The organism is Candidatus Paceibacterota bacterium, from assembly GCA_028697015.1.
Taxonomy (GTDB): domain Bacteria; phylum Patescibacteriota; class Minisyncoccia; order Minisyncoccales; family GWA2-38-27; genus JAQVFW01.
In genome coordinates this window covers 1-42,110 of record JAQVFW010000005.1, presented here as the reverse complement: position 1 = coordinate 42,110, position 42,110 = coordinate 1, and the positions used below count along the sequence as shown (strand labels likewise).

General features: G+C 36.5%; 32 protein-coding genes, 3 tRNA genes and 1 other RNA gene. 2 read left to right on the top strand and 34 right to left on the bottom strand.

Translation table 11 applies throughout. The features are described from left to right. The 6 genes from lexA to PHH50_02385 form a co-directional block, all read right to left on the bottom strand. Positions 1 to 599 (bottom strand): transcriptional repressor LexA (gene lexA, locus PHH50_02410; GenBank protein MDD3729144.1); only part of this gene is annotated, 599 nt, incomplete at its 3' end. Between the two features lie 181 nt (positions 600 to 780). After that, positions 781 to 851: transfer RNA gene (locus PHH50_02405), tRNA-Gln, on the bottom strand. Between the two features lie 15 nt (positions 852 to 866). Beyond that, entirely contained in the window at positions 867 to 1,772 is a 906-nt protein-coding gene (locus tag PHH50_02400) for a permease-like cell division protein FtsX (GenBank protein ID MDD3729143.1), read from the bottom strand. Between the two features lie 17 nt (positions 1,773 to 1,789). Next, positions 1,790 to 2,485 carry an ATP-binding cassette domain-containing protein gene (locus tag PHH50_02395; GenBank protein ID MDD3729142.1) on the bottom strand — a complete coding sequence of 232 codons (696 nt, stop codon included), beginning with the start codon at positions 2,483 to 2,485 and terminating at the stop codon, positions 1,790 to 1,792. Beyond that, complete coding sequence (gene prfB, locus PHH50_02390) at positions 2,482 to 3,516, bottom strand: peptide chain release factor 2 (protein MDD3729141.1); 1,035 nt, start codon at positions 3,514 to 3,516, stop codon at positions 2,482 to 2,484. Before prfB ends, PHH50_02395 begins: the two co-directional genes overlap by 4 nt. Before the next feature lie 113 nt (positions 3,517 to 3,629). Continuing rightward, a tRNA-Thr gene (locus PHH50_02385) sits at positions 3,630 to 3,701 on the bottom strand. 364 nt (positions 3,702 to 4,065) lie between these two features. Between PHH50_02385 and dapA the strand changes: the two genes are divergently transcribed. Next, positions 4,066 to 4,947, top strand: a complete 882-nt coding sequence (gene dapA / locus PHH50_02380; protein ID MDD3729140.1) for a 4-hydroxy-tetrahydrodipicolinate synthase — start codon at positions 4,066 to 4,068, stop codon at positions 4,945 to 4,947. 112 nt (positions 4,948 to 5,059) lie between these two features. Here the strand turns inward: dapA and PHH50_02375 are convergent. The 6 genes from PHH50_02375 to PHH50_02350 all read right to left on the bottom strand — a co-directional run bounded on the left by PHH50_02375 (position 5,060) and on the right by PHH50_02350 (position 12,223). Beyond that, positions 5,060 to 5,130 (bottom strand) — tRNA-Gly (locus tag PHH50_02375). A gap of 6 nt (positions 5,131 to 5,136) precedes the next feature. Then, a complete protein-coding gene (locus PHH50_02370) occupies positions 5,137 to 5,541 on the bottom strand; it encodes a septum formation initiator family protein (protein MDD3729139.1) in 405 nt (134 codons plus the stop codon). A 120-nt stretch (positions 5,542 to 5,661) separates the two neighbouring features. After that, the gene (gene lepA / locus PHH50_02365; GenBank protein ID MDD3729138.1) at positions 5,662 to 7,437 is read right to left on the bottom strand and encodes a translation elongation factor 4; all 1,776 of its coding nucleotides are present in this window, start codon (positions 7,435 to 7,437) and stop codon (positions 5,662 to 5,664) included. Then, on the bottom strand, positions 7,434 to 9,074 hold the full coding sequence (gene murJ, locus PHH50_02360) for a murein biosynthesis integral membrane protein MurJ (protein MDD3729137.1): 1,641 nt from the start codon (positions 9,072 to 9,074) through the stop codon (positions 7,434 to 7,436). The genes lepA and murJ overlap by 4 nt, the downstream gene beginning before the upstream one ends. Before the next feature lie 96 nt (positions 9,075 to 9,170). Next, the gene (locus PHH50_02355; GenBank protein ID MDD3729136.1) at positions 9,171 to 9,716 is read right to left on the bottom strand and encodes a hypothetical protein; all 546 of its coding nucleotides are present in this window, start codon (positions 9,714 to 9,716) and stop codon (positions 9,171 to 9,173) included. Between the two features lie 164 nt (positions 9,717 to 9,880). Continuing rightward, positions 9,881 to 12,223: a hypothetical protein gene (locus tag PHH50_02350; GenBank protein MDD3729135.1), complete on the bottom strand. Its 2,343-nt coding sequence runs from the start codon at positions 12,221 to 12,223 to the stop codon at positions 9,881 to 9,883. Between the two features lie 123 nt (positions 12,224 to 12,346). Here PHH50_02350 and rnpB point away from each other — a divergent pair. After that, positions 12,347 to 12,715: RNase P RNA component class A (gene rnpB / locus PHH50_02345), an RNA gene on the top strand. Between the two features lie 32 nt (positions 12,716 to 12,747). Here rnpB and PHH50_02340 read toward each other — a convergent pair. From PHH50_02340 to PHH50_02235, 22 genes are all read right to left on the bottom strand, one after another. Beyond that, positions 12,748 to 13,188 (bottom strand): ribonuclease HI family protein, encoded by a 441-nt coding sequence (locus PHH50_02340; protein MDD3729134.1) that lies wholly within the window; start codon positions 13,186 to 13,188, stop codon positions 12,748 to 12,750. Further along, a complete protein-coding gene (locus PHH50_02335) occupies positions 13,188 to 14,330 on the bottom strand; it encodes a DHH family phosphoesterase (protein MDD3729133.1) in 1,143 nt (380 codons plus the stop codon). The genes PHH50_02340 and PHH50_02335 overlap by 1 nt, the downstream gene beginning before the upstream one ends. Continuing rightward, positions 14,311 to 15,489, bottom strand: coding sequence for a phosphoglycerate kinase (locus PHH50_02330; GenBank protein MDD3729132.1), 1,179 nt, complete (start codon positions 15,487 to 15,489; stop codon positions 14,311 to 14,313). Before PHH50_02330 ends, PHH50_02335 begins: the two co-directional genes overlap by 20 nt. A 35-nt stretch (positions 15,490 to 15,524) precedes the next feature. Beyond that, entirely contained in the window at positions 15,525 to 17,114 is a 1,590-nt protein-coding gene (locus PHH50_02325) for a type IV secretion system DNA-binding domain-containing protein (protein ID MDD3729131.1), read from the bottom strand. Between the two features lie 77 nt (positions 17,115 to 17,191). Beyond that, a complete protein-coding gene (locus PHH50_02320; GenBank protein MDD3729130.1) occupies positions 17,192 to 18,571 on the bottom strand; it encodes a hypothetical protein in 1,380 nt (459 codons plus the stop codon). Between the two features lie 42 nt (positions 18,572 to 18,613). Beyond that, complete coding sequence (locus PHH50_02315) at positions 18,614 to 19,612, bottom strand: sigma factor-like helix-turn-helix DNA-binding protein (protein ID MDD3729129.1); 999 nt, start codon at positions 19,610 to 19,612, stop codon at positions 18,614 to 18,616. 59 nt (positions 19,613 to 19,671) lie between these two features. Beyond that, the gene (secF, locus tag PHH50_02310; protein ID MDD3729128.1) at positions 19,672 to 20,562 is read right to left on the bottom strand and encodes a protein translocase subunit SecF; all 891 of its coding nucleotides are present in this window, start codon (positions 20,560 to 20,562) and stop codon (positions 19,672 to 19,674) included. 1 nt (position 20,563) lies between these two features. Beyond that, positions 20,564 to 21,958 (bottom strand): protein translocase subunit SecD, encoded by a 1,395-nt coding sequence (gene secD, locus PHH50_02305; protein MDD3729127.1) that lies wholly within the window; start codon positions 21,956 to 21,958, stop codon positions 20,564 to 20,566. Positions 21,959 to 22,034: 76 nt separating this feature from the next. Next, the gene (locus PHH50_02300; GenBank protein MDD3729126.1) at positions 22,035 to 22,520 is read right to left on the bottom strand and encodes a metallophosphoesterase family protein; all 486 of its coding nucleotides are present in this window, start codon (positions 22,518 to 22,520) and stop codon (positions 22,035 to 22,037) included. Continuing rightward, entirely contained in the window at positions 22,517 to 23,413 is an 897-nt protein-coding gene (locus PHH50_02295; GenBank protein ID MDD3729125.1) for a thiamine pyrophosphate-dependent enzyme, read from the bottom strand. Before PHH50_02295 ends, PHH50_02300 begins: the two co-directional genes overlap by 4 nt. Continuing rightward, entirely contained in the window at positions 23,410 to 25,152 is a 1,743-nt protein-coding gene (locus PHH50_02290; protein ID MDD3729124.1) for a 2-oxoacid:acceptor oxidoreductase subunit alpha, read from the bottom strand. The genes PHH50_02295 and PHH50_02290 overlap by 4 nt, the downstream gene beginning before the upstream one ends. Then, positions 25,149 to 25,592, bottom strand: coding sequence for a flavodoxin family protein (locus PHH50_02285; GenBank protein MDD3729123.1), 444 nt, complete (start codon positions 25,590 to 25,592; stop codon positions 25,149 to 25,151). Before PHH50_02285 ends, PHH50_02290 begins: the two co-directional genes overlap by 4 nt. 33 nt (positions 25,593 to 25,625) lie before the next feature. Continuing rightward, complete coding sequence (locus tag PHH50_02280; protein MDD3729122.1) at positions 25,626 to 26,291, bottom strand: hypothetical protein; 666 nt, start codon at positions 26,289 to 26,291, stop codon at positions 25,626 to 25,628. A gap of 7 nt (positions 26,292 to 26,298) precedes the next feature. Next, complete coding sequence (locus tag PHH50_02275) at positions 26,299 to 26,916, bottom strand: HD domain-containing protein (GenBank protein MDD3729121.1); 618 nt, start codon at positions 26,914 to 26,916, stop codon at positions 26,299 to 26,301. A 250-nt stretch (positions 26,917 to 27,166) separates the two neighbouring features. Further along, the gene (locus tag PHH50_02270) at positions 27,167 to 27,700 is read right to left on the bottom strand and encodes a coenzyme F420-0:L-glutamate ligase (GenBank protein ID MDD3729120.1); all 534 of its coding nucleotides are present in this window, start codon (positions 27,698 to 27,700) and stop codon (positions 27,167 to 27,169) included. A gap of 302 nt (positions 27,701 to 28,002) precedes the next feature. Beyond that, entirely contained in the window at positions 28,003 to 30,501 is a 2,499-nt protein-coding gene (gene secA / locus PHH50_02265; protein ID MDD3729119.1) for a preprotein translocase subunit SecA, read from the bottom strand. A 79-nt stretch (positions 30,502 to 30,580) separates the two neighbouring features. Next, positions 30,581 to 30,796, bottom strand: a complete 216-nt coding sequence (locus PHH50_02260) for a hypothetical protein (protein ID MDD3729118.1) — start codon at positions 30,794 to 30,796, stop codon at positions 30,581 to 30,583. Between the two features lie 42 nt (positions 30,797 to 30,838). Then, complete coding sequence (locus tag PHH50_02255) at positions 30,839 to 31,801, bottom strand: bis-aminopropyl spermidine synthase family protein (protein ID MDD3729117.1); 963 nt, start codon at positions 31,799 to 31,801, stop codon at positions 30,839 to 30,841. Continuing rightward, complete coding sequence (gene speD, locus PHH50_02250; GenBank protein ID MDD3729116.1) at positions 31,798 to 32,208, bottom strand: adenosylmethionine decarboxylase; 411 nt, start codon at positions 32,206 to 32,208, stop codon at positions 31,798 to 31,800. The genes PHH50_02255 and speD overlap by 4 nt, the downstream gene beginning before the upstream one ends. Before the next feature lie 163 nt (positions 32,209 to 32,371). Continuing rightward, entirely contained in the window at positions 32,372 to 32,773 is a 402-nt protein-coding gene (gene raiA / locus PHH50_02245; protein ID MDD3729115.1) for a ribosome-associated translation inhibitor RaiA, read from the bottom strand. A 314-nt stretch (positions 32,774 to 33,087) separates the two neighbouring features. After that, positions 33,088 to 34,005, bottom strand: coding sequence for a UDP-N-acetylmuramate dehydrogenase (murB, locus tag PHH50_02240; protein ID MDD3729114.1), 918 nt, complete (start codon positions 34,003 to 34,005; stop codon positions 33,088 to 33,090). Positions 34,006 to 34,248: 243 nt separating this feature from the next. Continuing rightward, complete coding sequence (locus PHH50_02235; GenBank protein ID MDD3729113.1) at positions 34,249 to 42,066, bottom strand: prepilin-type N-terminal cleavage/methylation domain-containing protein; 7,818 nt, start codon at positions 42,064 to 42,066, stop codon at positions 34,249 to 34,251. Between the last annotated feature and the right edge of the window lie 44 nt (positions 42,067 to 42,110).

Here is a 42,110-nt window from a genome sequence, read left to right as displayed (position 1 = left end):
AACTTACCTATTAATTGAGTTTCATTGGTAATAGGTATAACTGAATATTTTGGATTCTCGGGTTTTAGAAATTTATACGGAGGTTTATCTTGAGAAATGTATCGCTTGACAGTAGTCCCGTCAGACGTTTGAGCTAAAACTATGTCACCGGATATAAATTTGGTATCCCTCTTAATCAAAATTAAATCTCCGTCATTTATACCGGCGTTAATCATTGAATCACCCATAACCCTAACAACCATTACATTGTCAGCAATAGTTTCGACATCTTTTGATAACGGTTGCCACGCACCAACCTCCTCAATTGCTTCAGTAAAACTACCAGCAGAAGTTGTACCAACTATAGGAGCTAGAGGCCTAACATTTATTGCCTCGTATCCCCTACGAAGAATTTTAATTCCACGAGCCGAACCCTCTTCTCTGCGAATAAAATTATTTTCTTCCAACCTGGAAAAAATATCTAAAAGAGCTTGATTGGAAGAAATCTTTAACCTCTCTCTAAACTCACTGAAAGACGGAGGAAAGCCGGCAGTAATCAAACTATCATAGATAATCTTTAAAACCTCTTTTTGTCTTTTTGTTACAACCTTCTTCTTCATATTAAGATATTTTAACTGACCAATTGGTCAGTTGTCAATACTGACTTATCCACAGCTATTCAAAAATAATCGCAGTTATCGTCATTTTAATAGATAGTTATCTATCTACATAAAACAAAAACATCTTTTATAAAAAGATGTTTTTAAAAAGGACTAGATCACTCAATACTTCCCAATATTGCTGCCGGGCTAGGATTCGAACCTAGATGACGAGTGCCAGAAACTCGCATGTTACCATTGCATCACCCGGCAAAGTAATTTTTTAAATCAAGAAAGATATCTTTTTACGGCAACAAAGCTTGAAACCGTTCCCAAAACTATCCCCGCCCCGAATTGGATAAGTATAATCATTCCAATGTTGGATGTAAATATGGCAAGCATGCTTACTCCCGGAGCAAACGCCTCTATCCTAGCGTTAAAAAGAAAAGAAAACAGGAATGTTAAAGTAAAAGCAAGAAAAGCGGAAAGAAACCCAATAATCGCTCCCTGAATAAGAAAAGGGGCTTTTATAAACCAGTTTGACGCTCCAACAAGGCGCATTATTGATATTTCTTCTTTTGAATTGTAAATAGCCGATTTTATCGCTCCAAAGCCAATAAGAAGAGCAATAATTCCTAAAATAACGCTTGTTAAAGATCCGGCTTTTTTAGCGCTTGAAGTAAGAGAAAATATCTTTTCAATCACCGGCCTTCTTTCCTGATAATCAATCTTATTTATTAATCCCGAAAAAGGAGCATTTTCCAAAAAATAGCTGATTTCTTCATACTGGCCCATTTGAAGCGCCTTAATATTAAGGGAAGCAAGGAAAGGATTCATCCCGATTTCAGCCAAAGAACCCATTATGACAGGATTATCCTTATGCCTTTCAATAAACCTTTCAAGAGCCTTTTCGCTTGAAATGTATTCTGTTTCTTTAAGATTTATAGCTTTTTCCGTTTCTTCTTTTATAGTTAAAATTTCCTCTTCCTTTACTCCTTCTTCAAAATAAACGGAAACGCTTATCTTTTCTTCAATGTTTGAAATAAGGACTTGGGAAACAGGATTAAGAAGGAAAAGAAAAGTTATTATTATAATCACTAAAAACATTACAAACATTGTAGCCAAATTCAAACCTAAGTTTCTTATAAAAGAATTGTAGGCGGATTTTGCTGCTCTTTTTAAAAAAGATTTCATTTTTAAATTTTATTTATTTATAACACGAATCTTCCTCTTTCTTCGTCCCTAACCACTCTTCCTTCATTAAGAGTGATAACCCTTTTTTTTAATATATTGATAAGCTCTTTATCGTGAGTAGCTAAAATAACGGTTGTCCCAAGCTCATAAATTTTAACCAAAAGACGGATAATTTCAAGGGTATTGTAAGGATCAAGGTTTCCTGTCGGCTCATCAGCTAAGATAACCTCCGGCTTATGAATAAGGGCCCTTGCTATGGCAAGGCGCTGTTTTTCACCTCCTGAAAGCTCATTTGGAAAATTATGAGAGCATTTTGTAAGCCCGACAAGATTAAAAACCCTGCCAACGTCTTTTGCTATCTCTTCGTCTTTTTTCCCCATAATTTCCATAACATAGGCGACATTCTCATAGGCCGTCTTTGAAGAAAGAAGCTTGTAATCCTGAAAAATGGTTCCTATTCTCCTTCTTAAGGTGAAAAGATTGTTCTTCTTTATTTTACTAACATCCTCATCGTCAAAGAATATCTTTCCGCTTGTCGGGGCCTCTTCTGCGGAAATCATCTTAAGAAGAGTTGTTTTTCCAGCTCCCGACTTTCCAACAACGGAAACAAATTCTTTGCCGTTAATCCTGAAAGAAACGTTATCAAGAGCAACAGTAGGACTTCCTAAAGAACGCGACGGATAAATTTTAGTTAGTGATTCAAAAGATATCATATTAATTTTATTTCTTCAGCAATAAACTTGTCAATTTTTCCATTTAAAACATCCTCAACATTGCTTGTTTCAACTCCTGTCCGCAAATCTTTAACTTGTTTGTAAGGATGAATAACATAGCTTCTTATCTGATTTCCCCATTCTGCCAAAACCTGCTTTCCTTTAAGATTTTCCATCTCCTTTTTTCTTTCTTCCTCTCTTTTTTGCAAAAGCTTGGAATAAAGAATATTAAGAGCTTTTTCTTTATTTAATCCTTGAGTCCTTTCCGATTGGCAGGAAACTGAAATATTAGTGGGAATATGAATAATTCTAACCGCCGTTTCCCTTTTATTAACATTCTGCCCTCCCGGGCCCGAAGACCTCAATGTTTCAATTCTGATGTCAGTATCCTTAATTTCAAAATCTTTTCTATCTTTGGTCCCTATTTCCGGCAAGACCTCGACAAGGGCAAAAGAAGTATGCCTGAGATCTTTTGCCGAAAATGGAGAAATTCTTACTAAGCGGTGAACTCCCGTTTCTTTTTTCAAAAATCCGTAGGCATATTTTCCTTTTATCTCAATTGTTGCCGATTTTAATCCTATTCTATTATCTTGACCAACTCCTTCCCCGAATGACTGGTCGATAACTACTGCTTTCCATCCCTTGTAAGAGCAATACCTTTCGTACATTCTAAAAAGCATTGCCGCCCAATCCTGAGCATCCGCTCCCCCGGCCCCGGAATATATTTGTAAAACAGCATTGTTTTTATCATATCTTCCCGACAAAAATGCTTTAAATTCTTCTTCTTCTAAATCTTTTTCTAAAGATGACAGATTTTCTTCCGCTTCAAGAGCAATTTCCCTGTCTGAAAAAAGAGGCATGGCTTCTTCAATTTCCAAAATCTTCTTTTCTAAGAAATCAAAGCGGTCAATTTCTTCTTTCAAATCGGCAATTTCTTTGCTTATTTCTTTTGCTCTTTCACTATCTTCCCAAAAATCCTTTTTCTGAGATTCTTCTTCAATTGCCAGCAATCTCTTTTTTTTCTTTTCAATGTCAAAGACAGTCGGCCAAATGGTAAAGCCGCTGTTTAACTTCCTTCATTTTTAAAACAATATCTGCCATAATTTCTTATGAAATTCTAACACATTTTTTAAAAAGAATACAGAGCCGATGGTCGGATTTGAACCGACGGCCTAACGCTTACGAAGCGTTTGCTCTACCACTGAGCTACATCGGCAAAAAAACTAGCTTATATTAATTTAGCAAAAAATTGAAGTTTTGCATAGTTTTATAAAAATTATTTAAAATAATAATTTGATTTTAATAACTTAAGGATATTTGACATAATTTTAAAATTTTACTACCATGTTTCTGCACTAACATGAATATCAATTCAATTGAATTTTCTAAAAAATCCTTACTTTCCCCGTTTTCCTGGCGGTAAGGTTTTGAATTAATTAAAAATTAAAATACCACCCGGAAGCGGGCGGTATTTTTTTTGAGGCAAAGTCTCTTCGGTGCAAGCACAATAAAGATTTGTGCCTAAGAGCTCTTTGACTCAAGCCGTTTCCGAAGAGCGGCAAGAACAAAGGAGGATTAAAATGAAATCTTTTATCGGATGCGGAACCGCGCTGGTTACGCCTTTTAAGGCGGACTTGTCGCTGGATAAAAAATCTCTTTGCCATATTGTTGACTGGCAAATTAAAGAGGGTATTGATTTCCTGGTGCCCTGCGGAACGACAGGCGAAAGCCCCACGCTCACTTTTAAAGAGCATAAACAAGCCATTGAAATTGTAATTGATCAAGCTGCCGGAAAAGTGCCAGTTATCGCAGGCACAGGGTCAAATAATACAAAAGAAGCGCTTGAACTGACAAGACATGCCAAAAAAGCGGGAGCAGACGGCTGTTTGGTTGTCTCTCCTTATTACAACAAGCCGACTCAAAACGGCCTTATTTCCCACTTCAATACTATTGCCGATATCGGGCTTCCTTTAATTGTTTACAATATTCCCGGACGAACCGGCGTTAATATCACGCCGGAAATAATGGCAAAATTATCAGAGCATGAAAATATCGTCGGCATCAAGGAAGCAACCGGCAATTTAGAGCAAATGACAATGGATATTTTGCTTTGCGGAAAAAAATTTACTTATCTTTCAGGAGACGATACTCTTACTCTTCCGCTTATGAGCGTAGGAGGGCACGGAGTCATTTCCGTTGTTTCAAATATTTTGCCAAATCAAGTCAAAAAAATGGTTGATAAAGCCCTAAAAGGAGAATGGAATAGCGCGCAAGAAATTCATCTTAAGCTTTTTCCCCTCTCTCAGATTATGTTTATTGAAACCAATCCCATCCCCGTAAAATTTGCAATGGCAATGATGGGTTTATTGAATCCAATATGGCGGTCTCCAATGACGCCGCCTTCTTGCGAGAGCCAGGAAAGGATAAGAAAAATGATGGAAACTTTCAATCTTCTGCCGTAAAAAAAGATTTTATTAATCCTTTAAGGGATTGTCTTAGGATAATCCCAAAAAAACATTACCCGCAAGAAATTAAATCTTGCGGGTATTTTCTTTAAATCTTTTTTTATCAATGAGCGGGTAACGGGAATCGAACCCGTATCGTATCCTTGGGAAGGACACGTTCTGCCATTGAACCATACCCGCATTATATCATTTGAAAAGATTCCAAAAATCCTTTATTTTCAAAAACCATCCTTCTTCTTCTTTTTTTTCTTCTTCATTTTCCATATTATCTGTTTCCTCTTTTTCTCTTGCTATAAAAACAACTTCTTCTCCTTCAAGCTTCAATCCTAATCTCTCTCTTGCCACAAGTTCCAAATATTCATCATCATCAATTGTTGTTATCTCAGTTTCCAGCATTTTCGTTAATTCTCTAAGAGCTTCCAGTTCTTTTTTTGCAATTTCAGTCCTTGAAATAATCTCAGCCCTCCTTTGCTTTATTTTAATATTCGCAACAACTAAAGAAAAGGTTATTGCCAAAAAGACAAAAAAGAGTATTATTGAAATAAAGAAATTCTTAAGAGAAAATCTGTCTCTATTTTTCTTTTTTATCATATTTTTAAAAACTCATAATTTATGAAAAACAACAAATTTGTAAAGACGGTTTGGGTTGTTCTGGTCTTCCTTATAGCTCTAAGCATGATTTTGACTTCCTTTGTCGCCTTTTTTTAAATCCTAACCGCGATACACATCAAGAAAAACTTTGGAGGGAATCTTAACCCTCCCTTTTTCTTTAAGGGCTTTTTTGCCTTTTTTCTGCTTTTCCAAAAGCTTTCTCTTCCTGCTGTAATCTCCTCCGTATAAATCTCCTGTAACGTCTTTTCTCCTTGCGCTTATCGTTTCTCTTGCAATAACCTTGCCGTGAAGGTAAACCTGAAGAGCAACAGCAAACTGCTGGGAAGGCAAAAATTGTTTTAATTTCAAAACCAATGATTTTCCTTCGCTGAAAATCTTTTCTTTTGAAACAATCTTAGAAAATGCCTCTTCCTTGTTCCCTGCTATAAAAACCTCCATCTTAACAAGGTCTCCTTCTCTAAATCCTATTAAGTTATAACTTACTGACGCATATCCCTTGGTAGAGCTTTTAACTTTATCGTAAAATCCGACTATAATTTCAGAAAGAGGAGCTTCATAAAAGAGAATCATTCTCTCTTGGCCTAAATACTTCGTATCGACATAATTACCTTGGATGTTTTGCAAAACATCCATAAGAGCTCCGTAATACTCAGAAGGCAGAACAATTTCAAGAGAAACCCACGGTTCAAAAGTTTCCAAAATTTCCGATTGATCCGGCCAATCGCTTGCAGAATAAATCAATTCTTCTTCTTTTCTTTTATTTTTTATTTTATAAACAACAGAAGGAGTGGAAATTACCAAATTTAATCCAAATTCCCTTTTAAGCCGTTCTGAAACAATTTCAATATGAAGGGTCCCAAGAAAACCGCAGCGAAATCCCCTGCCTAGCGCCTCCCTGCTCTCCGGCTCGAAAATCAAAGCCGGATCGCTCAACCTTAGCTTGCCAAGAGCATCTTTTAATAAATTAAAATCATCCGCTTTTTCAGGATAAAAACTGGCAAAGACAACCGGTTGGGGCTCTTTGTATCCGGGCAAGGGCTTTGCAGTACTTTTTGATTTTATTATCGTATCTCCCACTTTCACTTTTCCCGGTTCTTTTACCCCCGTGGCGATATATCCAACTTCTCCGCTTTTAATCTCTTTTTTTACAGTTGCCTTGGGAAGAAAATAACCAACTTCTTTCACTTCGGTTTTAAATCCTTCGGCAGCAAATTCAATGCTTTCTTTTGAAGAAATACTTCCGCTGTTGACCCTGACATAGGCAATAACTCCTTTATAGGAATCATAGTCAGAATCAAAAATCAAGGCCTGAAAATCTTCTTCTTTTTCTTCTTTCGGAGAAGGAACTTTTTCGATAATGGCTTTTAATACCAAATCAACATTGAGTCCGCTTTTGGCCGATATTTTAATCACCTGATCTCTTTCAATAGAAAGCAAATCAGCAAGCTCCTTGACGGTCTCTTCAACCCTTGCAAAAGAAAGGTCTATTTTGTTTACAACGGGGATAATAACAAGACCTTGTTTTTTAGCAAGGTCAAGATTGGCAATGGTTTGGGCCTGAATTCCTTTTGAAGCGTCAACAAGAAGAACAGCTCCTTCAACGGCGGCAAGAGCTCTTGAAACTTCATAAGAAAAATCAACATGTCCGGGAGTATCTATTAAATTCAATATATACGGAGTTGAATTAAAAACATAATCCATTCTTACCGGCTGCATTTTTATGGTTATCCCTCTTTCTCTCTCAATATCCATTGAATCCAATAACTGGGGCTTCATTTCTTTTGAAGAAACAGTTCCCGTTATTTCCAAAAACCTGTCCGCCAAAGTGGATTTTCCATGATCTATGTGGCTTATGATAACAAAGTTTTTAATCATTTTAAGTAAAGCATTCTTTTAATACTTTTAATTTCAGGGGCGTTTATAATAACAAGAATGGAAAGATAAACAACTCCTCCCAATGCTCCCGAAATAAGGGCTTGGGACATAACTCCAAAAAATGTTCTCATATCAACATAACTGCTTAAAAACCAAAGAGAATAATACACTGTAACTGACATGAAAATACACCCGAACATTATTCTCATAAGAGAATCATATATTTCTTTCATTCCAAAATCCCCTATCTTTTTATAGAGAAAGAAAAAAAGTAAAAAAAACTGGAAGACAGCGGATATAGAAAGAGCCAAAGGAAGCCCTATCACTTCTATATTTTCAATGCCGTAAAGTTTTAAAATATCTCTCATAAAAAAACTGAAAAAATTGCTTCCGTTAAGAAGGAAGACGAAAAATAAAGAAAAAGATATGTTGGAAATAACTGAAAAAAAACCAATAATCAAGGGGGTCTTTGTATCATGAAGAGCAAAAAAGGCCTTGCTAAGAAGAGGGACAAGACCGCTTGCAAAAATACCAAGGCAAAAAATTCCCAAAGACGCTACGGTAAGACGGGTCTCCAGCCATCCAAACTGCCCTGTTCCAAGAACAACCCTAACTATCTGAGCCCTTAATAAAAACATTAAAAAAGAAGCCGGGACTATAAGAAAAAGAATCTGTCTTACTGAAGAGGAAAGGTTCTTGAAAAATTCTGCCTTTTGGCCATTCGCCCAGAATTTGGAAAATGTAGGAAAAGAAGAAATAGCAAAAGAAAAACCGATTATTCCAACGGGAAAATAGTGAAGATTATTTGAAAAATTAAAAACAGCAATGCTCCCTACAGCAAGAGTTGAAGCAATGGCAGTAATAACTATCAAGTTTATATGAGAAACAGCAACTGCCGCCATTCTTGGAATCATCAGAAAAAATATCTTTCTAAGCCCGGGGAAATTAAAATTAAAAACCGGAATATACCTATACCCTGATGAAAATGCAGCCGGCACTTGAACAATTAAATGAAAAAAAGCTCCAAGAATAACTCCGTAAGCAAGCCCGAAAATTCCAAAAATAGGAACTAGAAAAACAATTCCAAAAATAATTCCCAGGTTATAAAGAATAGGAGCAAGAGAATAAGCAAAAAATCTGTTAAAATAATGCAATACTCCCGAAAAGATTCCTGAAAGGCCAAAAAGAATAGGAGAGAAAAGCATAATCCTTGTAAGGTCTATCGTAAGCTTTCTGCTTTCGCCTTCAAATCCAGGAATTACAAGAGAAACAAAAAAAGGAGCAAATAAGGCAATAATAGAACAAACGGCAATAAGGATAAGAAAAAAACAATTAAGGACATTATTCACAAGTTCAAGAGATTCTTTGGACCACTTTTCATCTTCTTCTTTGAAGTACTTTGAAAAAACAGGCAAAAAGGCCGCTCCCACTCCTCCGGCAATAAGTATACCATAGACAAAATCAGGAATTCTGAAAGCGGCAAAATATATATCCAGCTGCTGTCCTGCTCCAAAATTGCCAGCCAAAAGACGGTCTCTTAAAAGACCCAAAACACGGCTTAATATTCCCGACAAAGCAAGAAGAGCAGCGGTGAAAGTGATTGTCTTTGTTTTGCTGTTGTAAATTTTCTTAAGCATTTTCTATTTCAATATAGTATTTTTTAAAGAAAAATACAATTTTTAAAAAAAGGCGGGAAATTTCCCGCCCTGTATAACTGTGAAAAGAATCCTTTTCTAATTTCTACCTCTATTATTTTTCCACCATTCTTTCTCTTTTTCGGCCATTTCGTTTAAAATTTCCTGTACTTTTGAACGTTTCATTCCGCTTTTAAGAAGGTCAACGCAATAAAACATAGTGGCAATGCGGTAATTAAAATAACGGAATGCCACAGAAGAGGAATGTTCAATATTATTTGGAGCCATATCCAGATATTTTTTGACGATTTCCTTTTTATTTGGAGTATCGTCATCAAGCATATCAATCCAAGGTATGTAAGGATAATTTTTCGGCAATATATAGTAATATTTTTTCAAGACCATTCCGGCTCGGTAAGAAATTTCCGGATCTTTGTTTTTTATAGCCTTTTCAAGAAGTGGAAATAAAAGATACCCGTCATCTTTTTTAATTAAAAGAATGAGATCATTGTACGCTTTGTCTCTTATTTCAAAATCATCATCCCCCATTTTTTCAATTAAAACTTGGATTTCCTTTTCAAAAAGAGTTTCCTCTCCGTTAAAAGCAGAAAAAGAAATAGAAAGACAAATAAGAATGGTATTCATAAAGCCCTCCTTTACAGTTAAAAATGATAAAATTCAAAGAACTACTGCGGCAAAATAGATTATTTAGCCGTCTCTTCCTTTTTATAACATATATTTAAAAATGAAAAAAGAGGATGGCCCTCTTTTTTCTTACTTATCTTTGGCATAGGATTTAAGTTAAAAAATTATAATAATTCCTCCACTTTTTTCCTTAATCCTGCCCATGTCGGAATATCGGATATATCATAACTCAATAATATATCTTCATTCTCTTTTTTATTTTCCTCTTTAGCTTCTTTTACATCTTTTATCATCATTACAAGACCATTTGCATCCATATTATAATAAGCATAAGTAGATTCGTGCATCAGTTCTTTTATTTTATCAACAGCTTTTTTAGAACCTTCTTTAAAAAGGTTTTCTATCTTTATATAAATTTCATCAAGACTTTTGCAGTTTTCAAATTCCTTCTGATATTTTTCTTCCAGTTTTTTAACTTCTTCTTCTACATTAACCTCCTTTTTTTGTTCTTCTTCTACTTTTTCTTCTTCTTTTTCTAAAGGAGGTCTTTGGGGATTTTTTGTCTCAGAATCATCTTCTTTTTTCTTTGGCTCTTCTTTTTCCGCTTGGCTACTATCTTTCTTTTCTTCTTCTTTGTCTTTATCTCTCCTCTTTATAATTTCAATATTACCCTCTTTAAATTCCTCAACCAAATGATTCAAAAAATCATTTTCTTTATCAAGTGGCAAGCTTCCCCTATTCCCTTGCATATCCGTTATTTCCATTTTCTGCCAAAATAATCCGGTTGTTCTAATTTTATCGGGCCTGTATCCTTTAGAAAGAAGAGCGTAAAATCTTTCTTCAAACTCCTCTTCTTCCCCTTTTATTTTACCCTTTGATTCTTCTTGCAGAACTTTGAAAAAATCATCTCCGTTTCCAATATTCCATTTTTTCATATAACCTTCCCTTTCTTCTTCTGAAATATTCCAATTCAAAAGCTTTTCGTCATGAAGAAATTCTTCTTGGTAAAAATCTTTCTGGTCTTCATCAAAAGGGCCGTTTTCCCATATTTCCGATATAATCTCTCTAATATTCTCTTTTCTTTCCAGATTAACTTTCTTTTCCATGTCTTCTTTACTTTCTACAATCGCATCTTTCGGTATATCTATTATTTCTTCCTCTTTATTCTTTTCCTTTTTTTGCTGTTCTTTTTTGGATTTTCTTTCAATTCCTTCTTTTATCATTTCTTCCGGCTCAACCCCGGCTCTGTCTGCTCTTTTTAGAACTTCTCCTTCCACAATTTGTTCGCGTTCTGAAACTGCGCGAGCAAATAGTTTATTCCATTTTTCTTTCATTTTGCCCTCTATTTCTTCATCTCTTTTTCTTATCAGTTCCTTTGCTTCCTCTACGTCTTTTTTAAGAGAAGATTCCGTTCCGAAAAATCTTCCAACTCCGGCTAAAAGTCCTTTTTTCTTTTCTTCTAATTCTTCAAGTCCTTTTATGGTGTGCTTTCCCGAAATTAAAAGAACCTCCACTTCTTCTGGAGTTAATTTTTCATTTTTAGACCTCATTGCAAGCTCCGCTAATTCTTTAGTTTTTTCGGCAAAAAATTCATCAACATCCCCTTCCTTATCCTGTCCAAAATAATCTTTAAATAAAACTTTTCTGATTTCTCTTTCTTGTTTTTCTGCTTCCTTTTTTCTATTTGCTTCTATAAATTCTTTTTCTTCCCCTTGCTTCCATACTTTTTTTATCTTTCCCTGTGATTCTTTCTCCCTGAGATCCTTATTTCTTTTTTCATTTACCTCTTTTGTAATGTCTTTTCTCTCCTCTCCTGTTATTTTTTCTATTAAAACAAATGCTCCTTTTTCATAAAGCGCCTTTTCTCTAAAAATTTCCCTTTCTTTTGTCATTTCTTTTGGCTTATCAGCATCTCTGTATTCTTTGCCAATATCATTCAATTCTTTAGCAAATTCCAAAAGCTCTTTGCTTATTTCCCCTTCTTCCTTTTTTTCTTCTTTCAAATCCAAAGAAGCAAGTTCACTAGAAGTAAGTATTTCCCCCTCTCTTTTTCTTCTTCTTAAATCTTCTTTTTTCTCTAACGCCTCTCTTGTCTTTTGATATTTTTCAACTTCATCTTTTGTTCTTTTTTCCCCGATTTGTTCAAAAACTATGATTTTTGGAGTTTCTTGCAGTTTTTCTTTTAAATCACCCTCTAAAACAGGTTCTTTATATGTATCTTTTTGCTTATCATTATCTTTCTCTTCCTTACCTAAAACTTCTGGGCCTTCTCCCGTTTCCTTTTTTTCTTCTTTCAAATCCAAAGAAGCAAGTTCACTAGAAGTAAGTATTTCCCCTGCTTTTTTTCTCTCCCTAATACTTTTTTTTCTATCTAAATCCTCCCTTATTTTTCTCATCTCTTCGACTTCCTCGGAAGTTCTTTTCTCTCCAAAACTCTCAGGAACAACAAAACCGGGACTATTTTCCCGAGAATCTTTCTTCTCCGGCGGGTTTTCAAAATTTTTCATAATTTTTAGCTATATTTTTATTCTTACGTATAAAAAACTGCTTTTTTAATTATACGAAAAACAAAAAATCCAGTCAAATAGAATTTGACAAACAATGAATATTTTTGGTATAATATCAAAACTTCGGCAAGTCGAACGGCCGCTCTTGTTTTCATTTTTTGAAAACCGGAGAGGAAAGTCCGAACGCCCCCTTGTTTTTAACAAGGAGAAAGGTAGCGGGTAACTCCCGCACGCGGCAACGCGAGAGCTGCGAACAGAGACGCCTTTTGTTTGAAAAAACAAAGGTATCCCAAGTTTCTTGGGATAAGCCCTTTGGGTAATCAAAGGGGTGAAACGGCTAAATGCTTACCCGGGCGCAAGAACAAATTCTGCGTTTTACGCAGAAAAAAAGTAGTTCGCTTGACCCCGAAAGCAATTGAGGGGCCAGATAAATGGCCGTTTATCTTCTTTTTAAGAAGAGAACAGAATTCGGCTTACTGGCTTGCCAAAGTTTTAAAAGCGCTCTAAAAAGAGCGTTTTTAAAATTAAACAAGAAATCCTTGGCTTTGAGTATCAAGCGCCTCGTTTGCGAGCTTATCCGCCTCTTTGTTTTTTTCTCGAGGAATAAGCTTGAATTTCATTCTTCCAAAATCAATTCTTAAATTCCAGATCTCCAGAAAAAGCTGCTGGATATTTGGCTCTATTATTTTATATTCCCCGCAAAGCTGTTTTACCATAAGCTCCGAATCGCTTTTCACCTCCACCTCGGCAGTTTTTGCAAGTTGTTTACCAAAAACAGCCTTGAATTTCTTTAAGGCAAGGATAAGAGCGGTATATTCCGCTTCATTATTTGTTATTTTATCTCCTAAATACTGGGAATACTTTTTAATAACCTGACCCTTTTCATTGCAAAAAAGAAAACCCGCACTTCCTTTTCCAGGATTCCCTCTTGAAGCGCCATCGGTATATATGATAATTTTTTTCATTATTTTTTAAAATAATTAAGTAGATGATCTTTAAACCTTTCAATATTTTCACTTCTAAGGCGAAACCCAGCTGCTTGAGGATGACCTCCGTAAGTAATAAACAAATTATTGCAGGATTTCATTGCTTCCACCACGTTATATCCCAAAGGAGCTCTTATTGCTCCCTGGCTTTCATCTTTTTTTCTTTTATAAAGAAATACCGGCTTTTGATATTTTTGAGACAAAGATCCGGCAACATTGCCAAGCAGAATCAAGTCCCAATTTTCATCTCCTTCGAAAATAACAGATTCATCCTTTAAGGCAACGCGCCGCTCAACTTCCTCCTTTATTTTTTCAATTTCCCTCTTTTTTTGAATATTGCGGGCTATTAAATCTTTTGCAAGGGCATAGGCCTCACTTTCTCCTTTTGAAACAAGAATTCTGTAAGCCAGGGGAATTTTGCTTTCCAAATCCCTGATATTTAACAAAGAATTTATTCTGGAAATCCTTTGCATTAGATTTAAAGAATCGGAATTTTCTATTTCAAGCAAAACTTTTAATCCCGGCCTCCATGTATTTTCAATTGAACAAAGGCCTTCTGAAACAATCTCTTTATTATCTTCCTTTATAGGCATCATATCGGCAATAGTCGCAATAGCGGAAAGCTCCAGAAAGCTTTTTTTTAGGGCCTCGCCCATTTTCTCTTTTAATATTTCTTTTGAAAGTTTAAAAACAAGACCGCTGGCGGAAAAATTCTTAAAAGGATAATTGTCTTTTTCCTGTTTTGGGTCAACGGCAATCGAGGGCGAAGGAACTTTATCAAGTATCTCATGATGATCGATTATTATAACGTCAAAACCGAGCTTTTTGGCAATTTTAACTTCTTTCACATTGCCTATGCCAAGATCGGTCGCTATAAAAAGAGCGGGAGCGTATTTTTTTAGATTTAAAAGAGCCTTTTCGCTTATTCCATATCCTTCTTTCTCTCTGTCGGGAAAATAAATAGTTGCTATCTCTCCGTTTATGTTCTTAATGGTTTCTTCCATTAAAATAGCGCAAACAACACCGTCAAGATCTGAATCGCTAAAAAGAAGAAATTTCTCCTTCTCTTTTGCCGCTTTGAGAATTCTCTTGGCCGCTTTTTTAAGATTTTTTATCTCCATTTTTTTCAAGCGCCTCTATCCCTGGAAGCTTATCTCCGGAAAGAAAACTAAGCATCGCTCCTCCTCCCGTTGATATATGGTCAAATCCCCTCTCAAGGTTAAATTTAAAAATAGAAAAAACAGTATCCCCTCCTCCGGCTACTTTGTAGGCCCTGTGATTTCTGGCTATTCTTTCTCCGATTTCTCTTGTTCCTTTTTCAAAAAGCGGCTCTTCAAACAGTCCAAGAGGGCCTGCCCAAATAATTGTTTTCATATCCTTTAAAACATCGGAAAAAACCCTTATTGTCTCCGGGCCTATATCAAGCAAAAATTCTTCTTTTTTGACAACCCCAGGACCGGTACTTCTTACGTAACTTTCTCCTTTCTTGTCTCCGGAAACCACAACATCAATGGGAAGATGAATTTTTGGAGAAGTAATATCAATCTTCCTTATTTCAGATGTGCTGTCTTTATCTCCTTCCCATGTTTTATTAACGCATATTCCTTTGGCCATTAAAATATTATTGGCTATTTCTCCTCCAAAAAGAATATGATCCGCTTTGTTTATAAGGTTCTTTATTAAATTAATCCTTGTTGAAAATTTTACTCCTCCGATTATAGCACCAAAAGGCCTCCATGGATTATCCATAATTTTTGACAAAACCGCCAATTCTTTTTTCAGTAAAAATCCTGCACCCGAAGGAAGATAGTTGGTTATTCCGACAATAGAAGCATGATTCCTGTGAGAAGAAGCAAAAGCGTCGTTAATAAAAATATCTCCCAATTTAGACAGTTCTTTTGCAAACTTCAAATCATTTTCTTTTTCTTCTTTGTGTTTTCTTACATTTTCAAGAAGAATAACGTCCCCTTCTTTCATTGCTTCTATTTCCTTTTCCACTTCTTTTCCCACGCAATCATTCGTTTTTTTAATTTCTTTTTTAAGAAGATTTGACAGTTCTTTTTGGACAGGAGAAAGTCCCGCTTTTTCTTCAAAATCGCCAAAATGAGTTAAAATAATGACTTTGGCTTTTTCCTTGATAAGATAATCAATTGTCGGCAAAGATTTTCTAATTCTGTAATTGTCGCTGATATTCCCTTTTTCATCAATGGGAACGTTAAAATCGCACCTGACAATAACTCTTTTGCTTTTTAATTGAAAATCTTCAAGGTTCTTTATCATAGTTTTAAAGTTTATTTATTTTTAAAAACAATAAATTATTTATCTTTCTCTTCTTTATTTAATGTCTCTTTTAAAAGTTCCCTTAACTTATCAATGTCAACCTGTTTGCCTTTCTTTTTTAAAATATCATCTTTCTTCTTAAGAAGAACTAAATTCTCTTCTTTTTCTAAAACAGGTAATGCTGTTTCTTTTTTTAAAGGCAAAGCGCCTTCTTTTTTCTTTTTCAAGCATTTTTTGCAATAAATCGGCTTTGATTTATCAGGAGGAAAAATAACTTTTGTGTCTTTTCCGCAAGAAGAACACTTGGCGTCGTATAAAACGGACTGGGAAGCTTCCGAAGAAAAGTTTTCTTCCGAAAGGTTCCACCAATCAATTATATTCTGCTCCACCTTTTCTTTCGAAACGCCATACCTTTCTCTTGAAACTTTGATTATTTTCTCCCTGTTTGAATCCTCAAGCGCAATAGGCGGCGGAAGCGTTTTGGCCGAAAAAGCCCTTCCAGCCATCCCGTCAATCATCAGCTTTAAGTATATATTATATTTCGTCAAATTGACAATATCATTTGCCAGAAATTCCGGCATAAATTCTTTTTCCAAAAATTCCGCGTCTTCGGCCCCGACTCTGAAAGAAACAAGAGTTCCGACGTTACCAAAAACAGCATCCCTTACTTCTTCTTGCATTTGAGCGATATACTGATGGCCTAGTATAAGGGAAAGGCGGTATTTTCTTGCCTCCGAAAGAATAGTTGCAAATGACTCGGTGGCAAAGTTCTGAAACTCATCAACATAAAGAAAAAAGTCCTCTCTGTCTTTTTCCGGTATATCTACTCTCGACATTGCAGCAAGCTGTATTTTGGTTATAAGAAGGGCTCCAAGAAGGGTGGAATTATCCTCTCCTATCCTTCCTTTTGAAAGGTTAAGTATTAAAATCTTCCTCTCATCCATTATTTTTCTCATATCAATAGTAGATTTTACCTGACCTATTATATTTCTGATAAGAGGAGCTGATATGAATTGTCCTACTTTATTTTGTATCGCCGCCGTCGCTTCCGTTTCGTATTTCTGAGCATAGCTTGCATATTCCTTGACCCAGAAGGCCTTAACGACAACATCCGTAACACTTGATACGACTTTCTTTCTGAATTCGGCATCCGAAAACATTCTGTTTACTCCAAGAAGCGTTGCCCCCGGATATTCAAGAAGAGCAAGAATAGTATTATTCAAAATATATTCCATTCTCGCCGACCATACATCTGGCCATATTTTCTTAAAAACACCCATAAGACCGCTTGCAACAAGATGCCTATACTCGACACTGACTCTTTCCATAACATTAAAAGCAATCGGATAATTCAAATCCGCAGGGTTAAAATAAATAACATCGTTTATTCTGCTTTTGGGAATATGATCTAATAATTCTTCGGCCGCTTCTCCATGGGGGTCTACAAATCCTATTCCTCTTCCTTCTCTAATATCCTGAACAGCCATATTTTGAAGCATGGCTGTTTTTCCCATTCCTGTTTTTCCAATCACATACATATGGCGCCTTCTATCGTCAAGCTTTATCCCAAATCTCCTTTTGGTATTTCTGTATGTAGTTTCTCCGAATAAATTTATATCTCCCATCCTTTTTGATTAAAAATTAAAAACCACCATTATTATATCAGGGCTAAGGACAAATTGCAAAGACAGAAAGGCATTTTTTATTCCCATGGAAGAGAAGAAGGAGCTTCGCCTTTTTTCATATCCGTTTTAGGAACAAGAGGAGCAAGAGTTGTTCCTTTCGCCGGAAAGTGGAATATCGTAGCAAGTTCTTCCGTACTGAGAACAAAAGTCCCCTCTTCGGTCGCTCTCGGATAAAAAGGGTCTTCTCTCCATTTATAAAAGCGGAAAAGCTTTCTTTTTCTTAAATAAAGCCTTCTTTTTGCAAAAAGATTAATAGGCAAAAACCAGCTCTTTTTTATTTTAGTCATTATCGGCTGGCCCTTGGGAACAAGAGAATTTCCCGTAGGAGAAGAAAAAGAAGCAAAATAGCTGAAAATTATTCTTCCATGCGGTTTGAAGAAAAAATCCTTTTTTCCAAGATAAATAAAACGAATAACTGTTTTAAAAGAAAGCTTTGATTCTTTTTTTTCAACAGCGGCAAGAATGTCTCTTTCACCCGGAGTAAGCTTCATTTCAGGAGGAACAATTTCTTTTTCTTCTTCTTTTTTAACTCCCGGCATTTTTCCCGTAAGAAGAAAATCGATAACTTCCAAAATTATCGGACGGGAAGGAGGAGTAATCTTTTTCCTTCTGGATAATTCTTCTTTTATTTCTTTAATCTCGGACCAGTACTTCATATTTGGAAAATCTCTTTCGCTTATCGGCTTTGCAATTATTTGCAACCACAGCTGTTCTCCTTTGCCGATTTTTGCCATCGCTTCAAGCAAAGAAGACATCGGGTCTATTATTTTTTCTTCAGTGGGCTCTTTTTCCGTTTCAAAAAAATCATATGTCCTTATCGGATAAGGGCTTGGCCTTGCCAAAACATAATTTGAACCCCAAAGATCCCATTCGTTGTTGGGAATATCCGAAGGTATATTTTTTACATAGTCGTCAATTTCGGCAATTTCAGCATCGGGATATTGGGAAAAAATCACCGATTCTATTGCATTTCTCATCTGTCTTCCCCTTAATCTTATTATAAAGTGAATCTCTCCCTCGATTGAAACAACTTCAAAAGAATAAGAAAGCTGGGTCTGCCCCTCTATCCATTTTTCCCAAGTATCCGGAGGCCTGTAAATTGCCTGATAGAGCTCTGACATGACAATTTCCATCGCCCTTATCGGCTTTACGCCGGAAGCCGGAATCTTTATATCCAAAACAATCGGCTTTTGCCCGGGAACCCATATATGCAAAGTTCTCCACCATCCCCAAAAAAAGAGAAACCACTTCCATAGAAAATAAGGAAGTGGTATCCACCACCATGATTTGATAAAACTCCAAACTCCAATTGTTATTTTATGGGAAAAAACCGCTTTAGCGCCAGGAATAAGCCAGGGAGCAAGATTATTTAAAAATTCCAAATATTGTTCAACCATTACGTAAAAACAATTAACGTTCTAAAAATAAAATACGAATCTCTATGCTTCTTTTATTATATATCTTCCCTGATTGTCTTTCTGGAATCTGTTTTTATCCTGAAGATTCAAAAGAACCGTATGCCTTTTAACCATTCTTTTTTTGAGAACTTCCTCTAAAATTTCTTCTTTGCTTAAGGGGCTTTTTGCAACATTTAAAACTTTTGTAATAATTTCTTTTACAACTCCCGGCTCATATCCCCATTCTTTAAGGGCGTAAAGTCCCCTGCCCACGAGAACAAATTTTTCATTTTTAATAAGCTCGTTATGCACCGTTGCCGTATGGATGCTTGGAGAAGAAAAGAAAGAAGAATTTTTAATAAGAGTGGCAACTTCACTAAAATGAAGCGGTTTTTCGGCTTCTTTCAAAACCAAATAGGCCTTGTCTTTTATTCCCCGAGGATTAATTTCCACCCAGTCCTTTAACCCTATTTTTCCTTTGTGGTTTTTTTGTATCTGCTTTGATACTTCGATATATGACTGAAAAACCGGAAGAGTTATATTTTTAATATTCAAATTGTTATAAAGCTCTTCTATAAAAAGAGGCTCTTTCGTTTTTTTGAGATACTCAATGGCCTTGTTTATAAACTTCAAATGATTTTCAGATTCCGTTTTTTTTACAGACCAAAAAGAATAGGAAAATTTATTTTCCAAATTTCTCTTTAAATTATCATTGAGCGACAAAAAGAAAAATATTTCGTTATAAAATCCCCCTTTTCCCAAAAAAGAAATAAGGAGGTCTTCTTTTTTAATTCCTCCAAAAGTAGTAATAGCTTTTTCAAATTGGCTGAAAATATCTCCTATCTCCTGTTTTTTAACCAAAGAAATTCCTTCTCTTTCTATCTGTCTTACTCTTTCTCTTGTAATATTATAACTCTCTCCAATCGCTTCAAGGGTCTCTCTTCTGCCGTTTTTAGAAAGCCCAAATCTCCGCCCTATTACTTCTTTGCCCCGGGACGGTATCTTTTTAAGAATGATTGAAACTCTTTTTGAATAATCCATTATTTATCCTTAATTAAGCTGACATAAACCTGCTAGATAAAACGAACCTAATATATAATTTAAACATTTTTGGAGCGCAATGTCAATCCCTTCCAGAAGACAAGAAGAGGGCCAACTAAAAATATTGAAGAATATGTCCCGGCGAAAATTCCAAGTATCAAAACCAATGAAAAATACTTCAATGTTTCTCCTCCAAAAAAGAAAATTGAAAATGCCACAAACAGAGTTGTAAGAGACGTATTTATCTGTCTTACAAAGGTCTGTTTTATGCTCTCTGTGACAACTTCTTCAAAAGTTCCTTTTTGCCTTATTAAATTCTCTCTTACTCTGTCAAAAACTACAACCGTGTTGTTTATAGAATATCCCAACACGGCCAAAAATGCCGTTATAACCGGTATTGAAATTTCAACGCCATATAGATATCCAAGAACAGAAAAAACAGCAAGAGGAATAAGAGAATCATGGAAAAGAGCAAAAACGCTGATAATCCCGTAAATCCATGAACTGATTGGTTTTTTAATTTTATTAAAAGCTATAGCAATATATGCAATCATCGATAGTAAGGATAAGATAACAACAATTTTGGTCTTATCCTTAAGCTCTTTTCCTATAACAGGCCCTATTGATTCAAATCTTTTTTCTTCAACTTCAGATTCTTCTCTTAAAAGAGATAATATCTCCTGGTGCGTTTCTTCATTAATATCTCCCATTCTAATCAGGACCTCTTTTTCTCCCGCCATTTGAATTACGGTATTGCCAAGATTAAGCTCTTTTAATTTTTCAGAAATTTGAGCATTTGCTGGCCTTTCTTCTTTATATTCAACCTCAAGAATGCTTCCCCCCGTAAAATCAATTCCCGGCTTTATTCCAAAAATAAAAAGAATAACAACGCTTGCTATTATGGCAATTGAAGAAAAAAGAATGTAAATTGCGCGGTATTTTATTATCATATTAAAGCCAAATTCTTTTCCATTTTTTCAAACTTGTAAAAGAGAAAAAAAGCATTAAATTTTTTGTAACAAAAAAAGCAGAAACCATGCTAAGCAGTATTCCAACAGAAAGAGTAAGGGCGAATCCTTTTATAAAGCTGGTGCCAAAGAAAAATAAAATCATAGCTACTATGAAGGTAGTAATATTTCCATCCCTAACCGACGGCCAGCTTCTTTTGAATCCTTGTTCAAGAGCGCTATCAAGATTTTCTCCTCCTTTTAATTCTTCTTTGGTTCTTGAAAATATTAAAATATTTGCATCAACGGCCATTCCAATTGATAAAATCAATCCTCCAATTCCCGCTAAAGTCAAGGTTATTGGGATAATTTTTACAATAGAAAGAAAAACTGCAATATAAATCAAAAGGGCAAAAGAAGCTAAAAGCCCTGAAAATCTGTAAAAAATAATCATAAAAACAATAATTGCCAAAAATCCGTAAACCGCCGCATACAAGCTTTGATTTAAAGATATAGCTCCGAGAGTCGGACCGACAGATTGCTGGGAAATAAGAATGATTGGAACAGGCAGCGCTCCTGCATTTAGTCCTCTTACAAGTTCTCTTGCCCATTCAATCGTAAAATCGCCCGTAATTTGGGCCCTCCCTTCTGAAATTGTTTCTTGAACGACAGGAGCCGAAAGAAGAACATTGTCTATATATATGGCCACTTGCTTGCCTATATTATTTGAAGTTATTTCTTTAAAAAGATCTTTTCCTTCATCGTTAAATTGAAGCCCAACAATAGGCCTATAGGTCACTTGATCAAAATCAAGGTCAGCTTTCTTTAAATATTTTCCCGTAAGCAAGGTCGGCTGAAAATAAGGATCTTCAAAAAGAAGAGCCCAATCTTCAAACTGAAGAAGATCTTTGTCTTCTTTTTGTTCAAATCTTTCCATTGCATCAAGAATTTTTTCCCTATCTTCTTCTTCTCTTTCTTCTCTAAATTCCAAAAAAGGCGTCTCCCCTATCATTCTTATCGCCTCTGAAGGATCTTTTATTCCGGCAAGCTCTACAATGAGGCGCGTATGTTCTCCGCTTTCCTGAACTTGGACTACCGGCTCCTGGACTCCAAAAAGATTAACCCTTCTTTCTATAATATCCCGCAAGCCCTGCATAATCGAGTTTTTCTCTTCTGAAGAAATTCCAGAGGTATCAGCTTCGTAAACCAGATGCGTTCCTCCCTGAAGGTCAAGCCCCAGCTTAAAAGAAATATTCCAAAAAGAAGGAAGGTCAAGCCCCGTTTTTTCATTTAAAAAAGAAATTCCCTTATTTACCGGAGAAGGGTAAGCTATTATCCCTGCCAAAAGGCCGAAAAGCAGAATCAGTCCTAATATTGATTTTATTCTTTTTTTTGTCATTCCTTTCTTTTATTGTACTACACCATAGCATAAAAAAAATCCCTTGAAAAGAGTTTGAAAATTTTAAAAACAAAAATTAAAGTATTTTTAAAGTGAAAAGACCGCTTTTAAAATCGTAAATAGCAAAGGTGGCTTTGTAAAAAGTTCCTGTCGCGTTTCCCGGATTTAAAAGAATGCAGCTTCCAACTTTCTCTTCCCACGGCTTATGGGTATGCCCGTAAAAAACAAAATCGTATTTTCCTGTTTTCGCCAATTCCTTCGCTTCTTTTGGAAAATGATTGAAAGCAATTTTCTTTCCGTTTATTTCCTCTTCTTTTGTCTTTTCACAAACTATAATTTCAGGCGGTTTTTGATACTCTTTGATAGAACCGTAGCCTTCATCCATATTGCCCAAAACGGCTCTTACCTTAAATCCTTTAAATGCTTCTTTTAAATAGTCCGGCTCCCCTATATCTCCGCAATGGATAATAAAATTGATTTTTTCACTTTTAAGGATTTCTACAATTTTTTTGGCAATAGCATAATTATTATGAGTGTCTGATATAATCGCAATTTTATTCATTGCATAAATTGGCTTATATCCTTATGCCTTACTTCTTCAACAAGAGCAGTTTTAACTCCTTTCCTAAAAGGATAAGTTTCAAAAAAATTACTTTTCTTTTTATTTTCATATAAAAGTCCCAGCCAAATTTCATTTTCCATATCCCTAACAATACGTCTTGCCTGCCAAATATCGCTTTTATCATAGTCCTTTTTATCTTCTATCATTTTTATCCTTTTTGCATACCAAATGTCGGGAGTCATTTTATTATAAGTTGGACAACTTTGAAGAATTTCAACATAAGCAAATCCTTTGTGTTTTAGGGCTAAACGAAACATCTCCGTAATATGGCCTATTTCTCCGGAAAAGCTTCTTGCTACAAAAGAAGGATTAAGAGATAAAACAAAATCCAAAGAATTTATAGGGTCTATCGTAACTTCTTTCGGAGTACCATTCATGATTGCTCCGCATCTTGTTAAAGACGAGGCCTGTCCAACGGTAAGACCGTAATTCTCATTATTGTGATGGATAAAAAGGACGGGATAATCGTTTCTTATTGCACAAACAAGATGATTTATTCCTTCGCTAAATGTGCCCCCGTCCCCTGCCGAAGCTATTACTTTCATTTTTGGATTAGCTAATGCGCAGCCAGATGCGACAGGAAGAACTCTTCCATGCAAGCCGTGAAGAGTATATCCTTCTATTTTATCAGAACCATTCCCGTTGCATCCAATATCAAAGCACATTAAAAAATCTTCTTTTTTATACCCCTCAAGAACCAGCGCTCTTTTTAATGCATTTTGAATTCCGTAATTTCCGCAATTACCGCACCAAGTTAAAACCTTGTTTGTTTCGTACTTTAAGTAATCGCCACTTAATTTTGATAATTTATGAAGATCTTTTTTATCTCTCATGTTCTTTTATTTATGAATTTTTCCAAATCTTCAAGGAAAAAAGGCCTTCCATTGTATTTTAAAAGCTTGCCTGCAAATTTCTTTTTTACTTCTGCTTCTATCATTTTTCCCAATTGCCCTTGGTAATTTCCTTCTATTAAATTAACTGATGAATTTTCGTTAAAAAATCTTTCCAAAACTTTTGTCTTTAAAGGAAAAAGATAAGAAAAATGAAGATAATTCACTTTTATTCCTTTATTCTTGTAAATCGCAATGACATCTCTCATTATATTTTTACTGCTTCCCCAACCGACAAAAGAAATATCCGCTCCCTTTTTTACTCCGTAAATTTCCGGCTCCGGTAATGCCTTTGAAACTAAATCCATCTTTCTCATTCGCTTTTCATACATAGAGGCACACTTTTCTCCGTCTTCAGTCAAAGAGCCGTCCTCATCATGCTCGTCTCCGTTTGCAAAATAATAGGCCTTGTCAGTTGATCCCGGAATCCACCTTTTGGATAAGCCGTTTTTTGTTATTCTAAACCTGTCAATATTTTTCAAGTTTTGAAGATCTCCTTCTTTAACAAGCCCTCTTTCAATTGAGATTTTCCCCTGTTTAAAAGGAGATATTGTCATTTCGCTCTCACAAATGTTTTTTTCCGTCAAAACAAGAACGACAATCTGGTACTTTTCCGAAATATTAAAAGCGTGCTGTATTAGATCAAAAGCATCTTCTGGATCGCTTATTGATATTACGACTTTTGGAAATTCCCCGTGAGAAGAATATATTGCCAAGTTTAAATCCGCCTGCAATGTCCATGTAGGAAGACCTGTTGCTGGCCCAGGCCTTTGGGCTATTATTCCCACAAGAGGGTTTTCTATCATTCCGGCCAAGGAAACGGTTTCGGTCATAAGATCGTATCCTCCTCCTGAAGTTGCAAAAAGAGCTCTTGTTCCCATAAACATCGCTCCAAGAGCCATATTTGCGACAGTAATTTCATCTTCTCCCTGTTTTACCATTACTCCTGTTTTTTCGGACATTTCGGAAAAATAGGTTAAAATACTGCTTGAAGGGCTCATCGGATAAGCAATGTAAAATCTGCATCCGGCATGAACTGCTCCAAGAGCCAGGGCTTTGTTTCCGTTTATGACAATCTTTTTTTCTTTATTTTTTAATAACTTTATTTTAAAATCTTCAATACTTATTATTTTATCTACAGATTCATAACCGGCTCTTAAACAGCGCAAATTAATTTCTAAAAGTTCCGGCTTGCTTTTAAATTTATTTTCAACTGATTTTTTCAAGACGTTATAATCCAATCCCAATGTTTTCCAAAATATTCCGGTTAAAATAACATTGGTCATCAGTATGCTTGCTCCCTTTTCTTTAGCAATGCTTCTTACCATTTGATGAACAACTTTTATATCCCTCTTTTTTGCCTTTTCAATCAAATCCTTTATTCCAAATAATCTTTCGTATCCATGAACAAGTATCCCTCCTTTTTCAAGGGTGTCAAAATAGGCCTCCATGCTTTCTTTATCTATAGAAAGCATAATATCCGCTTTGTTTGAAAGCCCTTTAATTTCTTTATCGCTTACGTTTATTGAAAAACAAGAATAGCCTCCTTTGATAAGGGATGGATATTCTCTATCTGCAACCACATTATATCCAAGTTCCTTGAAAGAGTTTATTAAGATTTCACCAACACTAAGAAGACCCGAACCGCTTTGACCTGCCACTTTTATGCGTAATCTATTCATATTAAATTTGATAATTTTTCTGCCCAATCTGAAACATGCTTATCTAAAAAAGGTAAAGGCGATTTTGAAACTAGCAAAGGGCTGCAAATTATATTCGCCTCCTTTTTTTTAAAAAAATCCATTATTATTTTTCCAGATTCCAAATGGTAATCATTGTCATATTTTAAATCTCCCAGTCCTATAGCAGCGGTGTTTTTTCCTTTTAAGTTTTCTCCTGTTAATTTTTTAAGAAAAATTCTGAAATATTCCTCCAATTGCCCATGTCCGTAAGTCGGGCTTGCCAGTATTAATAAATCATACTGCCCTATTTTTTCAGGTTCAGTAAGTTTTGCCTTTTTTAATTCTACATCGTGTTTCTTTGATAAAATTTCAGCCACTTTCAAGCAAACCAACTCCGTATTTCCCCCGCAAGTTCCATAAACTATTTTAATTTTAGACATTCTTAAATTTAATGTATTTTTTAAATAAACTCTCTACTTTTTTATTATACTTTTATTTAGAAAATTTTCAATTATCTCAATATCCTTTATATCTTTTTCCCTCATTGCTATTTTCTTCCACTCTAGAACCTTTTCCAATTTTACAAACGGCAATCCATCAATCATTTCCGCCTCTTCTATTAGTTGTTTGATATCCCATTCTCCAGGCCCCCAGCTTTTCCAAAGCTCAATTCCTTCATTGAAAAGATATTCCTCTTCGTGTAGAAGCCCTTTCTTCCAGTTCTTCTTTTTATACTGTTCCCATAAATCATCAAAGATTATAATATCAATATCATGGCAATCTTTAAGTCCTCTTATCCCAAGTTGAGCGCTTCCAAATAGGGCATATTTTCCAATCGGCAATTTTAATTTTTTTACTTTTTCAAATAATTCAATACTTTTTGCAGTTTTTTTGCTTCCCAGCCACATTCTTTTAAAAAACGGCATAGTAAGAGTTGAAAGCATAAATGCAACCGCTGGCACTACGGCGTTTAGCCAAGGCCTTTCAATATCAATTGCTCTCATGTAAGTTCCAATTGCAAGATAGGTAAACAGCATTAATAGTCCCCTCCTTGTTATGCTTATTTCCCATTTTTTATCATCTTCAACCTTTTGATTTCTATCTTCAATTTTTTTGATTCTCTGTTCTATGTTTTCCATAATTTATCTATTTTTTCTTCTTCCAGTCACCGGCATTAAAGCGATTATTTCCCTTAAGATGCCAATCGCTTACTTTTGATTTGTGTATTTCTTCCCAGAGCTTCTTTGCCGATTTTGTATAAAGCTTGGTATAAACAAGCTTCTTTCTTTGGGTTGTCCATATTTTTCCGAGAGGATGCCCTTTTGCTTTCAATTCCGAAAGTTCCAGCTCCACGTCAATATTGTCAGCATCTTTCACTATTTTTGCTTCAATAGTTTTCTTCTCTTCATATTCTTTCCAAATAGAAATAAATTCCTTTTCAAAAACGGTATCTTTTAATATGTCTTTTATCGCATTATCTTCTTTTCTTTCAACGTATTGACGGGAAAGATAATCAACATCTCCCGTTCTGCTTTCCGTAATATCATGCACTATTGCCATTTTAAGTATTTTTTCCTTGTCTCCTGCATTTTCGTATTCTGAAATTAACAAAGAAGTCCAAACAACTCTGAATATATGTTCCGTATTATTGGCAACATCAGGATTGAAAAACCTTTTCCATGACCTTTGCATATGACGCAAACAGCCAATTTCAAAGAGTAGTTCAACGTCTCTTTTATTTATTTTTTTATTCTTATTATCCATTTTTTGTTTTTTGTTTCTTTGAATTACACATATTAGCTTTGTAATTCAAAGTAATCTCAATTTTTCTTATCGTACTAATATAATAACTTCCAGTTCAATACTCAGAAGATACGCTTTTTCTTACCTGAAAACTTGCTTTCTTTTTTTTCTTGCAAAGAATATCCATAAATCCTGTTAAGGTTAACTTGAACTGAAAACTAAAGAATTCTTCGAGCGCCACCACGAGGTAGTCATAATTATGCGCAAACCTCTATTTTCTTGCTTTAATAATTTCTGAGAAAAACGGACAATACATATCATCTTCTATATCAATACATAGTTCCGTTTTTTTTATTTTATCGCAAAACTCCACAGGCGCTTTTTTTATAACTGCCAAAGGTTGTTGTTCTTTACCTTCACCCATAACTAATACTGCTGCTGTAGCAAGACTATCAGCTATATTGCTACGCGAAAATTTAAATTTTCTGCCAAAAATATCTAATTTGCCACAATAATCTTTTAAGCCACGAAAACCCGCATAACCAAGCGCAACACCAACAACGCCAGCCCGAAGCGGCACTGTCCGGCTATCCGTAATAAGAATCCCAAGATTCTTCAGTTTATATCTACGCATTAAAGTATTACGAAGATAATCTGCTGTTTTAAAACTATCTTTAGGCAAAAGAATAAGTTTGCCGTTTGCGTTTGACTCGTCAATTCCAGCAGAAGCCATAACCATTCTATCTTTAATGGCAAGCCAAACATATTTTGTTGGTATGGCAATCCTGCTCTCTTTTTTAATCAATCTTTCTTTTGTTATTTCGTTCTGAATAACAGCTGTCCGTCTTTCTGATAAAGCAACTATCTTGGAAGTAATAACAATAATAGATTTTTCTGAAATCTTTTTGAAGTGATTTACAATAAAAGAAAAAAGATTCTCGCCTTCCCGAAAAACATTGGTTTTAATTGGCTGAACAATCATGTTTTATTAAAAAATAATTTTATATCTTAACTATATCACTTTGAATTACGAAATTAGTTTTTACTGCGGACTTATGGATTTTGGCTTCGCCTTGTTAAAAATTTTTAGCCAATACTTAAGTAATTTCATCCAAATTTAGGATAACAACATTTTTTATATTTTATCGGTTTGCCAGTTATATTATTTTTTTTTCCGCAAGGACAAGGATCATTCCTGCCAATTTTTTCTTTTTTCTCTTCTCTTATTCTTCCTTCTGTTTTTTCTTCTCTTTTAAAGGGAGATAAATTTATCTTGCTTTCTTCTTTTGTCCTAACAACTTTTATTTGCGGTTTTCTTTCAAGCTTTAAAAGAGAATCGGCAATCGTATTTTCAATTCCAAACAAAAGTTCCTTGAACATCCTGTGTCCTTCTCTTTTATATTCCACAAGAGGGTCTTGCTGGCCGTATGCCCTAAGACGAACTTGATCTTTCAATAAATCCATAGCGTCAAGATGCCCCATCCAGAAATAATCAAGAGTTTGCAGACAAACATATTTCTCGGCTTCTCTCAGTGGCTCTTCTCCCAATATTTCCTCTTTTTTCAAATAATCGTCTTTTGAAAAACCTGCAGATTCTATTAGTTCAAGCAAATAATCTTTCAAAGTTCCTTCTTTATGCTTTTGAAGTATCGTTTCCCTTTTTTTATAAAAAACTTCTCTGTGCTTATTAACAACATCATCATAGTCAAGAATATGTTTCCTGGCGTCAAAGTAATGGCCTTCTATTTTACTTTGGGCCGACTCAATGGATTTTGAAACCATTTTCGCTTCAATTGGCTCATCTTCAGGAACCTTTAAAAAAGACATTAATGATTTTATCTTATCTCCTCCGAAAATTCTCATCAGATCGTCTTCAAGAGAAACAAAAAACTGGCTTGAACCGGGATCTCCCTGTCTGCCGGACCTTCCTCTTAATTGATTGTCTATTCTCCTTGCTTCATGCCTTTCCGTACCGATTACATGAAGGCCTCCCGATAAAACAGCTTTTTTGGCATCTTCTTCATTTTGAGGATTTCCGCCCAAAATTATATCAACTCCCCTTCCTGCCATATTGGTTGCAATTGTAACAGCTCCGGGTCTTCCTGCCTGGGCTATTATTTCCCCTTCTCTTTCGTGATGTTTTGCGTTTAAGACCTGATGAGGTATTCCTTCTTTTTCAAGAAGACGGCTTAAATATTCGTTTTTTTCTATTGAGACCGTTCCTATTAAAACCGGTTGGCCTTTCTCATATCTTTTTTTTATTTCTTTGACAAGGGCAGCAAACTTTCCTCTTTCCGTCTTTAAAACCAAATCATCCATATCAATTCTTTTCATTGGCTTGTTGGTTGGAATTTTAACAACTTCAAGACCGTAAACCTTGTCAAACTCTTCTGCGGAAGTAAGAGCCGTTCCGGTCATCCCAGACAGCTTCTTGTATCCTCTGAAATAATTCTGGAAAGTAATATTGGCATATGTTTTTGATTCCGGCTTAACTTTTAGCCCCTCTTTTGCTTCAATTGCCTGATGAAGGCCGTGAGACCACCTTCTTCCCGGCATCATGCGTCCGGTAAATTCATCAACGATAATTATTTCCCCGTCCTTTACTACATACTCCTTGTCCCTCCTAAAATATTCTTTTGCTTTAAGAGCCGATTCAATATGAGAAGTCGTGTCTATGTCGTTTTCCGCCCAAGGATCAAGTCCAAGACGGTTTACAATCGTACCTTGCCCTTTTTGATTGATTGTTATCGCTTTTAGTTTTTCATCAAGCTCATAATCCTCGTCTCTTTTTAAAACCAGCGCCAATTTGGCAAAATGATAATATTTTTCCGTTGATTCTTCGGTAGAACCGGAGATTATAAGGGGAGTTCTGGCTTCATCTATCAAAATAGAGTCAACCTCGTCGATAATGGCAAAGTTAAAACCTCTTTGAACTTTGCTATCAATGTCATAAGCCAAATTATCTCTTAGGTAGTCAAAAGCAAATTCGTTGTTTGTTCCATAAACAATATCGGCGCTATACGCCTCTTTTCTTGAAACCGGAAGCAAAAAATCTTCAAGAACCTTGAATCCTCCTTTAATATCCCTTTCCTTGTCTTTTTCCTTTTCAGCTGAAGAATAAAGGAAAGAGCCGTCATGAACAACGCAAGAAACAGAAATTCCAAGAAGGTCATAAATCTGCCCCATCCAAACAGCGTCTCTTTTGGCAAGATAATCGTTAACCGTTATAATATGAACCCCTTCTTCTGTAAGAGAATTCAAAAAAGCGGGAAGAGTAGCCGAAAGAGTTTTTCCTTCCCCTGTTCTCATTTCCGCAATTTTCCCCTGATGAAGAACTATCCCTCCTATAAGCTGGACATCAAAATGCCTTTGGCCCAAAGTCCTTTTTCCTGATTCTCTAACAAGCGCAAAGGCCCTCGGTAAGATATCGTCCAAAGATGCTCCGTTTTTAAGCTTTTCCTTCAGTTTATCGGCTTCTTTTTTTAAATCGTCGTTTGAAAGATTAACAAGCTCATTTTCAAAAATACCGATTTGTTCAACAATGGGTTTTAATTTTTTAATCTCTCTTTCATTGGGATCTCCGAAAATTTTTGTAATTATTGACATTGACGTTATATTACAACTTTTCTGCTTTAAAATAAAGAGGGGGAATTATCCCCCATCAATCATTTTTTCTTTTTTCTTATTATTTTACGGCAAACAATTCTTTCAATTCTTTTATTTCCATTTCCAGCTTTTCTATTCTTCTTTTATGATCCGCAAGGATTAACTTTTCTATTTTTTCCAGGCGTCCTTCAATAACATCAAAACGTCTGCTAACCTCGCTTTTTTTGGCAGTTTCGTCAAATCCTTTTTTAATCATCATTGCCAGATCATCAATCGTAATATTTTTCTTTTTCATACGATTCCATTATATCCCTCTAAAAAATGATGTCAAACCGCCCTAACAATAAAACTTTGTTTCAAGTATCGCCTTGCTATATTTGCCTTTTATAAGAGGTTTTGGTTTTTTAAAGTTCTCCGCCCTGACAAGGGTTGAATTAAACCAAGAACTTTCAGGAAGAGAAATTTCTTCAGGAAGGCCGAAAACCCATTCAAATTCGTCTTTTGCATTATCATACAATGAAAACCTGTCAAAAACATCGGTAATTACCATATTCATATCAAGAATGTTTTTTTGTATCTTTGCTATTTTTTCTTTTTCAAGAGTGCTTTGGGATATTCCCAAGTATCCGACTCCTTCTTCTTTTAAAGATTCTACTCCTCTTGAAAAAAAGAGCGTGTTTCCTGAAACCGTATCGGGCGGTTCGGTTATAAAAACGTCATACTTCCCTTTTATTTCTTTTGGAAGCGGATTTGTCAAAGAATGTAAAATTGTTTTAAATTTAATTTTCTTTTTTTTAAAGAATTCCTTTTCGTAATTTAAAATATCTTTGTCTATATCAAGAACTGCGATTTCTTCAGCTCCTCCTTTAATAGCAAGAGCTATTCCGACAAAATCATCGTCTCCAATACATATTATTTTTTTCCCTTTGATATCCCCTTTTTTATCCATCAGCTCAATCTTGTCTATAACGCTTTCCGCTTTTACTTGCAACTGGTCGTATTCTACCTTACCGACAAAACTCTTTCTGACTTCTTTAAATTTTTTAAGAAGAGATTTGTTTTCTTTCAAAATTATCTTTCCTTTGAGTGGCATCTCTATTTTTACCGCATTAATTTTTTCAGCTTCTTTTTTCCCTTTTTCAGTTAAAATAATTTTGTTCTTTTTGAAAACAACAAGACCCTCTTTTTTCATTTTCTTAAGAGCTCTTACACAAGAAACCATATGGCCTATTACAGAAGAAAGTTCCCAAAAATCAATGCCGTTTTTTTTAAGCAGAATTCCAATTACTTTTTTTCTCATAATTCCTCTCCTCTTTTTATCTCTTTGATTTTTTCCTTTTTGGGAGAAATTTCTTTCCTTAAAAAATCAAGAGCTTTATTTGGCATTGACTCTGTGCCGCAGGTAAAAATATCAATTGCGATATACCCTATCTCCGGCCAGGTATGAATAGCAATATGGGATTCGGAAAGCAAAACGACCCCGGTTAATCCCTGGGGCTCGAACTGATAGATATTTATACCTAAAGGATTGCTTTTCGCTTTTTTTGCCGCTGCAAGAAGAATTCTTTCAAGTTTTTCTTTTTTTTCTATTTTTTTTCCAAACCAAAAATCAGCTAGAATATGTTTGCCTGCATAACCATTTTTTTTGAAGTTTTCAACTTCATAATTTTGGACCCTTAAATCGGATCTCTTTGTTTTGTAAACCATATTTTTGAAGTAATCACTTACCCTAAAACTTTCGTTTTTGGGCTAATTTGTCCATTCCTTTAGATAGGATATGAACTAAAAACAAAGAGAGAAACAAAAAGCGATTACTTTGTTAAAATACTACTGACACCAACATTGCTGTTTTAACACATTTTGAAAAATCTTACAACCCCTCTTTCTTTGCAGCCGAGGCTAACTTTATTTTTTCCTTAAGATTCCTTTCATTTTTTCTTCTCAAGGAAATTTTTCTTGTTTTATATTTTTTTATTTCTTTCTCAATTTCGTCCTTAACTTCATTTATTGAAAGATTTAAATTTTCAGAAACCGATTCTGCGTAAATAAATTTTCCGGGGAGGTGCATTTGCATTTTAGCCCTGAAGACAGGACCTTTCTCATGATGCTTGGTTTCTCTTTCAATCTCGACAATAATTTCTTTTAATGTTTTTCTTTCCTTTTCTCCGGCTGAAAGATTGATAAATTTTTCAAGAGAATCTGCTTTTTCTTCAATGTGCTTTTCAATTTCTTTTGTAACCTTTATGTCTTTTGGCTTAATTGTTATTTTCATAATTAAACTATTTTTAGAATTTAAACAACCAAAGATTAAAACCGTCTGATAAAAACAACTCCTTAGCGAGGAGTTGTTTTTGTACCTTATTTCTTTTTCTTTTTAGCGGTCTTTTTCTTAGGAGCCGCTTTCTTTTTAGCGACTTTTTTCTTAGGAGCCGCTTTCTTTTTTTTGGCCATTACTCTAAAAATTTTTGACTTCCAGCAGCCGACCACTGCTGTTTTAAAAATATTTTAAATTTTCAATGCGCTTTTTTTTATTTTTCCTTTTCTACTATCTATTTTTTCATTTTTAAAAAATGTGTCAAGTGTGAATTACAATTTTTGCACTTCTTCTTCGATTTTTATGCCGAAAATTTTCTTAACTTCTTTTTTTATAATCTTAATCAGCTCCAAAACATCTTTCTTTTTTCCTTTATCGGTGTTGACAATAAAGTTCGCATGCTTGTTTGACACTTTTACTCCTCCGACTTTTTTCCCTTTAAGATTTGATTTTTCTATCAGATATGAAACCGGAATCATTCCCCACTTGTTGAATTTTTCAAGCTCGGGAAATTTCTCAATTATTTTTTTATCCAATATTTTTCCTTCGTAATTTTTAAATATGCATCCGGCAGAAGGCAAAGTGTTAGGATGGCTTTTTTTTCTTTTTGAAATAAGCTCTTTCATTTTCTTTTCAATTTCCTCCTTTCTCCCTTTTTTCAATTTAAAAACGGCTGAAACAATAATCAGGTCTTTGTTTTTTTTAAACAAGCTTTCCTTGTTTCCATATTGGCATTTTGAGACAGAAACAGTTTCTAATTTTTCCTTTTTAATATTAAAAACATCAACGCTTTCAAGACAATCTTTTACAGAAAATCCAAAAGCGGCGGCATTCCCATAAATGGCTCCGCCGACTGTCCCTGGAATTCCGGAAGCCCATTCAAGTCCGGTTAAAGAATTTTTTAAAGAAGCACCAACCGCAAGAGAAAGAGGCGCTCCGGCTCCGATAAAAATCTTGCTGTCTTTTACTTGCAGTTCTCTGTTGTCTATCTTTAAAATAACTCCGCTGTATCCTTTATCATCTGCAAGGATATTGCTTCCTCCTCCGATAATTAAAAAAGGAAGCTTCTTCTTTTTTATTTCCTGTACTGTTTCTTTTATTTTCTCCTTTTTTCTCAGTTTTATAAAATACTTGGCCTTTCCTCCGATTTTAAAAGTAGTGTATCTTTTTATTGAAATATTTTTTTTCATTTTCAAAATCAAAATTTATTATCTTTAGTTAATAATACCATTTGCAGGAAATAAAAAAAGAGCCGGGAGAGTTTACTCCTCTAAGTCTTTAGTGAGTGCGTGCCTCCCAGCTCAAAATTTATTATATCAAAGTGAAATAAAAAAGCAAAAAGCCCTGCTGCAGTAGGGCTTTGTGCCGACTTAGATAAGTATTACACTCACTATGAAAATAATAGCAAAATACGGAGGATTTGTCAAATTTTCCTAAAGCCCAAGTACCTGGACTGGAGTATATCTTGTAGTTGTAGTTCCGTCTCCAAGCTGACCATATTCATTGCTTCCCCAAGTCCAAACGGTACCATCATCTTTAAGGGCCATTGAAAAAAACACAGATCCTGCCCAAATATTTTCAATTGACGATAAATACCCTGCTCCTCCAACTCCTTTTACTTGGACTGGAGTATATTTGTTTGTTGTTGTTCCATCTCCTAATGCACCATATTCATTATATCCCCAAGAGTAGACCGTGCCATCTGATTTTAAAGCAAGAGTATGATGATAACCTGCTGCAACATGAACAATACTGGTTAAATAATCAACTCCTCCGACTCCTTTTACTTGGACTGGAGTATATTTGTTTGTCGTTGTTCCATCTCCTAGTTGTCCAGAATAATTTGCTCCCCAAGAGTAGACCGTGCCATCTGATTTTAAAGCAAGAGAATAAGAAGCACCTCCAATAAAACTTTCAATATTTGTCAAATACCCTGTTCCTCCGACTCCTTTTACTTGGACTGGAGTATATTTATTTGTTTGAGTCCCATCTCCAAGCTCACCGTTATAATTTCTTCCCCAAGCGTAGACCGTGCCATCTGATTTTAAAGCGAGAGCATGATAATTTCCCGCCGTAATACTTGTTATATCAGTCAAATACCCGACTCCTCCGACTCCTTTTACTTGGACAGGAACAGTAACACTATCTGTCGTAGTCCCGTTTCCTAATTGACCATTTACATTATATCCCCATGCATAGACTGTTCCATCTGATTTTAGGGCAAGAGAAAAACTATATCCGCCTGCAACGCTTGTAGCATTAGTAAGATAGCCAGTTCCCCCAACTCCTTTTACTTGGACCGGAGTATATCTATTTGTTAAAGTACCATCCCCAAGCTGACCTGCATTATTCCATCCCCAGGCCCATACGGTTCCGTCGTCCTTTACTGCAAGAGAATGACGACCTCCTTTGGTAATATTTTCAACGTTCGTCAAATAACCAACACCAGCAGGACCTCTTACCTGTATTGGACTATACTCGTTTACCGTAGTACCAATTCCCAATTGGCCATAATGATTCCTTCCCCAGGAATAAACCGTACCATCTTCTTTTAGAGCAAGAGAATGTTCATATCCTCCTGAGATTTGAATAACCTCTGAAGAAACAACAGGCGGATCCTCAGGGCTTCCAATTCTAACAGGAGTATGTCTCTCTATAGTTGTGTCATCTCCTAGTTGTCCAGAATAATTTGCTCCCCAAGCCCATCCGGTTCCATCACTTTTTATTGCAAGAGAATGATGAAATCCTGCGCCGATTTTTATAACATTTAAGAAATAACCAATTCCTCCGGGGCCCTTAACCTGAACAGGAGTACGTCTATTTGTTATAGTATTATCTCCCAAGTTACCATACCAATTTCCCCCCCAAGCCCATACAGTACCGTCTGATTTTAGAGCAAAAGAGTGTCTAAAACCGGCAGCAATATCGGTAATATTTGTTAAATAACCAACTCCTCCGGGACCTACTACCTGGACAGGAGTATAGTTATATAAAACAGTTGTTCCATCTCCTCGTTGTCCAAGACTATTTTCTCCCCAAGCCCATACAGTGCCGTCTGATTTTAGAGCAAGAGAGTGATGATAACCCGCAGAAATTTTAATAATATCCGTTAAATAGCCAGATCCATTTGGGCCTACTACCTGAACAGGAGTAAGACGCATTTCTGTAGTAGTATTATCTCCTAATTGCCCAGCATGATTTGCTCCCCAAGCCCATACAGTGCCGTCTGATTTTAGAGCAAGAGAGTGCCAATCATTACTGTCAATTGCTATAATATTTGTTAAATAACCAGATCCTCCGACTCCTTTTACCTGGACAGGAGTGTATTTTGTAATTGTAGTTCCGTCTCCTAGCATTCCATGTATGTTATATCCCCAAGCCCATACAGTGCCGTCTGATTTTAGAGCAGTTGCAGAATACCATCCACCACTAATTGAAGTAATACTTGTTAAATAACCGGATCCTCCAGGTCCTCTAACTTGGATAGGAGTAAGACGAGAAGTAGTAGTTCCGTCCCCAAGTTTGCCCGACCAATTATCTCCCCAAGCCCATACGGTTCCGTCATTTTTTAAAGCCAGAGAGAAACGACCTCCTGCAGCAACACTTTTGACATTGGTTAAATAATTTACTCCTCCGACTCCTTTTACTTGAATAGGAACAGTTCTACTCACTGTTGTTCCGTCTCCAAGCTGTCCATTTGTATTTGATCCCCAAGTATAAACCACTCCGCTGTTTGTAACAGCAATAGAATGATAAGCTCCTCCATCAATTTGAACAAGAGGATCAAGGTGATATTCACAAGAACCATCATCCGTATCCGCAACAGGATTATAATTCAAAGCTTCAAAGTCGGTGCATCCGAAAACCGGATCAGGATACGTGCAAGAGCTATCGTCTATTTCAGCATCAGGATTAAAGTTATTCGCTTCCGGATCCGTACATCCGTAAATTATCGGATCTGTTCCCCACAGTACTAAAACGGGAGTATCGCTGTTTGTCGTAGTGTTATTTCCAAGCTGTCCATATATATTATATCCCCAAGTCCAAATAGTGCTATTGCTTTTTAAAGCAACGGAATGATAAGAACCTCCGGCAATTGAAATAATATCGGTTAAATAACCAATCCCGTCTTTCCCTTTTACCTGAACGGGAGTACTCTTGCTTGAAGTGGTATCATCCCCAAGCTGGCCGTTATAATTCCATCCCCAGGCAAAAACGGTTCCGTCTGATTTTAGGGCCAAAGAATGAGAATGACCGCCTGAAATTTCTTCAATGTCAGTTAAATAATCTACTCCTCCTACTCCTTTAACCTGAACCGGGGTTTGCTTTTCTATAAGGCCTGATCCGTCTCCAAGCTGGCCGTTATAATTTCTTCCCCATGTAAAAACGGTTCCGTCATCTTTTAAAGCCATAGAATGAACGTATCCCGCAGAAATAGCAGCAACATTTGTTAAATATCCTTCTCCTCCTACTCCATTAACTTTTACAGGAGAAGTACTGTTTGTTTGATAAGTATCAACATCTCCCAATTGGCCAACTACGTTTTCTCCCCAAGCATAAACCGTTCCATCGGATTTTAGTGCTAAAGAATGAAGGCCTCCTGCGGCAATTGCGACAATATCGGTTAAATAGCCACTTCCACTTACTCCTCTTACCTGGACGGGAGTAAGCTTATCTGTCGTAGTACCGTCTCCAAGCTGGCCCGAACCATTTCTTCCCCAAGCCCATACGGTTCCGTCATTTTTTAAAGCCAGAGAGAAACGACCTCCTGCAGCGATGTTTATAACATTTTCTAAAAGTCCGGCTCCTCCTGGACCTTTAACCTCTACAGGAACAACTCTGCTTGTTGTAGTATTATCCCCAAGCTGGCCGTAGGCATTCCATCCCCACGCATAAACTGTTCCGCCTGTTGCAAGCGCAAGAGAATGATTCCCCCCGGCTGCAACTTCTATAATATTAGTTAGGCCTATTGTTCCGTCTGTGCTTTTAACTTGTACAGGGATGCGCCTGTTTGTCTGAGTTCCATCTCCAAGCTGTCCAATATTATTATATCCCCAAGCATAAACCGTTCCATCGTCAAGAAGAGCAACAGTATGATTTCCGGCTCCGGTTTCCTTTCCTGATGAAATTTGAGCAATTGATCCTTCAAAAACCGGCTCATCTTCAAAAAGAACTTTGACAGGAAAATGCCTATCTGTTGTAGTTCTATCCCCTAATTGTCCCCATCCGTTATATCCCCAAGCCCAAGCAGTGCCATCTTCTCTTGTTGCAAGAGAATGTTTCCATCCCGCCGCAATACCGACAATATCGGTCAAATATCCTATTCCAAAAGGACCTTTAACTTGAACGGGGGTACTTCTGTTTGTTGTAGTATTATCTCCTAATTGCCCTGATCCATTATACCCCAAAGCGTAAACCGTGCCGTCATCAAGAAGAGCAAGAGAATATGCGTTCCCTGCGGCAACGCTAGCAACATTTGTTAAATATCCTTCTCCTCCCACTCCTTTTACCTGGACCGGAGTACTTCTATTTGTCGTAGTATTATCTCCCAATTGGCCAACTACGTTTTCTCCCCAAGCCCAAACGGTTCCGTCTGATTTTAGAGCAAGGGAATGATAATCTCCTGCGGCAATTGCGACAATATCGGTCAAATATCCTTCTCCTCCCACTCCTTTTACTTGGACGGGAGTATGCTTATTTACCGTAGTTCCGTCTCCAAGCTGGCCAATACCATTATATCCCCAAGAGTAAACCGTACCGTCTGATTTTAGGGCAAGAGTATGATAAACCCCTGCAGCAATGTCCGTAATACTGGTCAAATATCCTTCTCCTCCCACTCCTTTTACTTGGACGGGAGTACTTCTGTTTGTCGTAGTATCATCTCCTAAATAGCCGTAATAATTTCTTCCCCAGGCATAAACGGTTCCGTCTGATTTTAGAGCAAGGGAATAATCATTGCCTATCCCTATTGCTATAATATTTGTTAAATAACCCGATCCTCCAACTCCTTTGACTTGGATAGGAGTGTAACTTGTCGTAAAATTAATCCCAAGCTGGCCGTAATTGCCATATCCCCAAGCCCAAACGGTTCCGTCTGATTTTAGAGCAAGGGAATGATAATATCCTGCCTTAACGTCCAAAGCATCAGTAAAATAATTCATTGAGCTTTTTACTTTGGAGGGAATAAGAACCGGAGTAGTCCAATCTACTGTGCTGCTATCTCCAAGCTGGCCGTAATTATTTCTTCCCCAAGCATAAACGGTTCCGTCTTCTCTTACAACGAGAGAATGCAAAAATCCAGCCGCAATTTGAGAGGGCCTGCTATACGAATATTCACATGAATTGTCATCTGTTACCGCCTCCGGATTATAATTTACAGCATTCTCGTCCGTGCATCCTTCAACAGGAACAGGAGGTTCTCCCTCTTCTCCAACAGCCGGAAGATCGCACGTTCTTGAAGGGGCAGCGGTATTTGTAATCGTGTCATTGCCAAGCTGGCCATAATTGTTTCTTCCCCAAGAATAAACAATTCCTTCTTCTTTTAAAGCAAGAGAATGATTGTCTATTCCTGCGGAAATTGAAGAAACATTTGTAAGTTCATTCTCTCCTCCCTCATCCTTTACCTTTACGGGAGTTCTTCTTGTTGTTATGCTTGCATCCCCAAGCTGGCCATAATTGTTTCTTCCCCAAGAATAGACAGTTCCGTCTGATTTTAGAGCAAGGGAATGAGATCCTCCTGCGGAAATTGCAGAAATATTGGATAAGTTTCCTTCTCCTCCGACTCCTTTTACTTGGACTGGAACAGAGCTATCTACAGAATCATCATTTCCAAGCTGTCCGTAATTATTATATCCCCAAGCATAGACGGTTCCGTCTGATTTTAGAGCAAGGGAAAACCAAACTCCGGCAGATACGTCTATAATATCGGATAAATTTCCTTCTCCTCCGACTCCTTTTACTTGGACAGGAACAAGACGCTCAGTGGTACTATTATCTCCAAGCTGGCCATTGTCATTTTTTCCCCAAGCCCAAACGGTTCCGTCTGATTTTAGAGCAAGGGAATGATAATCTCCTGCAGCAATAGCAGAAACACTAGTTATGCTAACTTGAATTGGAACATGCCTTTCTGTCGTACTATTATCTCCAAGCTGGCCATAATTGTTGTATCCCCAAGCGTAGACCGTGCCGTCTGATTTTAGAGCAAGAGAATGAAAATATCCCGCAGCAACACTTGTAGCATTGGTCAAATTGCCGGAACCTCCGACTCCTTTTACTTGGACTGGAAGAGAACTGTTTGTCGTACTATCGTCTCCCAGTTGTCCTCCTCCGTTAAACCCCCAGGCATAAACGGTTCCGTCTGATTTTAGAGCAAGAGAATGATAAGCTCCGGCGGCAATTCCTTCTGCATTTTCAAAAAAATCATCTCCTGTTGAATCTTTAACTTGAACTCCGCTAAGTCTTTCAAGAGTAGTATTATCTCCCAACTGTCCTGCGCTATTGTAACCCCAGGCAAAAACAGTGCCGCCTGCTCTAATACCAAGAGAATGATAAGCTCCAGCTTCAATTTCAACTACAAGCCCAGGACTTAAATTCCAAATTTTAACCGGCGTAAATCTGCTTTCTACCGTATCATCTCCCAATTCTCCGTAATCATTTAGCCCCCAAGCGTAAACTGCCCCGTCGCTTCCAACAGCAAAGGAATTTCTATGTCCCGTCCCAATTGTTTCAATTCCAGTTAAACTTCCAACTCCGCCTATTCCCTTAACTTCAACAGGAGTAGAAATGTAATCAGATCCAACTCCTACTCCCAAACCGCCATAAAGATTGCTTCCCCAGGCATAAACGGTTCCGTCTGATTTTAGAGCAAGAGAATGATACCATCCGCTTGCAATAGCAACAATATCAGTTAAATAATCAACTCCTCCTACTCCTTTTACTTTGACGGGAGCAGAACTATGCTCTGTAGTATTGTCTCCAAGCTGGCCGTACCAATTATTTCCCCAAGTATAAACGGTTCCGTCTTCAAGAAGAGCAAGAGAATATGCGCTTCCTGCAGCAACACTTATAGCATTAGTTAAAAATCCTTCCCCTCCAACTCCTTTTACTTGGACTGGAGTATATCTATCCGTAGTACTATTATCTCCAAGCTGGCCATGTTCATTCTTACCCCAAGCATAAACAGTTCCGTCTTCTCTTAAGGCAACTGTGTGTTCGTTTCCTCCTGCAACTTGCAAGACATTGGTAAGATAACCGCTTCCTCCAACTCCTTTTACTTGAACGGGAGTATTGCTATCCGTAGTACTATTGTCTCCAAGCTGTCCGTACTGATTGCCTCCCCATGCAAAAACGGTGCCGTCTTCTCTTATCGCAAGAGAATGCCACCATCCTGTCCCAATTCCTTTAATGTTTGTTAAATTCCCGGTTCCTCCGACTCCTTTTACTTGGACGGGAGCATATTTTGTAATTGTAGTTCCGTCTCCAAGAGCTCCATACAAGCTTCTTCCCCAAGCATAAACTGTTCCGTCTGATTTTAGGGCCAAAGAATGCCAGCCCCTTCCTGTAACTTCAATAATACTTGTTAAATAATCAACTCCTCCAACTCCTTTTACTTGGACTGGGGTATGTCTTTCCGTAACACTGTTGTCTCCAACTTGTCCGTAATTATTTCTTCCCCAAGCCCATACCGTGCCGTCTTCTCTAAGAGACAAAGTATGATCGCTTCCTCCGATTTGAAGAATTAAGCTTTCTTCCGTATAGCATCCTGTATCAATTATTACTCCGTTTCCATCATCATCACCATCATCATCGTCATCGTCTTCATCTCCGCCAACCGTAGCGCTTGTACATCCCTGATTTCCAAATTTAGCGCTTATATTGTCTTTGATATAGAAATAGAGGCCGCTGTTTAACAATGCCGAAATGCAGTAATTGTCATCTTTAGCAAAACAGGCAACGGTTCCTTCGTTTGCAGTTATATCATTTTGAATAACATCAAGCCCTCTTTCAGTTGATAAAGATGTTTCGCTAGAGCAAAGAGCATCATACTTTCCGTCATTAAGATGCACTATCTCCGCTATCGATTCTATCTGAGCTATTGCAAGAGCAATTCTTGTATCTTTGGTTTGTTCTCTTGAACTAGACAAATACCCGACAGCCATTGAAGACATTATTCCAATAACTGCAGTTACTATTAAAAACTCAATAAGAGTAAAACCTTTGAATATTTTTCTTTTTTTTGTTCGGCTTAACATTTTATTATTTTTTAATTTCTATATTTTAAAAATTATTCAAGGTC

Excerpts from the sequence above, each read along its gene's own strand:
- PHH50_02400 (MDD3729143.1), bottom strand. The coding sequence starts at position 1,772 with ATGAAATCTTTTTTAAAAAGAGCAGCAAAATCCGCCTACAATTCTTTT.
- PHH50_02395 (MDD3729142.1), bottom strand. The coding sequence starts at position 2,485 with ATGATATCTTTTGAATCACTAACTAAAATTTATCCGTCGCGTTCTTTA.
- dapA (MDD3729140.1), top strand. The coding sequence starts at position 4,066 with ATGAAATCTTTTATCGGATGCGGAACCGCGCTGGTTACGCCTTTTAAG.
- PHH50_02370 (MDD3729139.1), bottom strand. The coding sequence starts at position 5,541 with ATGATAAAAAAGAAAAATAGAGACAGATTTTCTCTTAAGAATTTCTTT.
- lepA (MDD3729138.1), bottom strand. The coding sequence starts at position 7,437 with ATGATTAAAAACTTTGTTATCATAAGCCACATAGATCATGGAAAATCC.
- murJ (MDD3729137.1), bottom strand. The coding sequence starts at position 9,074 with ATGCTTAAGAAAATTTACAACAGCAAAACAAAGACAATCACTTTCACC.
- PHH50_02355 (MDD3729136.1), bottom strand. The coding sequence starts at position 9,716 with ATGAATACCATTCTTATTTGTCTTTCTATTTCTTTTTCTGCTTTTAAC.
- PHH50_02350 (MDD3729135.1), bottom strand. The coding sequence starts at position 12,223 with ATGAAAAATTTTGAAAACCCGCCGGAGAAGAAAGATTCTCGGGAAAAT.
- PHH50_02340 (MDD3729134.1), bottom strand. The coding sequence starts at position 13,188 with ATGAAAAAAATTATCATATATACCGATGGCGCTTCAAGAGGGAATCCT.
- PHH50_02335 (MDD3729133.1), bottom strand. The coding sequence starts at position 14,330 with ATGGAGATAAAAAATCTTAAAAAAGCGGCCAAGAGAATTCTCAAAGCG.
- PHH50_02330 (MDD3729132.1), bottom strand. The coding sequence starts at position 15,489 with ATGATAAAGAACCTTGAAGATTTTCAATTAAAAAGCAAAAGAGTTATT.
- PHH50_02325 (MDD3729131.1), bottom strand. The coding sequence starts at position 17,114 with ATGGGAGATATAAATTTATTCGGAGAAACTACATACAGAAATACCAAA.
- PHH50_02320 (MDD3729130.1), bottom strand. The coding sequence starts at position 18,571 with ATGGTTGAACAATATTTGGAATTTTTAAATAATCTTGCTCCCTGGCTT.
- PHH50_02315 (MDD3729129.1), bottom strand. The coding sequence starts at position 19,612 with ATGGATTATTCAAAAAGAGTTTCAATCATTCTTAAAAAGATACCGTCC.
- secF (MDD3729128.1), bottom strand. The coding sequence starts at position 20,562 with ATGATAATAAAATACCGCGCAATTTACATTCTTTTTTCTTCAATTGCC.
- secD (MDD3729127.1), bottom strand. The coding sequence starts at position 21,958 with ATGACAAAAAAAAGAATAAAATCAATATTAGGACTGATTCTGCTTTTC.
- PHH50_02300 (MDD3729126.1), bottom strand. The coding sequence starts at position 22,520 with ATGAATAAAATTGCGATTATATCAGACACTCATAATAATTATGCTATT.
- PHH50_02295 (MDD3729125.1), bottom strand. The coding sequence starts at position 23,413 with ATGAGAGATAAAAAAGATCTTCATAAATTATCAAAATTAAGTGGCGAT.
- PHH50_02290 (MDD3729124.1), bottom strand. The coding sequence starts at position 25,152 with ATGAATAGATTACGCATAAAAGTGGCAGGTCAAAGCGGTTCGGGTCTT.
- PHH50_02285 (MDD3729123.1), bottom strand. The coding sequence starts at position 25,592 with ATGTCTAAAATTAAAATAGTTTATGGAACTTGCGGGGGAAATACGGAG.
- PHH50_02280 (MDD3729122.1), bottom strand. The coding sequence starts at position 26,291 with ATGGAAAACATAGAACAGAGAATCAAAAAAATTGAAGATAGAAATCAA.
- PHH50_02275 (MDD3729121.1), bottom strand. The coding sequence starts at position 26,916 with ATGGATAATAAGAATAAAAAAATAAATAAAAGAGACGTTGAACTACTC.
- secA (MDD3729119.1), bottom strand. The coding sequence starts at position 30,501 with ATGTCAATAATTACAAAAATTTTCGGAGATCCCAATGAAAGAGAGATT.
- PHH50_02260 (MDD3729118.1), bottom strand. The coding sequence starts at position 30,796 with ATGAAAAAGAAAAATATTACGATTGATGATCTGGCAATGATGATTAAA.
- PHH50_02255 (MDD3729117.1), bottom strand. The coding sequence starts at position 31,801 with ATGAGAAAAAAAGTAATTGGAATTCTGCTTAAAAAAAACGGCATTGAT.
- speD (MDD3729116.1), bottom strand. The coding sequence starts at position 32,208 with ATGGTTTACAAAACAAAGAGATCCGATTTAAGGGTCCAAAATTATGAA.
- raiA (MDD3729115.1), bottom strand. The coding sequence starts at position 32,773 with ATGAAAATAACAATTAAGCCAAAAGACATAAAGGTTACAAAAGAAATT.
- murB (MDD3729114.1), bottom strand. The coding sequence starts at position 34,005 with ATGAAAAAAAATATTTCAATAAAAAGATACACTACTTTTAAAATCGGA.
- PHH50_02235 (MDD3729113.1), bottom strand. The coding sequence starts at position 42,066 with ATGTTAAGCCGAACAAAAAAAAGAAAAATATTCAAAGGTTTTACTCTT.